General features: G+C 55.4%; 53 protein-coding genes, 5 tRNA genes and 1 other RNA gene. 32 read left to right on the top strand and 27 right to left on the bottom strand.

Annotated features, from left to right (window positions below; genetic code table 11):
* The first annotated feature begins 45 nt into the window (after positions 1 to 45).
* Positions 46 to 870, top strand: coding sequence for an XRE family transcriptional regulator (locus AC2FAP_RS19690; protein WP_121339161.1), 825 nt, complete (start codon positions 46 to 48; stop codon positions 868 to 870).
* Here the strand turns inward: AC2FAP_RS19690 and arsC are convergent.
* Positions 867 to 1,223: an arsenate reductase (glutaredoxin) gene (gene arsC / locus AC2FAP_RS19685; protein WP_014171122.1), complete on the bottom strand. Its 357-nt coding sequence runs from the start codon at positions 1,221 to 1,223 to the stop codon at positions 867 to 869. The two genes, AC2FAP_RS19690 and arsC, sit on opposite strands and share 4 nt — an antisense overlap.
* Positions 1,224 to 1,241: 18 nt before the next feature.
* Positions 1,242 to 2,705 carry a beta-barrel assembly-enhancing protease gene (gene bepA / locus AC2FAP_RS19680; protein ID WP_020883065.1) on the bottom strand — a complete coding sequence of 488 codons (1,464 nt, stop codon included), beginning with the start codon at positions 2,703 to 2,705 and terminating at the stop codon, positions 1,242 to 1,244.
* A gap of 221 nt (positions 2,706 to 2,926) precedes the next feature.
* Here bepA and AC2FAP_RS19675 point away from each other — a divergent pair, with 221 nt between their 5' ends.
* Positions 2,927 to 3,991: an AI-2E family transporter gene (locus AC2FAP_RS19675; protein ID WP_014171120.1), complete on the top strand. Its 1,065-nt coding sequence runs from the start codon at positions 2,927 to 2,929 to the stop codon at positions 3,989 to 3,991.
* 121 nt (positions 3,992 to 4,112) lie between these two features.
* On the opposite strand, the gene bcp is transcribed toward AC2FAP_RS19675, so the two are convergent.
* Together bcp and AC2FAP_RS19665 are read right to left on the bottom strand one after the other, a co-directional pair.
* Entirely contained in the window at positions 4,113 to 4,583 is a 471-nt protein-coding gene (gene bcp / locus AC2FAP_RS19670) for a thioredoxin-dependent thiol peroxidase (protein WP_014171119.1), read from the bottom strand.
* A complete protein-coding gene (locus AC2FAP_RS19665) occupies positions 4,583 to 5,152 on the bottom strand; it encodes a glycine cleavage system transcriptional repressor (protein ID WP_047356595.1) in 570 nt (189 codons plus the stop codon). The genes bcp and AC2FAP_RS19665 overlap by 1 nt, the downstream gene beginning before the upstream one ends.
* Positions 5,153 to 5,297: 145 nt before the next feature.
* On the opposite strand from AC2FAP_RS19665, the gene dapA reads away from it, so the two are divergent.
* From dapA to ypfH, 6 genes are all read left to right on the top strand, one after another.
* Entirely contained in the window at positions 5,298 to 6,176 is an 879-nt protein-coding gene (dapA, locus tag AC2FAP_RS19660; protein WP_014171117.1) for a 4-hydroxy-tetrahydrodipicolinate synthase, read from the top strand.
* A 16-nt stretch (positions 6,177 to 6,192) separates the two neighbouring features.
* Positions 6,193 to 7,227, top strand: a complete 1,035-nt coding sequence (gene bamC / locus AC2FAP_RS19655) for an outer membrane protein assembly factor BamC (RefSeq protein ID WP_020883067.1) — start codon at positions 6,193 to 6,195, stop codon at positions 7,225 to 7,227.
* Between the two features lie 109 nt (positions 7,228 to 7,336).
* Positions 7,337 to 8,050 (top strand): phosphoribosylaminoimidazolesuccinocarboxamide synthase, encoded by a 714-nt coding sequence (gene purC / locus AC2FAP_RS19650; RefSeq protein ID WP_008501631.1) that lies wholly within the window; start codon positions 7,337 to 7,339, stop codon positions 8,048 to 8,050.
* Positions 8,051 to 8,169: 119 nt separating this feature from the next.
* Positions 8,170 to 9,039 (top strand): KPN_02809 family neutral zinc metallopeptidase, encoded by an 870-nt coding sequence (gene ypfJ / locus AC2FAP_RS19645; RefSeq protein ID WP_020883068.1) that lies wholly within the window; start codon positions 8,170 to 8,172, stop codon positions 9,037 to 9,039.
* Positions 9,039 to 11,012: a tRNA(Met) cytidine acetyltransferase TmcA gene (locus AC2FAP_RS19640; RefSeq protein WP_449541447.1), complete on the top strand. Its 1,974-nt coding sequence runs from the start codon at positions 9,039 to 9,041 to the stop codon at positions 11,010 to 11,012. The genes ypfJ and AC2FAP_RS19640 overlap by 1 nt, the downstream gene beginning before the upstream one ends.
* 73 nt (positions 11,013 to 11,085) lie before the next feature.
* Entirely contained in the window at positions 11,086 to 11,781 is a 696-nt protein-coding gene (gene ypfH, locus AC2FAP_RS19635; RefSeq protein ID WP_032680517.1) for an esterase, read from the top strand.
* 36 nt (positions 11,782 to 11,817) lie between these two features.
* Here ypfH and AC2FAP_RS19630 read toward each other — a convergent pair whose 3' ends face one another.
* From AC2FAP_RS19630 to AC2FAP_RS19620, 3 genes are read right to left on the bottom strand one after another with little or no spacing between them, the layout of a single operon-like run.
* On the bottom strand, positions 11,818 to 12,015 hold the full coding sequence (locus tag AC2FAP_RS19630; RefSeq protein WP_014171111.1) for a YpfN family protein: 198 nt from the start codon (positions 12,013 to 12,015) through the stop codon (positions 11,818 to 11,820).
* Between the two features lie 24 nt (positions 12,016 to 12,039).
* Positions 12,040 to 13,167 (bottom strand): succinyl-diaminopimelate desuccinylase, encoded by a 1,128-nt coding sequence (gene dapE, locus AC2FAP_RS19625; RefSeq protein ID WP_014171110.1) that lies wholly within the window; start codon positions 13,165 to 13,167, stop codon positions 12,040 to 12,042.
* A 10-nt stretch (positions 13,168 to 13,177) separates the two neighbouring features.
* Positions 13,178 to 13,528 carry an ArsC family reductase gene (locus AC2FAP_RS19620; protein ID WP_449541446.1) on the bottom strand — a complete coding sequence of 117 codons (351 nt, stop codon included), beginning with the start codon at positions 13,526 to 13,528 and terminating at the stop codon, positions 13,178 to 13,180.
* 387 nt (positions 13,529 to 13,915) lie between these two features.
* Between AC2FAP_RS19620 and ypfM the strand changes: the two genes are divergently transcribed.
* Entirely contained in the window at positions 13,916 to 13,975 is a 60-nt protein-coding gene (gene ypfM, locus AC2FAP_RS19615; RefSeq protein WP_015572204.1) for a protein YpfM, read from the top strand.
* Between the two features lie 109 nt (positions 13,976 to 14,084).
* Here the strand turns inward: ypfM and acrD are convergent, their stop codons facing one another.
* Both acrD and narQ read right to left on the bottom strand, forming a co-directional pair.
* A complete protein-coding gene (gene acrD / locus AC2FAP_RS19610; protein WP_014171108.1) occupies positions 14,085 to 17,198 on the bottom strand; it encodes a multidrug efflux RND transporter permease AcrD in 3,114 nt (1,037 codons plus the stop codon).
* Between the two features lie 142 nt (positions 17,199 to 17,340).
* Entirely contained in the window at positions 17,341 to 19,035 is a 1,695-nt protein-coding gene (gene narQ / locus AC2FAP_RS19605) for a nitrate/nitrite two-component system sensor histidine kinase NarQ (protein ID WP_449541445.1), read from the bottom strand.
* A gap of 152 nt (positions 19,036 to 19,187) precedes the next feature.
* Between narQ and aegA the strand changes: the two genes are divergently transcribed.
* The 3 genes from aegA (at position 19,188) to AC2FAP_RS19590 (ending at position 22,974) form a co-directional block, all read left to right on the top strand.
* Positions 19,188 to 21,164, top strand: coding sequence for a formate-dependent uric acid utilization protein AegA (gene aegA / locus AC2FAP_RS19600; RefSeq protein ID WP_151711842.1), 1,977 nt, complete (start codon positions 19,188 to 19,190; stop codon positions 21,162 to 21,164).
* 67 nt (positions 21,165 to 21,231) lie between these two features.
* The gene (gene nudK, locus AC2FAP_RS19595) at positions 21,232 to 21,822 is read left to right on the top strand and encodes a GDP-mannose pyrophosphatase NudK (RefSeq protein WP_020883075.1); all 591 of its coding nucleotides are present in this window, start codon (positions 21,232 to 21,234) and stop codon (positions 21,820 to 21,822) included.
* A 108-nt stretch (positions 21,823 to 21,930) separates the two neighbouring features.
* A complete protein-coding gene (locus tag AC2FAP_RS19590; RefSeq protein WP_047955932.1) occupies positions 21,931 to 22,974 on the top strand; it encodes a DUF1176 domain-containing protein in 1,044 nt (347 codons plus the stop codon).
* Here the strand turns inward: AC2FAP_RS19590 and tkt are convergent.
* Both tkt and tal read right to left on the bottom strand, forming a co-directional pair.
* Complete coding sequence (tkt, locus tag AC2FAP_RS19585) at positions 22,971 to 24,959, bottom strand: transketolase (protein WP_020883077.1); 1,989 nt, start codon at positions 24,957 to 24,959, stop codon at positions 22,971 to 22,973. The two genes, AC2FAP_RS19590 and tkt, sit on opposite strands and share 4 nt — an antisense overlap.
* A gap of 19 nt (positions 24,960 to 24,978) precedes the next feature.
* Positions 24,979 to 25,929 carry a transaldolase gene (gene tal / locus AC2FAP_RS19580; RefSeq protein ID WP_449541444.1) on the bottom strand — a complete coding sequence of 317 codons (951 nt, stop codon included), beginning with the start codon at positions 25,927 to 25,929 and terminating at the stop codon, positions 24,979 to 24,981.
* A 290-nt stretch (positions 25,930 to 26,219) separates the two neighbouring features.
* Between tal and maeB the strand changes: the two genes are divergently transcribed.
* The gene (gene maeB / locus AC2FAP_RS19575) at positions 26,220 to 28,499 is read left to right on the top strand and encodes an NADP-dependent oxaloacetate-decarboxylating malate dehydrogenase (RefSeq protein WP_014171100.1); all 2,280 of its coding nucleotides are present in this window, start codon (positions 26,220 to 26,222) and stop codon (positions 28,497 to 28,499) included.
* Positions 28,500 to 28,517: 18 nt separating this feature from the next.
* Here maeB and hemF read toward each other — a convergent pair whose 3' ends face one another.
* On the bottom strand, positions 28,518 to 29,417 hold the full coding sequence (hemF, locus tag AC2FAP_RS19570; protein ID WP_025203494.1) for an oxygen-dependent coproporphyrinogen oxidase: 900 nt from the start codon (positions 29,415 to 29,417) through the stop codon (positions 28,518 to 28,520).
* Positions 29,417 to 30,292: an N-acetylmuramoyl-L-alanine amidase AmiA gene (gene amiA, locus AC2FAP_RS19565; RefSeq protein ID WP_014171098.1), complete on the bottom strand. Its 876-nt coding sequence runs from the start codon at positions 30,290 to 30,292 to the stop codon at positions 29,417 to 29,419. Before amiA ends, hemF begins: the two co-directional genes overlap by 1 nt.
* Positions 30,293 to 30,504: 212 nt before the next feature.
* Here amiA and AC2FAP_RS19560 point away from each other — a divergent pair, with 212 nt between their 5' ends.
* From AC2FAP_RS19560 to pdxK, 10 genes are all read left to right on the top strand, one after another.
* Positions 30,505 to 30,930: a GNAT family acetyltransferase gene (locus tag AC2FAP_RS19560; protein WP_020883079.1), complete on the top strand. Its 426-nt coding sequence runs from the start codon at positions 30,505 to 30,507 to the stop codon at positions 30,928 to 30,930.
* A complete protein-coding gene (locus tag AC2FAP_RS19555; protein ID WP_014171096.1) occupies positions 30,917 to 31,366 on the top strand; it encodes a DUF2919 domain-containing protein in 450 nt (149 codons plus the stop codon). Before AC2FAP_RS19560 ends, AC2FAP_RS19555 begins: the two co-directional genes overlap by 14 nt.
* A gap of 63 nt (positions 31,367 to 31,429) precedes the next feature.
* A complete protein-coding gene (locus AC2FAP_RS19550) occupies positions 31,430 to 32,005 on the top strand; it encodes an RpoE-regulated lipoprotein (RefSeq protein ID WP_044866813.1) in 576 nt (191 codons plus the stop codon).
* Between the two features lie 92 nt (positions 32,006 to 32,097).
* Positions 32,098 to 32,997: a Dyp-type peroxidase gene (locus AC2FAP_RS19545; protein ID WP_333191242.1), complete on the top strand. Its 900-nt coding sequence runs from the start codon at positions 32,098 to 32,100 to the stop codon at positions 32,995 to 32,997.
* A 175-nt stretch (positions 32,998 to 33,172) separates the two neighbouring features.
* On the top strand, positions 33,173 to 34,186 hold the full coding sequence (gene cysP / locus AC2FAP_RS19540) for a thiosulfate/sulfate ABC transporter substrate-binding protein CysP (protein WP_014171093.1): 1,014 nt from the start codon (positions 33,173 to 33,175) through the stop codon (positions 34,184 to 34,186).
* Positions 34,186 to 35,019, top strand: coding sequence for a sulfate/thiosulfate ABC transporter permease CysT (cysT, locus tag AC2FAP_RS19535; RefSeq protein WP_020883084.1), 834 nt, complete (start codon positions 34,186 to 34,188; stop codon positions 35,017 to 35,019). Before cysP ends, cysT begins: the two co-directional genes overlap by 1 nt.
* Complete coding sequence (gene cysW / locus AC2FAP_RS19530) at positions 35,019 to 35,894, top strand: sulfate/thiosulfate ABC transporter permease CysW (RefSeq protein WP_020883085.1); 876 nt, start codon at positions 35,019 to 35,021, stop codon at positions 35,892 to 35,894. The genes cysT and cysW overlap by 1 nt, the downstream gene beginning before the upstream one ends.
* Positions 35,884 to 36,978 (top strand): sulfate/thiosulfate ABC transporter ATP-binding protein CysA, encoded by a 1,095-nt coding sequence (gene cysA / locus AC2FAP_RS19525; RefSeq protein ID WP_014171090.1) that lies wholly within the window; start codon positions 35,884 to 35,886, stop codon positions 36,976 to 36,978. Before cysW ends, cysA begins: the two co-directional genes overlap by 11 nt.
* 112 nt (positions 36,979 to 37,090) lie before the next feature.
* Positions 37,091 to 38,002 (top strand): cysteine synthase CysM, encoded by a 912-nt coding sequence (cysM, locus tag AC2FAP_RS19520; protein WP_449541443.1) that lies wholly within the window; start codon positions 37,091 to 37,093, stop codon positions 38,000 to 38,002.
* Between the two features lie 5 nt (positions 38,003 to 38,007).
* Positions 38,008 to 38,844, top strand: a complete 837-nt coding sequence (gene pdxK / locus AC2FAP_RS19515; protein WP_449541442.1) for a pyridoxine/pyridoxal/pyridoxamine kinase — start codon at positions 38,008 to 38,010, stop codon at positions 38,842 to 38,844.
* 44 nt (positions 38,845 to 38,888) lie between these two features.
* Here the strand turns inward: pdxK and crr are convergent, their stop codons facing one another.
* The 5 genes from crr to cysZ all read right to left on the bottom strand — a co-directional run bounded on the left by crr (position 38,889) and on the right by cysZ (position 43,682).
* Positions 38,889 to 39,398 (bottom strand): PTS glucose transporter subunit IIA, encoded by a 510-nt coding sequence (crr, locus tag AC2FAP_RS19510; protein ID WP_003861316.1) that lies wholly within the window; start codon positions 39,396 to 39,398, stop codon positions 38,889 to 38,891.
* 40 nt (positions 39,399 to 39,438) lie between these two features.
* Positions 39,439 to 41,166 (bottom strand): phosphoenolpyruvate-protein phosphotransferase PtsI, encoded by a 1,728-nt coding sequence (ptsI, locus tag AC2FAP_RS19505; protein ID WP_014171087.1) that lies wholly within the window; start codon positions 41,164 to 41,166, stop codon positions 39,439 to 39,441.
* Between the two features lie 44 nt (positions 41,167 to 41,210).
* Positions 41,211 to 41,468: a phosphocarrier protein Hpr gene (ptsH, locus tag AC2FAP_RS19500; protein WP_000487600.1), complete on the bottom strand. Its 258-nt coding sequence runs from the start codon at positions 41,466 to 41,468 to the stop codon at positions 41,211 to 41,213.
* 317 nt (positions 41,469 to 41,785) lie between these two features.
* Positions 41,786 to 42,757, bottom strand: a complete 972-nt coding sequence (cysK, locus tag AC2FAP_RS19495) for a cysteine synthase A (RefSeq protein WP_049023280.1) — start codon at positions 42,755 to 42,757, stop codon at positions 41,786 to 41,788.
* A 163-nt stretch (positions 42,758 to 42,920) separates the two neighbouring features.
* Positions 42,921 to 43,682 (bottom strand): sulfate transporter CysZ, encoded by a 762-nt coding sequence (gene cysZ, locus AC2FAP_RS19490; protein ID WP_014171085.1) that lies wholly within the window; start codon positions 43,680 to 43,682, stop codon positions 42,921 to 42,923.
* 230 nt (positions 43,683 to 43,912) lie between these two features.
* On the opposite strand from cysZ, the gene zipA reads away from it, so the two are divergent.
* The 3 genes from zipA (at position 43,913) to AC2FAP_RS19475 (ending at position 47,186) form a co-directional block, all read left to right on the top strand.
* Positions 43,913 to 44,884 (top strand): cell division protein ZipA, encoded by a 972-nt coding sequence (gene zipA / locus AC2FAP_RS19485; RefSeq protein WP_449541441.1) that lies wholly within the window; start codon positions 43,913 to 43,915, stop codon positions 44,882 to 44,884.
* Positions 44,885 to 44,953: 69 nt separating this feature from the next.
* A complete protein-coding gene (gene ligA, locus AC2FAP_RS19480; protein ID WP_449541440.1) occupies positions 44,954 to 46,969 on the top strand; it encodes an NAD-dependent DNA ligase LigA in 2,016 nt (671 codons plus the stop codon).
* 1 nt (position 46,970) lies between these two features.
* A complete protein-coding gene (locus AC2FAP_RS19475) occupies positions 46,971 to 47,186 on the top strand; it encodes a DUF3820 family protein (protein ID WP_014171082.1) in 216 nt (71 codons plus the stop codon).
* Here the strand turns inward: AC2FAP_RS19475 and AC2FAP_RS19470 are convergent.
* Positions 47,183 to 48,178: a bile acid:sodium symporter family protein gene (locus AC2FAP_RS19470; protein WP_014171081.1), complete on the bottom strand. Its 996-nt coding sequence runs from the start codon at positions 48,176 to 48,178 to the stop codon at positions 47,183 to 47,185. The two genes, AC2FAP_RS19475 and AC2FAP_RS19470, sit on opposite strands and share 4 nt — an antisense overlap.
* Positions 48,179 to 48,266: 88 nt before the next feature.
* Between AC2FAP_RS19470 and AC2FAP_RS19465 the strand changes: the two genes are divergently transcribed.
* Positions 48,267 to 49,202 (top strand): LysR family transcriptional regulator, encoded by a 936-nt coding sequence (locus AC2FAP_RS19465; RefSeq protein ID WP_449541439.1) that lies wholly within the window; start codon positions 48,267 to 48,269, stop codon positions 49,200 to 49,202.
* Here the strand turns inward: AC2FAP_RS19465 and AC2FAP_RS19460 are convergent.
* Positions 49,199 to 49,540, bottom strand: a complete 342-nt coding sequence (locus AC2FAP_RS19460; protein ID WP_020883093.1) for a FlxA-like family protein — start codon at positions 49,538 to 49,540, stop codon at positions 49,199 to 49,201. The two genes, AC2FAP_RS19465 and AC2FAP_RS19460, sit on opposite strands and share 4 nt — an antisense overlap.
* Before the next feature lie 207 nt (positions 49,541 to 49,747).
* On the opposite strand from AC2FAP_RS19460, the gene xapA reads away from it, so the two are divergent.
* The 3 genes from xapA (at position 49,748) to AC2FAP_RS19445 (ending at position 52,836) form a co-directional block, all read left to right on the top strand.
* The gene (xapA, locus tag AC2FAP_RS19455) at positions 49,748 to 50,572 is read left to right on the top strand and encodes a xanthosine phosphorylase (protein ID WP_014171078.1); all 825 of its coding nucleotides are present in this window, start codon (positions 49,748 to 49,750) and stop codon (positions 50,570 to 50,572) included.
* 51 nt (positions 50,573 to 50,623) lie between these two features.
* Entirely contained in the window at positions 50,624 to 51,880 is a 1,257-nt protein-coding gene (locus AC2FAP_RS19450; protein ID WP_449541438.1) for a nucleoside permease, read from the top strand.
* A 68-nt stretch (positions 51,881 to 51,948) separates the two neighbouring features.
* Positions 51,949 to 52,836 (top strand): LysR family transcriptional regulator, encoded by an 888-nt coding sequence (locus AC2FAP_RS19445; protein WP_020883096.1) that lies wholly within the window; start codon positions 51,949 to 51,951, stop codon positions 52,834 to 52,836.
* A gap of 49 nt (positions 52,837 to 52,885) precedes the next feature.
* On the opposite strand, the gene AC2FAP_RS19440 is transcribed toward AC2FAP_RS19445, so the two are convergent.
* The 5 genes from AC2FAP_RS19440 to AC2FAP_RS19420 form a co-directional block, all read right to left on the bottom strand.
* Positions 52,886 to 53,013: non-coding RNA, RtT sRNA (locus tag AC2FAP_RS19440), on the bottom strand.
* A gap of 27 nt (positions 53,014 to 53,040) precedes the next feature.
* Positions 53,041 to 53,116 (bottom strand) — tRNA-Lys (locus AC2FAP_RS19435).
* A 4-nt stretch (positions 53,117 to 53,120) separates the two neighbouring features.
* Positions 53,121 to 53,196 (bottom strand) — tRNA-Val (locus AC2FAP_RS19430).
* A 29-nt stretch (positions 53,197 to 53,225) separates the two neighbouring features.
* Positions 53,226 to 53,301, bottom strand: a tRNA-Val gene (locus AC2FAP_RS19425).
* A gap of 41 nt (positions 53,302 to 53,342) precedes the next feature.
* Positions 53,343 to 53,418, bottom strand: a tRNA-Val gene (locus AC2FAP_RS19420).
* Positions 53,419 to 53,676: 258 nt separating this feature from the next.
* On the opposite strand from AC2FAP_RS19420, the gene gltX reads away from it, so the two are divergent.
* Positions 53,677 to 55,092, top strand: coding sequence for a glutamate--tRNA ligase (gene gltX, locus AC2FAP_RS19415; protein WP_485453007.1), 1,416 nt, complete (start codon positions 53,677 to 53,679; stop codon positions 55,090 to 55,092).
* Between the two features lie 44 nt (positions 55,093 to 55,136).
* Here the strand turns inward: gltX and AC2FAP_RS19410 are convergent, their stop codons facing one another.
* Complete coding sequence (locus AC2FAP_RS19410; RefSeq protein ID WP_014171073.1) at positions 55,137 to 55,529, bottom strand: YfeC-like transcriptional regulator; 393 nt, start codon at positions 55,527 to 55,529, stop codon at positions 55,137 to 55,139.
* 1 nt (position 55,530) lies between these two features.
* Positions 55,531 to 55,893 carry a YfeC-like transcriptional regulator gene (locus AC2FAP_RS19405; protein ID WP_032680532.1) on the bottom strand — a complete coding sequence of 121 codons (363 nt, stop codon included), beginning with the start codon at positions 55,891 to 55,893 and terminating at the stop codon, positions 55,531 to 55,533.
* Positions 55,894 to 56,110: 217 nt separating this feature from the next.
* On the opposite strand from AC2FAP_RS19405, the gene AC2FAP_RS19400 reads away from it, so the two are divergent.
* Positions 56,111 to 56,186: transfer RNA gene (locus tag AC2FAP_RS19400), tRNA-Ala, on the top strand.
* The last annotated feature ends 14 nt before the right edge of the window (positions 56,187 to 56,200 follow it).

Here is a 56,200-nt window from a genome sequence, read left to right as displayed (position 1 = left end):
CTAAGATATTATAAATCTCATGAGATTGGTTATGGAGTTACAGCGATGGAAATCAAATTGCACGCCAATGCCACCACCACGCCGCGGATCCGTCGCTATCTGCAACAATCCGACAAAAGCGACAGAGAACTGGCTATAGAGCTGGGTATTTCCGTGACGACCGTGCGGCGATGGCGCAATCGCGATCGGGTTTCTGACAACCATACGACCCCAAAAGTGATACACAAAGCGATGAGACAAGAGCAGGTTGACCTCGTTAATGCGCTGCGTGATATCACGGGCGCACCGCTGGATGAACTGCTGCTGCTGGTTAACGAGGTGCTGGGGATTTCCGTTTCGCGGGCGACACTGAACCGTTATCTCCGTCCCGCTTCTGCGAAACGCAAGGGCGTTGAACTTCAGGGGAAAAAAGCGCTAAAGGCAGGCGTTTTACCCACAAAACTGCTGGTGCATCACCAGCCTTTATCGCTGCATATGGATGATGGCGGGGAGCAGCATCTGCTGTGGGGGCGCGAACCGGTGAGCGGCTGGTGTTATGCCCGGCTCTATGCGGGAATTTCATCACAGCTGCTGAATAACTGGATGTGTGAGTTGCTGAACGCCTGTCCGGCTGATATCCAATCTGTTGAGACTTTCGGTTTTGAACCCGACTTACCCGCGGGTGAACCTGCCGTAAAAGTACAGCCGACCAGGCACAAGGCCGTGCAGGTTGCGGTACCGCTCGGCGACATCATTCCACGAGTGAATGCTGTTCCGTTAGGGCAGGTGTTGATCGAGATGTGCGAGTTTTACAATCGGGGCAAAGCGCAGAAAAAGCTGGGAGAGAGCACGCCGCAGGCCTTTCTGGAAGCGCTGCGGCGTAAGGATTAGAGAATCTCGAGCACCTCTTCCGGCGGGCGTCCAATACGCGCCTGGCCGTTTGCGACCACAATGGGGCGCTCAATCAGTTTCGGATTTTCAACCATCGCCTGAATCAGCTCAGCCTCGGTTAGACGACTGTCATTCAGATTGAGCGACGTATACAGGTCCTCTTTCTGGCGCATTAGCTCTCTGGCACTGCCCATTCCCAGCATGTGCAGCAGCTGACGAAGCGTCTGTGCATCTGGCGGTGTCTCCAGATACAGCACCACTTCCGGGTCAATGCCGTTCGACTTCAGCAGGCTAAGGGTGTCACGGCTCTTCGAGCAGCGTGGGTTGTGGTAGATTTTTACCGCGTCTGTCATGACCTGAATTCTCCTTTATTACATCTTCTCGTACGGCTTAAAGCGCTGCTGCAGACCGCGAAGCTGATCGATACGTGCATCGTAACGGGCCTGCTGCAGACTGCCGAGCTTAACCTGTGAACTGGCACTGCTCAGGAGGGAAATCGCCTGGTCAAGACGTCCCACCAGGGCAAAGCCTTCGGCGCGTGCCGCAAGCTCCTGATCGCGGTTGCCCAGCTGCGCTTCTGCCTGGGCAAGCAGATCCCAGCCGTTCTGATCGTCTTTATTGTTAAAGGTGTAGCGGTTCAGAATGTTCGCCGCTTCAGCAGGCTGACCACCCTGTAAGTAAGCATTCGCCAGGTTAAGCTGCAGCACCGGGTTTGTCCGCACCTCTTTTGCCCCTTTCAGGCGATTAATCGCATCGGTGGCTTTTTTCTGCCCCAGATCGATATCCGTGGCGAGATCGAGATACCACGGGTTATTCGGATCGGCGGCGAGAAGTGGCTGCAGCGTTTTACGCGCTTCGTCATATTTGCTGGCTTCCATCGCCTGTAACGCCTGGCCATACTGAGCCGCGTTTTTCTCACGCACGTTGCCTTTCGCCAGCGCATCCAGCAGGTCGCTGGTCAGCTGGTTACGCCCGGAATTGTACATTCCAAGCGTTCGCACTTTTGCCATGTAGAAATCCTGCGACGACTGAACCACGACCGGGCGCATCTGGTTGGCACGGTTACGCGCATCCGACAGACGGCTTTCTGGTAAGGGGTGCGTCAGCAAAATTTCCGGCGGACGGGAGGAGTAGCGCGCCTGGTCGAGCAGTTTTTCGAGGAAGCTCGGCATGGCCTGCGGGTCAAAGCCCGAACGTTGCAGCACCTGAATGCCAATACGATCCGCTTCCTGTTCGTTTTGCTGGGTGAAACTGATCATCCCCTGACGTGTCCCCGCCAGCGTACCGGTTAACGCCGCCATCCCGGCCTGTGGGCTGGCCATTGCCAGCAGGATGGAACCCAATGCGCCAACCCAGGTCAGCGGAGCGTTACGCTTCTGGTCTTCCATTGCACGGGCAAGGTGGCGTTGGGTGACGTGAGAGATTTCGTGCGCCATGACCGAGGCCAGCTGACTTTCGTTATCAGAGTAGCGGAATAACGCCGAATGCAGCACCACGTTGCCGCCAAAGAAGGCGAAGGCGTTGATTTCGTCATTATTGATTAAATAGAAGTGGAAGGGGGTTTTTACCGAGTTGGCGTGCGCGACCAGGCGCATGCCCAGCCCGTTAATGTACTGAACCAGCAACGGGTCGTTAATCAGCGGCGCGCTGCCACGCAGCTGACGAACGTAATAATCCCCCATCTGCATTTCCTGCCCAATGGAGAGCGTGCTTCCTGCTGTAGTGCCCATGTCCGGCAATGAATCGGACGAGTCAGCGAAAGCTGGCAACACCTGACCGACCGTCAGTGCGGCAATCAGTGTCGCAACCAGTGTTTTTCTCAACTGCCTGAACATAACCACTGTCCTGTATTTGGGATGTGCTAATTTGACCGATGAACCGGCATATCGTTCATCTCCACTGCCCTGCGAGTGTAGCCGTGTTGAGGCATGAAGAAAATCCCATTCATCAGGGTTTTGCGGATCGTGGCAGGGAGACAAAAAGCGAAAGTCTTTTTTGTGACAGTTAGATACAATTCACGTTCTCACTCCCGCCATCCGATTCAGGGAAGGGTTGTATGCTCGAAATGTTAATGCAGTGGTACCGCCGTCGGTTTAGCGACCCGGAAGCCATTGCTTTGTTGGTTATTCTCGTTGCCGGGTTCGGCATTCTGTTCTTCTTCAGCGGTCTTCTCGCCCCCCTGCTGGTCGCGATTGTGCTGGCGTACCTGCTGGAGTGGCCAACGGCGCGTCTGGAAAATATAGGCTGTTCCCGTCGCTGGGCGACCAGTATCGTCCTGGTGCTGTTTGTCGGCATCCTGCTGTTAATGTCGTTTGTCGTTATGCCTGTGGCCTGGCAACAGGGGATTTACCTTATCCGCGATATGCCCGGCATGCTGAATAAGCTTTCCGATTTTGCCGCCACGCTGCCGCGCCGATATCCCGCCCTGATGGATGCCGGGATCATTGATGCGATGGCCGAAAACATGCGCGCCCGCATCATGACAATGGGCGATTCCGTGGTGAAATATTCCCTGGCGTCGCTGGTAGGGTTGCTCACGCTGGCCGTCTACCTTGTCCTCGTTCCGTTAATGGTTTTCTTCCTCGTCAAAGATAAAGAGCAGATGCTGAACGCGGTGCGGCGCATTCTGCCGCGTAATCGCGGGCTGGCCGGGCAGGTGTGGGAAGAGATGAACCAGCAGATCACCAACTACATTCGCGGCAAAGTGCTGGAGATGATTGTGGTGGGTGTGGCTACCTGGATTGGTTTTTTAATTTTCGGGCTTAACTACTCGCTGCTGCTGGCGGTGCTGGTGGGGCTGTCGGTGCTCATTCCCTACATCGGTGCCTTTGTGGTGACCATTCCGGTTGTCGGCGTTGCGCTGTTCCAGTTTGGTCTGGGGACCGAGTTCTGGAGCTGCTTCGCGGTGTACCTGATCATTCAGGGACTGGATGGCAACCTGCTGGTGCCGGTGCTGTTCTCCGAAGCGGTGAACCTGCATCCGTTGGTGATTATCTTATCCGTGGTGATTTTCGGCGGGCTGTGGGGATTCTGGGGCGTGTTCTTTGCCATTCCGCTGGCAACGCTGATCAAAGCAGTGGTTCACGCGTGGCCGGATGTGCCCGCGGTTGAGGATAAGTAGATAGTTGTGCGGCCTGATACCCTCTCCCGTGGGGAGAGGGGCAAATATCAAAAACGGTAACCTGCGTTACCGTATTGCATTTACCGCGTAGGTTGGGTCAGGCGAAGCCGCGGCCCAACGATCAGGCGCTTTGTTTGAGCCAGTTCAGCACCACGTCGTGGTGGTTGCTGGTTTTGAAGTCATCAAACACATGTTCAACTTTACCGTCAGCGTCAATCAGGAAGCTGATACGGTGAATGCCGTCGTAGGTTTTGCCCATAAAGGTCTTCTCGCCCCAGACGCCAAACTGCTCGCATACCTGGTGGTCTTCGTCAGAAAGCAGCGTAAAGTTAAGCAGCTCCTTTTCAGCAAATCGTGACAGCTTTTCTGGCTTATCGGTGCTGATACCCAGCACTTCCACGCCGACTTTTTTCAACTCGTCCATGTTGTCGCGTAAGCCGCAGGCCTGTACGGTGCAGCCCGGGGTCATGGCTTTCGGGTAAAAATAGACCAGAACACGCTGTCCCTGGAAGTCGGTCAAATTTACTTGCTCACCATCCTGGTCAGGTAAGCTAAATTTCGGTGCGATGTCACCGGCTTTCAGTGGGTTCATTACTCAACTCCATCCTGTTCATGCTGCGAATAATTGACGACGCTTATACTGCCTTGCGCGTTTAATTCTGTACAGAGGGCTTTGAACGCTTGCTCGATATTTGACGCATCCTGCGAGGCAGGGCTGTGCGCGGTAATCTGAATAAAAAGGGTGGGAATGGCGCTGCCGTCACCCGGCTGCGTTCGGGAAACGAGTTCGGCAATATTCATCTCATGGCTGTCAAATAACGCGGTGAAGCGCTCAATCAGATGGGGGGAATCGGGGACTTCAACCTGCACCCAGACGGTCGCGGGCAGGGCCGGACGTGGGCGAGCAGTGGTGCGTTTCATCACGATCAGCAAATCCAGCTCCGCACCTTTGAGCGGCAGGGTCGATTCGATAAGGGTAATGGCATTCCATGTCCCGGACAGCAGCATAATAAACGTGAACTCTTCGCCCAGCATAGCCAGACGGCTGTCCTCGATATTACAGCCGCAGCTGCTCACATGGCGGGTGATGGTGTTCACGATACCCGGCCTGTCAGCACCCAGCGCAGTGATAACCAGGTAATGTTGTGATGAGGTTGTCAAACCTGTTCTTCCTTTGCATGGTTAAGTCTTCCTAAGGAAAGCATAAAAAAAACATGCATACAACCGCCTGAGGGCCTCAGGTCGCTTGCTTTTATTACAGTTCCAAACGTACCATTGAGGCTCTTGTTCGCACAGAGGATGGCTCATGTTCACGGGAAGTATTGTCGCGCTTGTTACACCGATGGATGAAAAAGGTAATGTCTGCCGGTCAAGCATGAAGAAGCTGATTGATTACCATGTCGCCAATGGAACCTCGGCGATCGTTTCGGTAGGGACTACCGGTGAATCTGCAACGCTAAGCCACGAAGAGCACGGCGATGTGGTGATGCTGACCCTGGAACTGGCTGACGGGCGTATCCCGGTCATCGCAGGGACAGGCGCTAACGCCACGGCAGAAGCTATCAGTTTGACCAAACGTTTTAACGACAGCGGCATCGTGGGCTGTCTGACGGTGACCCCTTATTACAACCGTCCTACTCAGGAAGGTCTGTTCCAGCATTTCAAAGCCATCGCAGAACATACTGACTTGCCACAAATTCTGTATAATGTGCCGTCCCGTACTGGCTGCGATATGCTGCCGGAAACCGTTGGTCGTCTCTCGAAAGTAAAAAATATTATCGGGATTAAAGAGGCGACAGGGAACTTAAGCCGCGTTCATCAGATCAAAGAGCTGGTTTCAGACGACTTTATCCTGTTGAGCGGCGATGATGCGACCGCACTGGACTTTATGCAGCTCGGTGGCCATGGCGTGATCTCCGTAACGGCGAACGTTGCGGCCCGCGATATGGCTGAAATGTGCAAACTGGCGGCTGCCGGTCACTTTGATGAAGCTCGCGTGATTAATCAGCGTCTGATGCCGTTGCATAATAAATTATTTGTCGAACCCAATCCGATCCCCGTGAAATGGGCGTGTAAGGAGTTGGGACTTGTAGCAACCGATACGCTGCGTCTGCCAATGACACCGATTACCGACCACGGTCGTGAAATTGTCACAGCAGCGCTGAAGCATGCCGGTTTGCTGTAGAGTTTAGGGAGATTTGATGGCTTATTCAGTACAGAAGTCGCGCCTGGCGAAGGTTGCGAGTGTTTCGCTTGTTATGCTGCTCGCTGCCTGTAGTTCAGACTCGCGCTACAAGCGCCAGGTGAGCGGTGATGAATCCTATCTGGATGCGACCCCGCTTGCTGAACTTCACGCACCGGCTGGTATGATCCTGCCGATTCAGAACGGCGATTACAATATTCCCGTGACCAACGGCAGCGGCCTGGTCGGTAAAGCGCTCGATATTCGTCCGCCAGCACAGCCTCTGGCGCTGGTGAGCGGGGCGCGTACCCAGTTCACCGGTGATACGGCGTCGCTGCTGGTTGAAAGCGCCCGCGGTACCACCCTGTGGCCGCAGGTTGTGAGCGTCATTCAGGCGAAGAACTACACCATCGATAAACGCGATGATGCCAGCCAGACCTTAACCACCGACTGGATCGAGTGGAACCGTCTGGACGAAGATCAGCAGTACCGTGGGCGTTATCAAGTCTCCGTTAAACCTCAGGGTTATCAGCAGGCGGTTACCGTTAAGCTGTTGAACCTGGAGCAGGCGGGTAAACCGGTTGCGGATGCCGCATCAATGCAGCGTTACAGCACTGAAATGCTGAACGTGATTGCCGCGGGTCTGGATAAGAACGCCAGCGACGCCGCTAACGCAGCGCAGAGCCGCAACGGCGCGACGTTTGACGTTCAGAGCGGTGCGGATGACACCGGTCTGCCAATGCTGGTTGTGCGTGCACCGTTTAACCAGACCTGGCAGCGCCTGCCAGCGACGCTGGAAAAAGTGGGCATGAAAGTGACCGACAGCACCCGTTCAACCGGTAGCATGACGGCAACCTATAAGCCGCTGTCTGACAGTGCATGGCAGGAACTGGGCGCCACCGATCCACAGCTGGCTTCCGGCGACTACAAGATTCAGGTAGGTGACCTGGATAACCGCAGCAGTCTGCAGTTTATCGATCCGAAAGGCCACACGCTGACCCAGTCGCAGAACGATGCGCTGGTGGCCGTCTTCCAGGCTGCATTCAGCAAATAAATACGCGGGCTGGTTAATCCAGCCCTTTTTATTTTCGTGCTACGCAAACGTGTGCGTGGCATAATATCCCCAGTTTTGAACACCAATCATCACACCAGGAGTAATGAAGATGCAGAAGCAAGCTGAGTTGTATCGTGGCAAAGCGAAGACCGTATACAGCACGGAAAACCCGGATCTGTTGGTGCTCGAGTTCCGCAATGATACGTCAGCAGGGGATGGCGCACGCATTGAGCAGTTCGATCGTAAAGGCATGGTGAACAACAAGTTCAACCACTTCATTATGACCAAACTGGCCGAAGCGGGTATCCCGACCCAAATGGAAGCGCTGTTGTCCGATACGGAATGTCTGGTGAAAAAACTGGATATGGTTCCGGTTGAGTGCGTCATTCGTAACCGCGCAGCAGGCTCCCTGGTGAAGCGTCTTGGTATTGAAGAAGGTATTGAGCTGAATCCACCGCTTTTTGACCTGTTCCTGAAAAACGATGCCATGCACGATCCGATGGTCAATGATTCTTATTGCGAAACCTTCGGCTGGGTGAATAAAGAGAATCTGGCGCGCATGAAAGAACTGACCTACAAAGCCAACGACGTGCTGAAAAAACTGTTTGATGACGCGGGTCTGATCCTCGTCGACTTCAAACTGGAGTTCGGCCTGTTCAAAGGCGAAGTGGTTCTGGGTGATGAGTTCTCTCCGGACGGCAGCCGTCTGTGGGATAAAGAAACGCTGGATAAAATGGACAAAGACCGTTTCCGTCAGAGTCTGGGTGGCCTGATTGAAGCGTACGAAGCGGTTGCTCACCGTTTAGGCGTTAAGCTCGACTAACTCCCTCATCGCCAAAGGATATGTATATCCTTTGGCGTCTTACCCTTGTTTCCTATGGTAATCTTGCCGTTAACCGCCTACGATCATAGCTATTATTAATGGAATAGTTCGAGGTGGTTATGCGCTGGCAAGGGCGTCGTGAAAGTGACAATGTAGAAGACAGGCGCAGCGATAGCGGCGGCGGTCCTTCAATGGGTGGGCCTGGCTTCCGGTTACCCAGCGGAAAGGGCGGTATTATTCTGCTGATTGTGGTGCTGGTCGCGGGGTACTACGGTGTCGATCTGACCGGTTTAATGACCGGCCAGCCTCTGCAGCAACAGCAGCATTCTGAGCGCTCAATCAGCCCTAACGAGGATGAAGCGGCCAAATTTACCTCCGTTATTCTCGCCACCACAGAAGAAACCTGGGGTCAGCTGTTCGAGAAAATGGGGCGTACCTATCAGCAACCCAAGCTGGTGATGTACCGTGGCGCAACCCGTACCGGATGCGGCACCGGACAGTCGGTGATGGGGCCGTTCTACTGTCCGGCAGACAGCACCGTCTATATCGATCTCTCTTTCTATGATGACATGAAACGCAAGCTTGGCGCTGACGGCGATTTTGCCCAGGGCTATGTCATTGCGCATGAAGTCGGGCACCATGTGCAAAAACTGCTGGGGATAGAACCCAAAGTACGCCAGCTTCAGCAAAACGCTTCTCAGGCTGAGGTAAACCGTCTTTCCGTACGCATGGAACTGCAGGCGGACTGCTTCGCGGGCGTCTGGGGGCACAACATGCAGCAGCAGGGCGTGCTGGAATCCGGTGACCTGGAAGAGGCGCTCAATGCCGCGCAGGCTATCGGTGACGATCGTCTTCAGCAGCAGAGCCAGGGCCGCGTCGTGCCGGACAGCTTTACTCACGGCACGTCACAGCAACGATACAGCTGGTTCAAACGCGGTTTCGACAGCGGTGACCCTGCGCAGTGTAATACCTTCGGCAAAGCCATGTAATGGTGGCGTTTGAACATCTGATTCGCGAGCTTGAGCACAAAGGTCATCGTCAGCTGGTGGTGCTCAGCGGCGATGAGCAATGGACATTCACGCAGGCATCAGCCCTGCGTGATGCCTTGCCCGGAGACTGGCTGTGGCTGGCGGATAACGCGTCCAGAGCCATCAGCGGGCTGCTGGGACGCGAGTTCCGGCACGCAATTTTTGATGCCCGCGCCGGGTTTGACGTCTCAGCCTTTGCGGCCCTGAGCGGGACGCTGCGTGCCGGTAGCCTTCTGGTGCTGCTGGTACCGCCCCCTGGCGTGTGGGCGGAACAACCTGACAGCGATTCTTTGCGCTGGAGTGACAGCGCCGAACCCATCGCCACGCCAAATTTTATTCACCACTTTTGCCGGACAATTGCCGACGATCCTGAGGCGATCGTCTGGCTTCAGCACCAGCCTTTATCGCTTCTCGCACGATCCGACGCCCCTGACTGGCAGCCCGCCAGCGGTGCGCCGCAGCGCGAGCAGGCTGAGATACTGGCAGCACTCCTGGCCATGAAACGCGGCGTTGTGGCCGTTACGGCCCCGCGCGGACGCGGGAAGTCTGCGCTGGCGGGCATGCTGTTGAGCCGCACGCAGGGCAGTGCCATTGTCACCGCGCCATCAAAGGGGGCGACGGAGGTTATCGCCCGTTTTGCCGGCGAACGTTTTCACTTTATGGCCCCGGACGCGCTGCTGGCCTCTGAAGAGCAGGCCGACTGGCTGATTGTCGACGAAGCCGCTGCCATCCCCGGACCGCTGCTTGAAAAGCTGGTCGACCGTTTCCCGCGCGTCCTGCTGACCACAACGGTGCAGGGTTACGAAGGAACAGGAAGAGGCTTTCTGCTTAAGTTCTGTAGCCGGTTCAGCGGGTTGCAGCGGTATACCTTATCAACCCCGGTACGCTGGGCTGCAGGATGTCCTCTTGAGCGGGTCGTCGCCAGCGCACTGCTGTTTGACGATACGCTTATCGATCGCAGCCCAACAGGCGCCATACAGTTGACCTCTCTGGCTCCGGAAGCCTGGGCGAGCAACCCGGCGCTGGCGGCGAGTGTGTATGAGCTGCTTTGTGCGGCACATTACCGCACCTCACCGCTTGATTTACGCCGCATGATGGACGCGCCCGGCCAGCACTTTTCCGTCGCCCAAACGGACTCGGTCATTGCCGGGGCGCTCTGGCTGGTGGAAGAGGGGGGATTAACGGCGCAGCTCAGCCGTGCCGTCTGGGCGGGGTTCCGCCGTCCTCGCGGGAATCTGGTGGCGCAGTCCCTTGCCGCGCATGGCGGCTCCCCGCTGGCGGCAACGCTCAAAGGCCGACGGGTGACCCGAATAGCGGTACATCCTCGTCGTCAACGGGAAGGCATCGGACAGGCACTGATCCGCAACGCAAGCGGCGAGGATTACCTGTCGGTGAGCTTTGGCTATACCGATGAACTGTGGCGTTTCTGGCAGCGATGCGGCTTTGTGCTGGTGCGCATGGGCAGCCATCGCGAAGCCAGCAGCGGCTGTTATACCGCAATGGCCTTGCTGCCCCTCAGCGACGCGGGGCGACAGCTGTGTGAGCAGGCGCATCAGCGACTGCGCCGCGATGCGCGCGTGTTATCGGCCCTGAACGGTGAAAAGATCCCGGTGGACGATGGCTGGGAGGCTACCCTTAATAGTGACGACTGGCTGGAGCTGGCGGGCTTTGCCTTTGCCCACCGCGCGTTTTCTACCTCCGTCGCGGCGTTAACACGGTTGCTGCTAAGCGTGGACATGCCGCTGCCCGCCCTGCGCGGGAAAGTGGAGGCGAGAAGTGATGACGCCCGGCTCAGCGCTGAACTGCTTCTTTCGGGGCGAAAAGCGTTACTGGCCAGGCTTCGCAGTGAAACGGCGCAAGCGCTTGAAAGCCTTGAACCTGCACGCTGTCAGCAGCTGAAAGACGACATTTTGCAATGGCAATTTTTTCAATGACTTCTTCAGTAAAGTGGCATGGTCATTCCTCCTGAGAGGCGTAGAATCCAGGCCATCAAATAAGGAGACCGCCATGAAACACGATCATTTTGTTGTTCAAAGCCCTGATAAACCGGCTAAACAGTTACTGCTTCTGTTTCATGGTGTTGGCGATAACGCCGTCAATATGGGCCAGATTGGCAGCTGGTTTGCCCCGGTATTTCCGCAGGCGCTGATTGTCAGTATTGGCGGAGTGGAGCCGTGTGGTCCGAACGGACGGCAGTGGTTCTCCGTTCAGGGCGTAACGGAAGAGAACCGTCAGGCACGTATTGACGCCGTCATGCCTGTCTTTATCGACACCGTGCGTTACTGGCAGCAGCAGAGCGGCGTTGGTGCCGATGCGACCGCGCTGATTGGCTTTTCGCAGGGGTCTATCATGTCCCTGGAGAGCGTAAAAGCGCAGCCAGGCCTGGTGTCGCGTGTGATTGCTTTTAACGGTCGCTTTGCGACGTTACCGCAACGCGCGACGACGCAGACCACGATCCATCTGATCCACGGTGGTGAAGACCGCGTGATTGAACTTTCGCATGCGGTTGCCGCGCAGGAAGCGCTTATCCGCGAAGGCGGGGATGTGACGCTGGATATTGTAGACGATCTGGGGCACGCGATTGATGACCGCAGCATGCAGTTTGCGCTCGATCATCTGCGTTATACCGTACCGAAGCACTACTTTGATGAAGCGCTCAGCGGCGGCAAGCCAAATGACGATGATATCGTCGAGTTTATGTGATGTAGGCCCCTCTCCCACAGGAGAGGGGACAGAGAATCACTTCTTCTGGTCTTTCTTCGGCCAGTCGTCATCATCGTCCCACTTATCGTTAAAATCACGATGCGGTGGAAGATCCGGTTTGTTGGCGAGAAACTTTTTGTGATCAACGCGCTTAAGATCTTTAATGACGTTAAGTAACACGCCGACCAGAAACACTAACACCAGAATCCACCAGTACTTTGAAAGCCAGTCCATTCGCTATTCCTCTCAGAGCGTTCGTCAGGCGACGAGTTGCTCCATAATTCGTTGATACATACGGGCCAGCAGCTGCAAATCAGCAGCATTCACACATTCATTTATTTTATGAATGGTTGCGTTCACCGGCCCCAGTTCGACAACCTGGGCCCCCATCCGGGCAATAAAGCGTCCATCTGAGGTGCCACCTGTCGTCAGCAGTTGTGGCTTAATTTCATTATAGTGCTCGATGGCGTTCACTACCGCATCCACCAGTTTGCCGCGCTGGGTCAGGAACGGCTGGCCAGAAAGCCACCAGTCCACGGTGTAACGCAGATTGTATTTTTCCAGCAGCGCGATAACGCGCGCTTTGATCATCTCATCGGTCAGTTCAGTGCTGAAGCGGAAGTTAAACTGGACAAAGAAATCACCCGGGATCACGTTGTTGCTGCCGGTACCGGCCTTCAGGTTTGCAATCTGCATGCTGGTCGGCGGGAAGAACTCATTGCCTTTATCCCACTCGATGGTCACCAGTTCGTTCAGCATCGGTGCCGCGCGATGGACCGGGTTATCGGCCAGGTGTGGATAGGCAACGTGCCCCTGAACGCCATGAAGGGTCAAATTGCAGGTCAGCGAACCACGGCGACCATTTTTGACGACGTCTCCCACCACTTCCGTACTGGACGGCTCGCCGACCAGGCAGTAGTCGAGACGCTCATTGCGGGCCATCAGCGCCTCAACGACCTTCACGGTGCCGTTGTGGGCGCTGGCTTCTTCGTCAGAGGTGATCAAAAACGCGAGGCGGTTTCTGTGGTTCGGATGTTGGGCAACGAAGCGCTCTGCCGCCACGACCATCGCCGCCAGCGAGCCTTTCATGTCTGCCGCACCGCGCCCGAACAACATGCCATCGCGGATGGTCGGTTCAAACGGCGGGTTGATCCAGCGATCCGCATCACCTGCGGGAACGACGTCGGTATGTCCGGCAAAGGCCAGCGTTTCGCCCTGACCGCGCCACGCCCAGAAGTTCTGGGTGTCGCCAACGTCCATGCGTTCAACGGTGAAACCGATGGCACGCAGGCGCTCAATCATTAATGCCTGACAACCTGCGTCGTCCGGGCTAAGGGAGGGACGGCGAATAAGCTGCTGAGTCAGCTCAATGACCGGGCATGACATAAACTACACCTCAACGAAAAAAGTCGGAATAAAGGGTTTCACTGAAACCCAGCAGCATAGGCTGCCCGGGCGCGCAGAGCAATGGGCGTTTGATGATTGCCGGCATTTCGAGCATCAGTTTGGCGGCACTGTCGGCGTCGTTGATGCCAGCCCGGACGGCTTCATCCAGTTTACGCCAGGTGGTACCACGGGTATTCAGCAGCGCCTCCCAACCCAGTTCCTTGATAGCGGTATGCAGAAATTCTGCATCAAGCCCGTCAACGCGATAGTCATGGAAACGGTAATCCACGTTGTTCGCTTCCAGCCACCGGCGTGCTTTTTTGATGGTGTCGCAATTTTTAATGCCGTACATCACAACCATGGTGAATCCTTTTGTTCTTATGATGATTAAATGTTCAGTAATTTCGAAGATATATCCTTAAGTGGAATATAACACATTCAGGAATTGTCTTGATTTACACTTCTTCTTAATTCAACTCACAACTGTACGCTGAATATTCTTTCATCATTTAAGCATAGATGTCCATAAGACCGAAAATGCTAATGAACTCAGGCGGTAATTTAAATCTCACCTGCCTGTATGGTTATTTCAAAATATTGCTGAGCGTCACACAAAATTTAAGGCCCTGCGTTCATATTTATCATAAATCCCTGCCAGTAGCGGGGTACAATCACAGCGATAGGTTAGACGGTCTTCACAATGATGATACGTTTTCGTAGAATGCGCATAATAATAAGAGAGGTAGTTATGATTGAACGTGAACTGGGGAACTGGAAAGATTTTATCGAAGGCATGCTTCGTAAATGACATTCAGTAAGAATTGCAAGAGCACTTAAATAAGTAAAATAACCATAGTGTGAATTAAACACACACCCTAAAAGGCGGCCCTGAGAGCCGCCTTTTTTATTACGTACTGTTATTCAGGACGTTCCTTCAGCGGGAAGCGGCGACGCACCAGCACAAAGAACAGGGGCACAAAATAAATGGCCAGGACGGTTGCCGAAATCATGCCCCCCATCACCCCTGTACCTACCGCATGCTGGCTGCTGGAGCCCGCACCGGTGCTGGTTGCCATCGGTAATACCCCAAAGACAAATGCCAGCGACGTCATCAGGATCGGACGCAAGCGCTGACGGCAGGCATGCAGTGTGGCCGCCATCAGCTCGTGGCCTTTGGCATTCATCTCATTGGCAAACTCAACAATCAGGATCGCGTTTTTCGCCGACAGGCCGATCACGGTGAGCAGCCCTACCTGGAAGTACACATCATTCTCCAGACCGCGCATCCATGTCGCCAGCAGCGCACCGATGACGCCAAGCGGCACCACCAGCATGACCGAGAACGGAACGGACCAGCTTTCATACAGCGCGGCAAGACAGAGGAAGACCACCAGCAGGGAAAGCGCGTAAAGCGCAGGCGCCTGTGCCCCGGAGAGCCGCTCCTGATAAGACATCGCCGTCCACTCCAGCCCAAAGCCGGCGGGCAGCTGTTGCACCAGTTTCTCCATGGTGTCCATGGCGGTACCGGTACTGACGCCCGGCGCGGCTTCACCGACGATTTCTACCGCCGAATAGCCGTTATAGCGTTCCAGACGCGGCGAACCACTCTCCCAGTGCGACGAGGCGAACGCCGAGAACGGCACCATCCCGCCTGCGTTATTACGAACAAACCAGCGGTTAATATCATTCGGCAACATACGGAACGGCGCGGCGGACTGGACATACACTTTTTTCACACGCCCACGATCCATAAAGTCATTCACATAGCTTGAGCCCCAGGCCGTCTGCAGGGTGTCGTTAATGTCGTCGATGGAAACGCCCAGAGCCTGCGCCTTACGCTGATCAATATCCACCTGCAGCTGCGGGCTGTCATCCAGGCCGTTATGACGAACGCGGGTCAGGTCAGCGTCTTTGCCCGCCAGCGCTAACAGCTTATCGCGCGCCGCCATCAGCGCCGTGTGGCCTGCACCGGCGTGATCCTGCAGCTCCATGTCAAACCCGGCAGAACTGCCCAGCCCGCTAATGGCCGGTGGGCTGCTGGCAAAGACGCGCGCTTCGTTGATCTTCGTAAAAGCGTGGGTTGCGCGTTCAATGATGGCCGACGCGGTCCCCGTTTTTGTGTCGCGCTCGTCCCAGTCCTTCAGGCGTACAAACATACGGGCAACGTTCTGCCCGTTACCGCCCGGGCCAGAGCCCACGGTGGAGAAGACCGACACCACATTATCTTTCTCCTGGGTGAAGAAGTACTGTTCGACTTTTTCGACCACTTTCAGCGTCTGCTGCTGCGTCGCGCCGCTCGGAAGTTGCACGGAGGTGGTGAACATTCCCCGGTCCTCCATTGGCAGGAACGAGGTAGGCAGATGCAGGAATAGCCAGACCATTCCACCCAGCAGCACTACGTAAATCAGCATCCAGCGCAGGCTGCGGTGCAACACTTTACCGACGGCGGATTCATAACGCGCGGCATTGCGGTTAAACATGCGGTTAAACCAGCCGAAGAACCCTTTCTGACCATGCTGCTCGCCTTTGTGCAAAGGCTTAAGAAGGGTAGAGCAGAGCGCAGGGGTCAGGATCAGCGCCACCAGTACAGAAAGCACCATTGCCGAGACGATGGTTATCGAGAACTGGCGGTAAATGGCGCCGGTTGTGCCGCCAAAGAAGGCCATCGGGATAAAGACCGCCGAAAGCACCATGGCGATGCCGACTAACGCGCCCTGTATTTGCCCCATCGATTTACGCGTGGCCTGGCGCGGGGAAAGGCCTTCCTCGCTCATGATGCGCTCGACGTTTTCAACCACCACGATGGCGTCATCCACCAGAAGGCCAATTGCCAGCACCATTGCAAACATCGTCAGCGTGTTGATGCTGTAGCCAAACGCGTAAAGCACCGCGAAGGTGCCCAGCAGGACCACGGGGACGGCTATGGTCGGGATCAGCGTCGCCCGGAAGTTTTGCAGGAACAGGTACATGACCAGGAAGACCAGCGCGATGGCTTCCAGCAGGGTCTTCACCACATCCTCAATCGACGCTTTAACGAAGGAGGTGGTTTCGTAGGCGACTTTGTATTCAAGGCCGTGAGGGAAATAGTTCGACAGCTCGTCCAGGCGGTCTAACACCAGTTTCGCCGTCGCCATTTCATTTGCGCCGGAGGCCAGTTTAATCCCCAGGCCGGAGGCGGGGTTACCGTTAAAGCGGCTCAGGTAGTCGTACTTTTCCGCACCCATTTCCACCGTGGCGACATCGCCCAGCCGCACTTCTGAACCGTCCTGATTCACGCGCAGGGTGATGTTGCGGAACTGCTCCGGAGTCTGAAGCAGCGATTGCGAGTTAATGGTGGCATTCAGGGCTTGTTTTTCGACGGAAGGCGTTCCTCCCAACTGCCCTACGGCAATCTGGGCGTTCTGCGACTTGATGGCGTCCGTCACGTCAGTCGCCGTCATCTGGAAGCTGTTCAGCTTGTCAGGATCGAGCCAGATGCGCATTGAATATTGTGACCCGTAGGCGTCGATATCCCCTACGCCGTTAATACGGCTGAGCGGGTCCTGAATGTTACTGGCAACGTAGTCCGCAATATCCTGCTTATCCATGGAACCATCGGTGGAGACAAACGCGATGGTCAAAATATTGGTATCCCCCGTTTTACGTACGGTAACGCCCTGATTTTGCACTGCCTGCGGCAGTTTTCGCATGGCTGACTGCAGCTGGTTTTGTACCTGCTGCACCGCTTCGTCCGGGTCAGTCCCGGCCGTAAAGCTCAGGGTCACCGTCGCCTGGCCCGTGGCGCTGCTTTGTGAGGACATGTACATCAGGTTATCCAGACCCGTCATGTTCTGCTCGATAACCTGCGTCACAGTATTTTCCAGCGTCTGTGCCGAGGCGCCGGGATAGTTTGCTGTGACACGCACGTTAGGGGGTGCCAGATCGGGGTATTGCTCAACGGGAAGTGAAGTAATGGCCAGGACACCTGTCAGACACAACAGAATGGCAAGTACCCAGGCAAAAATGGGGCGATCGATGAAAAAATTCGCCATGAAAAATTGACCTCGTTTTGCTGCACGTCATTATTGTTTATTGCCCGCACCACTTTAGCGGCAAGACGAAGACCAAACGTGGAGAAATAAAGGAGATAATGTAAATTATCATGCGCGTTTCTCTGCGCTGCCCCCTTTACGGTTATTTACCTGTTAACGCCAGCGACGAAGGGAATGTCACGCTAACCTGCGTTCCCCCATTTTGTGGCTGCGAAAAGTGCAGGGTACCGCCGAGCCGTTCCGCGCGTTCACGCATAATATTCAGCCCGTAATGTCCCGGCGGCTCGCTGGCTTCGCCAATCCCGATGCCATTGTCGCGAATGCTCACGCTGTGCGTGCCGTCCACGGCGGTGATACAGCTTACGGTGATCTCGCTGGCCTGCGCGTGCTTGATTGCGTTCAACACCGCTTCACGCACGATCTGCAGCAGATGCACCTGCTTTTGTGCGTCAAGGGCCAGCGAGGAGAGGCGACAATCAAGATGCAGCTTTGTCTGCGTCTGGCTCTGCAGACCGTCGAGTGACTCCTGAAGGGCCGCCGGCAGGTTAGCGTGGTTGAGCGTCAGGCGGAAGGTGGTGAGCAGCTCGCGAAGCTGATGCCAGGCATTGTTAAGCTCGCGGGAGAAGTCGGTGATGATGGTCTGCGCCGGGGCATTCTCTTGCGGTACGGCACGCTTAAGCAGCGCAAGCTGGATCCGCAGATACGACAACACCTGCGCGAGGGAATCATGCAGTTCGCGGGCAATCGTCGCGCGCTCTTCCATCAGCAGCAACTGCTGGTAATGCTTTTGCGCCTGGTTGAAGTAAAGCCCGCGCCCGAGCATTGTCGCCACGCTTCTCATCAGCGGAAGCGGGACGCTGTCCGTCTCGCTCTGCCAGCGCAGCTCGCCGTAGAGCGTGTCCTGCATCAGCACCGGCAGGTTTTGCAGCGGCATGTCGGCTGCCTCACTCCCTTCACACAGACGCCAGTCGTCGCTGGTCCGTAACTCCAGATAATTCATCCGGGTGTATTCATGGACGATTTGCAATATATGCCGGAAACAGTGACTGTCTATCTGTCCGGTGTTGAGCGCCTGCGAACATTTGAACAGCATTTCGAGCTGCTGATGCGCCTCGTTCAGGTGCCGGGTCTTTTCCGCAACCGAATCTTCAAGCGAGCGATAGAGGGTGTGTAACTCCGCCGACATATGGTTAAAGGCCCGGGACAGCTGACCGAGTTCATTCGGCAAAGCGGTATCCGGTGCCGGGGTATCAAATTGTCCCCGTTCAACGCGTTCGCTTGCGGCGACCAGATTGTTGAGCGGCAAGACCACCTGACGACGGATGCGTCGCAGGGTAAACACCGTCAGCAGCAGGATCCCCAGCGCGCCAGCCAGAGAGAGCAGGGTCACCGTCTGAATTTTATGTTCGGTATAGTGCTGAAGGGCGAGCACAAAGGCATCAATACGGCCAACAAAATCTTCGATATGGGTTTGATACCACGCCAGATCGCCGCGGGCGATGTGCGTATCCATCTCCTGCCAGGCCAGATGCAGCTGCTGGTAGCGCTGTTTGACATCGTCCGGCACGTACCAGCGGTTCAGCTTTTGGAGTGCAGGTGCGCTCAGGGTGTGTTGCCAGTGTTGGCGATGCTGTGTCAGGGAAGGGCTGTTGCGCTGCATCTCATAGCCCAGCCGGTAACTCTGCATACGCAGTGAACCCGCAATATTGATGGCTTCGGCGTCACGCTGGCTGCTGGCAAGCGTCAGCAGCGCGACGGTGCTGGTCAAAACGGATAACACAATCATCGAAAAGAAAGCCCAGGCCAGGCTTGCGGAAACAGGGCGTTTAACGGTCACAGAACGGCTTCCTGAATAAAATTGATCTGCCACAGGTTCACTGGAAATAGTTTGGCATTCCGGGCAATTGAACATTGCCTGACGACGCTGTGATGAGTAAATACCATATTCATACAAAGAATAAGGTTATTGAACCAAAAACAGGTGTCGTTATGAATCGTTTTATTATGGCTAACAGCCAGCAATGTATTGGGTGCCATGCCTGCGAAGTTGCCTGCGTAATGGCGCATAATGATGAGCAACATGTCCTGAGCGAGCGCCATTTCCATCCCCGTATTACGGTCCTTAACTCTGGCGCGCAGAACAGCCCCGTCACCTGTCACCACTGTGAAAATGCCCCGTGTGCGCTCAGTTGCCCGAACGGCGCCATCAGCAAACGCGATGACAGCGTACAGGTGAATCAACAAAAATGCATCGGTTGTAAAGCCTGCGTGGTTGCCTGTCCCTTCGGCACGATGGAGATTATCGTTACGCCACTCGACAGCGGCGGTGCAAAAGCCTCGGCGTATAAATGCGATCTCTGCCTGACCCGCCCGCAGGGCCCGGCCTGTATCGAAAATTGCCCGGCAGATGTGCTGACGCTGGCGACGCCTGACGTGCTGGATAACCTGGCAAAATCGCGCCGTCAGCGCACCGCCAGGCTGGAGGCGCAGCCCTGGCACAGTGAGGCAGTCAGCGAGGAGATGGCACCCACCAAACTGCAGCAGATGCACAACACACCGCCACGCGGCGAGCCCGACAAACTGTCTGCCGAAGAGCGGGTTGGCCATTTCAATGAAATATACCTGCCGTTTCGGACCGAACAGGCCAGACGCGAGGCATCGCGCTGCCTGAAATGCGGAGAGCACAGCATATGTGAATGGACCTGCCCGCTGCACAACCACATTCCGCAGTGGATTGAACGGATTAACGCCGGTGACATCCTCGGCGCGGTCGAACTTTCTCATCAGACCAACTGTTTACCTGAAATTACCGGCCGGGTCTGCCCGCAGGACAGGTTATGTGAAGGTGCCTGCACCGTGCGCGATGCGTCAGGGTCGGTGACCATTGGCAACCTCGAGCGCTACATCTCGGACCAGGCGCTGGCGTTGGGCTGGCGACCGGATATGTCTGGCGTTTCTTCGGTGGGAAAACGCGTCGCGATTATCGGCGCGGGGCCTGCCGGGCTGGCATGCGCGGATGTGCTGGTGCGCAGCGGGGTGAGCGTGACGGTCTATGACAGGCATCCCGAAATCGGCGGCTTGCTGACATTCGGCATTCCGGCCTTTAAGCTGGATAAATCCCTGCTCGCACGACGCAGAGAGATTTTTACTGCGATGGGGGTTCACTTCGAGCTGAACTGCGACGTGGGCAGCGATGTGTCGTTGTCTCAGTTGCAAACAGATTACGACGCCCTGTTTATTGGCGTGGGAACCTATCGTTCGATGAAAGCGGGCATCCCCCATGAAGATGCGCCGGGTGTCTACGATGCGTTGCCGTTCCTGGTGGGGAACACGCGCCACGTCATGGGGCTGGACGCGACGGCCAACGAACCGTTTATCGACACCCGTGGGCTCAACGTGGTGGTGCTGGGCGGGGGGGATACCGCAATGGACTGCGTGCGCACCGCGTTACGTCACGGCGCGGCAAAAGTCACCTGCGCCTATCGCCGGGATGAAGCCAATATGCCGGGCTCGAAAAAAGAGGTGAAGAATGCGAAAGAAGAGGGAGCCGCATTTGAATTTAACGTCCAGCCCGTTGAATTGACCCTTGCTGCTGACGGCAAGGTTAACGGCATCCGGATGCTGCGCACCCGGATGGGAGAGCCGGATGCGCAGGGGCGTCGTCGACCCGTCCCGGTGGAGGGCAGCGAGTTTGTCATGCCGGCCGATGCGGTGATTATGGCTTTTGGCTTTAACCCACATGCCATGCCCTGGCTGGAGAGTCAGGGCGTCAACACCGATGACTGGGGGCGAATCATTGCCTCGGTGGAAAGCCGCTATCGTTACCAGACGTCTAACCCGCAAATTTTCGCCGGCGGTGATGCGGTGCGCGGCGCTGATCTGGTGGTGACGGCGATGGCGGAAGGGCGTCATGCGGCGCGGGGGATCCTCGACTGGCTTGAGGTCAGTGTGCCGAAAATGCACTAAACCAGGCGGGCGACAAAGCGGGTTTCACGGCGTACTATAGGAAGACTCATTGTGTCGTGGAGCCCGTATGACCCTGAAAATTGACGTTATCAAAGACAAAATCCTTTCTGAAAACTACTTTGTCCTGCGTAACATCACTTACGATTTAACCCGTAATAACGGTGAAGTGATCCGCCATAAACGCGAGGTTTATGACCGCGGCAATGGCGCCACCATTTTGCTCTATAACCGTGAAAAGCAGAGTGTGGTGCTGATCCGTCAGTTCAGGGTAGCAACATGGGTCAATGGCAACCCTGACGGCAGGTTGATTGAAACCTGTGCGGGCCTGCTTGATGACGACGAGCCGGAAGTGTGCATCCGCAAAGAGGCCGTCGAAGAGACTGGCTTTGAAGTGGGAGAGGTCAAAAAGGTCTTCGAGCTGTTTATGTCGCCTGGCGGCGTGACGGAAATCGTCCACTTCTTCATCGCGGAATACAGCGATGCGCAGCGTACTCACCGCGGCGGTGGCGTGGAAGATGAAGATATTGAAGTGCTGGAGTTGCCGTTTTCCCGGGCGCTGGAGATGATGCATGCCGGGGAAATCAGGGATGGTAAAGCTGTGATATTACTACAGTATCTTCAAACGACCGGGCTGATGAACGCCTCTTTCGAACGGTGATAGATTGTATTTCGGATAAATCTATCCGATAAATCCGATTGAGCAACCCGGGCGGGAACACGAAGATACAGCCCAGTTAAGCGTTTTCGTTCCGGGATTGTGCCATTCATGCGCTATTGCGTCTCTCTTCTCTGCCTGTTTTGCGTGCTCACCTCCTCGCAGGTGTGGGCTGCGCCTGCCCAGCAATTATTTTCTGACTGGCAGGTGACCTGCAATAACCAGAATTTTTGCCTCGCACGCAATACCGGTGAACACCGGGGGCTGGTCATGACACTCAGCCGCAGTGCCGGCGCGAAAACCGACGCTACGCTGCGTATCGATCTCGGCGGCCTTGCTGACCCTGCCGTGAAAGAAGCGGATATTGCGCCGCGGTTGTTGCTGGATAAGGTTCCTCTCAAGCTGGATCGGCAGCAGTGGCAGTTAACCCCGTGGCATCTGAAAAGTGATGATGCCGCCACCATCACGGCGTTTCTGAAAAATATCCAGGAAGGAAAAGCCCTGACCTTGCGCGGCGGTGACCAGGTTATCTCTCTGAACGGCCTGAAAGCCGCGCTGTTGTTTATTGACGCGCAGCAGAAACGTGTCGGGAGTGAAACGGCCTGGATTAAAAAAGGTGACGATCCGCCGTTAAGCGTGCCGCCTGCACCCGCCTTAAAAAAGGTGGCGGTAGTCAATCCGACGCCGACGCCGCTCTCCCACGCCGAATTGAACGACCTGCTGGATTATGGCACCTGGCGGATGAACAACAGCCAGTGCTCGCTCGATCCTAACCGCCGGGAAGTGCGCGTCACCGCGTTAACCGATGAAAAAGCATTGCTGATTATTAGCTGTGAGGCAGGGGCGTATAACACGGTCGATCTGGCCTGGCTGGTATCGCGCAAAAAACCGTTTTCTTCCCGCAGCGTAAGGCTGCGTCTGCCTTTCACCCCTGCAGACGATAGCAGTGAAATCGAATTGATGAATGCCCGCTTTGATGAGAAAACGCGCGAGCTGACTACGCTCGCGCTGGGGCGCGGTATTGGCGATTGTGGGGTCCAGACGCGCTGGCGTTTTGACGGCCAGCGTTTCCGCCTGGTGCGTTATGCAGAAGAGCCCAGCTGCGATAACTGGAATGGGCCAGATGCCTGGCCCACGTTGTGGATCACGCGCTAAATTACGCTCAGCGCCTTCTCAACCACATTCTCAACGGTAAAGCCAAAATACGGGAACAGCTTGTCGGCAGGCGCCGACTCGCCGTACCCACGCATCCCGACGATAGCACCTTTCAGCCCGACATATTTGTACCAGTAGTCGGCGATACCCGCCTCGACGGCCACACGGGCTGCGACGTTAGAGGGCAGGACCGATTCACGGTAGGCCTCATCCTGAGCATCAAAAATGTCGGTGGACGGCAGGGATACCACGCGTACCGCATGACCTTCGGCGGTCAGTTTTTCCGCAGCCTTCACGGTAATTTCCACCTCAGAACCGGTAGCAATCAGGATGACATCCGGTTTGCCGCCGCTGTCTTTCAGGATGTACCCGCCGCGGGCGATATTTTTTACCTGCTCCGGCGTGCGTTCAATCTGGGCCAGGTTTTGCCGCGACAGAATTAATGCCGTTGGCCCCGTGTGGCGCTCAACCGCCAGCTTCCAGCCAACCGCCGCTTCGACCTGATCGCACGGACGCCAGGTGCTGAAGTTTGGCGTCAAACGCAGGCTCGCCAGCTGCTCAACGGCCTGGTGCGTGGGACCGTCTTCACCCAGACCAATCGAATCGTGGGTGTAGACCATGATCTGCCGCGCTTTCATTAATGCCGCCATACGCGCCGCGTTACGGGCATACTCAACGAACATCAGGAATGTAGCAGTGTAGGGCACAAACCCGCCGTGATGGGCGATGCCGTTGGCAATGGCGGTCATCCCGAACTCACGCACCCCGTAGTGGATATAGTTCCCGGCAATATCCTCTTTCAGCGATTTTGAGCCAGACCAGATGGTTAGGTTACTTGGAGCCAGATCCGCGGAGCCGCCCAGCAGTTCGGGCAGGAGGGGGCCGATGGCGTTGAGCGTGTTTTGCGAGGCCTTACGGGTGGCAATTTTCGCCGGGTTAGACTGCAGATTTTCAATCAGCGCCTGGGTTTTCGCTTCCCAGTCCTCCGGCAGGCCACCGCTCATGCGGCGCGAGAATTCAGCGGCCAGTTCCGGGTGGGCTTTTTGATAGGCGGCAAATTTTTCATTCCACGCGTGCTGGGCTTTTTCACCCTCTTCGCGGGCGTCCCACTCGCGGTAGATCTCTTTCGGGATCTCAAACGGCGGGTATTTCCAGCCCAGTTTCTGCCGGGTCAGCGCCACTTCTTCTTCACCCAGCGCCGCGCCGTGGGCTTCCTCTTTACCCGCTTTGTTCGGTGAGCCGAAACCGATGGTGGTGCGACAGATGATCAGGGACGGTTTGTCCTTCACGCTTTGCGCTTCCTGAATCGCTTTTTTCACCGCTTCTGGGTCGTGGCCGTCAATTTCATGCACTACGTGCCAGTGGTAGGCCTCAAACCGTTTTGCCGTGTCGTCGGTAAACCAGCCTTTGGTCTCCCCGTCGATGGAGATACCGTTGTGATCGTAAAATCCGATCAGCTTGCCCAGCCCCAGCGTGCCCGCCAGCGAACAGACTTCGTGAGAAATCCCCTCCATCAGACAGCCGTCACCCATAAACACATAAGTGTAGTGATCGACAATCTCGTGGTCTGGCTGGTTAAACTGCGCCGCCAGCGTGCGTTCGGCAATCGCCAGCCCGACCGCGTTGGCTAACCCCTGGCCGAGCGGCCCGGTGGTGGTCTCCACACCCGGCGTATAGCCTATCTCCGGGTGGCCCGGCGTTTTTGAGTGCAGCTGGCGGAAGTTTTTTAACTCGGATAGCGGCAGGTCGTAGCCGGAAAGGTGCAGCAGGCTGTAGAGCAGCATGGAGGCGTGGCCGTTAGAGAGAATAAAACGGTCGCGATCGTACCAGCTGGGATCGTTCGGGTTGTGCTTCAGGAAATCATTCCACAGCACTTCGGCAATGTCAGCCATGCCCATGGGGGCGCCAGGGTGGCCGGAATTGGCTTTCTGCACGGCATCCATGCTGAGGGCGCGAATGGCATTGGCTAGCTCTTTACGGGACATAATTCACTCCGTGGCAAGGTTAAAGTTTGGCGGCAAGAAGATCTTCAAGTTTGCGCTGGTCGACGGCGAACAGGCGGATGCCTTCCGCCAGTTTTTCGACGGCCATTGCGTCCTGATTGTGCTCCCAGCGGAATTCCGCTTCGGTCATGGCTTTAGGTTTGGGGAGGACGGTTGATGTGGGCACCAGTTTGCGGATAACCGTCTCCTCTTTGTCCTGCAGCTCTTTAAGCAGGTTAGGGGAGATGGTCAGGCGGTCACAGCCTGCCAGGGCGAGGATCTGCTCGGTACGGCGGAAGCTGGCGCCCATCACGATGGTTTCGTAGCGGTGCTGTTTGTAATAGTCGTAGATATTACGCACCGATTTCACGCCCGGGTCCTCATCCACCACGTACGGATCCATCGGCTGTTTAGCCTGATACCAGTCATAGATTCGCCCGACGAACGGAGACACCAGGAAGACGCCGGCTTCGGCACAGGCGCGCGCCTGCGCAAAGGAGAACAGCAGCGTCAGGTTGCAATGGATCCCCTCTTTTTCCAGAACTTCCGCCGCGCGGATCCCTTCCCAGGTTGAGGCCAGCTTAATCAGAATGCGCGATTTATCGATGCCCTGCTCCTGGTAGAGCTCAACCAGGCCGCGGGCTTTTGTGATGCTCTTCTCCTGGTCGAAGGAGAGGCGGGCGTCCACTTCGGTAGAGACGCGTCCCGGGATGCTTTTCAGAATTTCCGCACCGAAATTAACGGCCAGCTTGTCGCTCGCTTCGGCGACCTGCTGCTCCTGTGTTTTACCGCGCTGTTTACCGTAGTCGATAGCGTCATCAATCAGATGACTAAAATGAGCAAGACCGGCCGCTTTGAGCAGCAGCGAAGGGTTAGTGGTCGCATCTTCGGGCTGATAGTGGCGAATCGACTCGATATCACCGCTGTCGGCGACCACGGTAGTGAATTGTTTGATGCCGTCTAGTTGGTTCATAAATAATTACTCCTTGGAAATAAAAGAGTTACTCGAGTGCGTTAGTTCACACTTCTGCGAAAATCATGATGGACTTAACAAAAAAGCATAGCAGACGGGGGAGGCATTGCTTTCTGAGACGGGTAACATGGCTGTTATAAATTGATAACAATTTTTATTCTGCAATGGTGAGAGTTTGGCAGCCTTCAAAGTTTATGTGGCTGCCTGCGGCGATACTAGGCGGCACACCAGGGTGTGCTTCAGGATCGCAAACGTCACCCTTTTGACCGATACGTGAAAGGAAAAATAAGATGGATGATCAGTTAAAACAGAGTGCTCTCGATTTCCACGAGTTCCCTGTCCCAGGTAAAATTCAGGTCTCCCCGACAAAACCGCTGGCGACTCAGCGCGATCTGGCGCTGGCCTACTCGCCCGGCGTCGCGGCGCCGTGCCTCGAAATCGAAAAAGATCCGCTGGCAGCCTATAAATACACCGCGCGTGGCAACCTGGTCGCCGTGATCTCTAACGGGACGGCGGTGCTGGGATTAGGCAATATTGGTGCGCTGGCCGGTAAGCCCGTGATGGAAGGCAAGGGCGTTCTGTTCAAGAAATTTGCCGGTATTGACGTGTTCGATATCGAAGTGGATGAGCTCGATCCTGATAAATTCATCAATGTGGTTGCCGCGCTGGAACCGACCTTCGGTGGGATCAACCTCGAAGACATCAAAGCGCCGGAATGTTTCTATATCGAGCAGAAACTGCGCGAGCGTATGAACATTCCCGTGTTCCATGATGACCAGCACGGTACCGCGATTATCAGCACCGCGGCCATTCTGAACGGTCTGCGTGTGGTTGAGAAAAATCTCTCTGACGTGCGTATGGTGGTCTCCGGTGCAGGCGCGGCGGCAATCGCCTGTATGAACCTGCTGGTGGCGCTGGGCATGCAGAAGCACAACATTGTGGTCTGCGACTCCAAAGGCGTTATCTACAAGGACCGTGAGCCGAACATGGCGGAAACCAAAGCGGCCTACGCGGTAGAAGACGACGGTAAACGCACGCTGGAGGACGTGATTGACGGCGCGGATATCTTCCTTGGCTGTTCAGGCCCGAAAGTGCTGACCCAGGAGATGGTGAAGAAAATGGCGCGTGCGCCAATGATTCTGGCGCTGGCAAACCCGGAACCGGAAATTCTGCCGCCGCTGGCAAAAGCCGTGCGTGAAGATGCCATTATCTGTACCGGTCGTTCCGATTACCCGAACCAGGTGAACAACGTTCTCTGCTTCCCGTTCATCTTCCGCGGGGCGCTGGACGTGGGCGCGACGGCGATCAACGAAGAGATGAAGCTCGCGGCCGTTCATGCCATTGCGGAACTGGCGCATGCCGAGCAGAGCGAAGTGGTCGCCTCGGCGTATGGTGACCAGGATCTGAGCTTTGGCCCGGACTACATCATTCCAAAACCATTCGACCCGCGTCTGATTGTCAAAATCGCCCCGGCGGTTGCTAAGGCGGCAATGGACTCCGGCGTGGCGACGCGCCCCATCAAAGATTTCGATGCTTACGTCGATAAGCTCACCGAGTTTGTCTACAAAACCAACCTGTTTATGAAGCCCATTTTCTCCCAGGCGCGTGCCGACGCGAAACGCGTGGTGCTGGCGGAAGGGGAAGAGGCGCGCGTTCTGCATGCCACGCAGGAGCTGATCACCTTAGGTCTGGCGAAGCCAATCCTGATCGGTCGTCCGAGCGTTATCGAGATGCGTATTCAGAAGCTGGGGCTGCAGATCAAAGCGGGTGTGGATTTTGAGATCGTTAATAACGAATCCGATCCGCGCTTTAAAGAGTACTGGAACGAATACTACGCGATCATGAAACGTCGCGGGATCACCCAGGAGCAGGCCCAAAAGGCCGTGATCAGCAACACCACGGTGATCGGGGCGATCATGGTCCACCGCGGTGAAGCGGATGCGTTGATCTGCGGCACGATCGGTGATTACCACGAGCACTTCAGCGTGGTGCAGGAGATCTTCGGCTATCGCGAAGGGGTCCACACCGCCGGGGCGATGAACGCGCTGCTGCTGCCAAGCGGCAACACCTTTATTGCCGACACCTACGTTAACGACGATCCGAGCCCGGAAGAGCTGGCGGAGATCACCGTGATGGCGGCAGAAACCGTGCGTCGCTTTGGGATTGAACCGAAGGTAGCGCTGCTGTCGCACTCCAACTTCGGTTCGTCGAAATCAGCGGCGGCGTGCAAAATGCGCCAGACGCTGGAGCTGGTTCGCCAGCGTGCGCCGGAACTGATGATTGACGGCGAGATGCACGGTGATGCTGCGCTGGTGGAGAGCATTCGTAACGAACGCATGCCGGACAGCCCGCTGAAAGGTTCTGCAAACGTGCTGATTATGCCGAACGTGGAAGCGGCCCGCATCAGCTACAACCTGCTGCGTGTCTCCAGCTCTGAAGGGGTCACCGTAGGACCGGTACTGATGGGCGTGGCGAAGCCAGTGCACGTGTTGACGCCGATTGCTTCGGTGCGTCGTATCGTGAATATGGTGGCACTGGCGGTGGTTGAAGCGCAGACGCAGCCGCTGTAAGCGCTGCGCCTGCCGGTATTACACCCAGTCCCGAATCGTAATAAAGTCTTTCAGGGCAGCCTCCGGGCTGCCTTCTTTTGGTTCGTAGCTGTACTCCCAGCGAACCAGCGGCGGCATCGACATCAAAATGGACTCCGTGCGCCCGCCGGTCTGCAGGCCAAACAGCGTACCGCGATCCCATACCAGGTTGAACTCTACGTAGCGCCCGCGGCGGTAAAGCTGGAACTCGCGCTCGCGCACGCCGTAGTCGGTATCTTTACGCCGCGCCACGATCGGCAGATAGGCCCCGGTATACCCTTCACCTACCGCCCGCATAAAGCTGAATGCGGTATCAAAATCTGGCGTGTTGAGATCGTCAAAGAACAGCCCGCCAATGCCGCGCTGCTCATCACGGTGCTTCAGATAAAAATAGTCATCGCACCATTTTTTAAATTTCGGGTAGATGTCGTCCCCAAACGGCTGACAGAGATCGCGTGCGGTGGTGTGCCAGTGCACGGCATCTTCTTCAAACCCGTAGTAGGGCGTTAAGTCAAAACCGCCGCCAAACCACCAGACCGGATCGGCCCCGGGTTTTTCAGCAATGAAAAAGCGCACGTTGGCATGGCTGGTCGGCACATACGGGTTGTGCGGATGAACCACCAGCGATACGCCCATTGCTTCGAAGCTGCGGCCTGCCAGTTCTGGTCGATGAGCCGTGGCGGAAGCGGGCATCGCGTCTCCGTGGACGTGGGAAAAATTGACGCCAGCCTGCTCAAAGATGCCGCCGTTACGCAGCACGCGGCTGCGTCCGCCGCCACCGGCTTCGCGCTGCCAGCTATCTTCCTGAAATTCACCGCCATCTGCGGCGGCCAGTTTCTGGCAAATCTCATCCTGCAGCTGCAGCAGGAATGTTTTTACCAGCTGTGCATTGGGTTTCATCAACGTTTCCTGGAGTGCGCTTTCTGGTTATCGAACCAGTTGAAGTAACTGATTATGCCTGAGGCGATGGCGTTGGCGATCTTCTGGCGAAACGCGGTGGTGCCGAGCAGGCGTTCCTCCTCCGGGTTGGTGATGAACGACGTCTCCACCAGCACGGACGGAATTGACGGCGACTTAAGCACCACGAACGCCGCCTGTTCGGTGCTCCTGCTGTGCAGGCGATGCACCGGTTTAATCTTCTTCAGAATATGCGAGCCGAGCGTCAGGCTGTTTTTAATGGTGTCCGTCTGAACGAGGTCAAACAGCACCTGCTGTAACAGATGATCTTTGTCGGTGGCTTTTTTCCCCGCAACTTCATCCGCCCGGTTTTCACGATCGGAGAGATATTTCGCCATGGCGCTACTCGCCCCACGGTTGGAGAGGGCGAACACCGAAGCCCCCGCCGCCGACGGGTTGGTAAAACCGTCCGCGTGAATCGACATAAACAGATCGGCACCGTGCTGGTGGGCGATCTCTACGCGGTCGTACAGCGGAATAAACGTGTCGCCAGAACGCGTCAGGCGGGCGTCAATGCCATTGCTGCGTAAAATTGCGCGCACATTTTTTGCAATCGCTAACACGACATGCTTTTCTTTCGCACCGTTTTTACCAATAGCGCCGGTATCAATTCCGCCGTGACCGGGGTCCAGCATGACCAGACGCTTCGCGCCCGGCTTTTTCGATTTCGGTTTACTGTGTCCGTTACTGGTTTTGAGCGTGCTCTCTTCTTTAGCCTGAGCCTGCTGTGCGATGCCCGTTAACGTTAAGGCCGCCAGCCCCGCTTTGAGAACCTGACGACGCGATGTGAGTGCTTTTAATGGTTTGAATGTGCTCATGCGGCCTGAATTGTAAAAATTGGGGTCCTGGTGTTATATCGTATCGTGATTAGCGTTACGACAGTCCTTATTGAGAATTGTTTTACTTTTCATTTCAATACGTGACAAAGTGACATTATGCCAAATTTTGGCGAGTTTTTCCCCGGTTATTGGCTAAACGCGATGTTCACGCCATAATCACTGTTTTTAAAACCGAAAAGGCGGTTAATACCATGGAGATACGCGTTTTTCGCCAGGAAGATTTCGAAGAGGTGATCACCCTTTGGGAGCGCTGCGATCTGCTGCGTCCGTGGAACGATCCGGAAATGGATATTGAACGTAAGTTGAATCACGACGTCAGTCTGTTTCTGGTGGCAGAAGTCAACGGCGAGGTGGTGGGAACAGTGATGGGCGGGTACGACGGCCATCGCGGCTCGGCCTATTATCTGGGTGTGCACCCGGAATTTCGTGCGCGCGGCATCGCCAATGCGCTGCTCAATCGGCTGGAAAAGAAACTGATTGCCCGCGGCTGCCCGAAGATTCAGATCATGGTGCGGGAAGATAACGACGTGGTGCTGGGCATGTATGAACGCCTGGGTTATGAACACGCGGACGTACTGAGCTTAGGTAAGCGCCTGATAGAAGATGAAGAGTACTGAGATCCATCCGGCAGATTATGATGCGCAAGGGCGTGTCAGGCTGCCCTTTTTGTTCTGGTGCGTTCTGCTGCTGCAGGCCCGTACATGGGTGCTGTTTGTGATGGCCGCCGCGTCGCGCGGGCAGGGCGATACGCTTCTGACACTCTTCTATCCCGATCACGATGCCTTCTGGCTCGGCTTGCTGCCGGGCGTGCCGGCAGTGATGGCGTTTTTATGCAGCGGGCGACGGCATACGATCCCGCGCCTGTGGGGTGCGCTTCGCTGGCTGCTGATCCTCGCTCAGCTTGCGCTGCTCGTCTGGCAACCGGTGCTCTGGTGGGGCGGTGAACCGCTTACGGGGATCGGTATTGCGCTGGTCGTGGCGGATATCGTGGCGCTGCTGTGGCTGCTGACGAATCCCCGCCTTCGCGCCTGTTTTACGCATCAGGAAGATTAACTTGGCACTTTTTGCCGATACCGCACTCCAACAAGCGTTGATTTAACACGTAAGGACGTTTCAATGAAATCGCTGCGTTTACTTTTATGCGCTCTCCCGCTGGCGTTAACCGGCTGTTCAACGCTCTCATCAATTAACTGGTCTGCGGCCTATCCGTGGAACTGGTTTGGCTCTTCAACGGAAGTGACCGAGCAGGGCGTGGGGAAAATTACCGCCGCGACGGCACTGGATCAGGACACCCTTCAGGATGCTCTGGGTGGCGGTTATCGCCTGCGCAGCGGCATGAAAACAGAAAACGGCAATATCGTGCGTTATTTCGAAGCGCTGAAGGGTGACACGCTGGCGCTGGTGATTAACGGTGATAAAGGCACGGTAAACCGCATTGCTGTGATGGACGACGACATCCCAACCGAAAGCGGTGTGAAAGTGGGAACCCCGTTTAGCGAACTCTATAAACAGGCCTTCGGCAACTGCACCAGTGCCCCGTCTGACGACGGCGTGGCGGTGGAATGTAAAGCGCAGGGCAGCCAGCATATCAGCTATCTCTTCACCGGTACCTGGAGTGGTCCGGAAGGTTTAATGCCATCTGACGACACGCTGAAAAGCTGGAAAGTGAGCAAAATTATCTGGAAGCAGTAATTTGCGCCTGGACAAACCGTCTCGCTGAAATACGGGTATAATAGCCGCCATCAATGCCACGCTGACGTGGCATCTTTATTTCAGGAGGAGCGATGTCTCAGGTTCAGAGTGGCATTTTGCCAGAACATTGCCGCGCGGCGATTTGGATTGAAGCCAATGTTAAAGGGGATGTGGATGCCCTGCGTGCGGCCAGTAAAGCGTTCGTTGATAAGCTGGCCACCTTCCAGGCCAAATTCCCGGACGCCCACCTGGGCGCGGTCGTTGCCTTTGGTCATAACGTCTGGCGTCAACTGAGCGGTGGCGAAGGCGCCGAAGAGCTGAAGGATTTTATCCCTTACGGTAAAGGCCTGGCACCCGCAACGCAGTTCGACGTGCTGATCCACATTCTCTCGCTGCGTCATGATGTGAACTTCTCCGTTGCCCAGGCGGCGGTTGCGGCTTTTGGTGACAGCATTGACGTTCAGGAAGAGACCCACGGTTTCCGTTGGGTGGAAGAACGCGACCTGAGCGGCTTCGTTGACGGAACTGAAAACCCGGCGGGTGAAGAGACGCGTCGTGAAGTGGCGGTAATCAAAGACGGCGTCGACGCGGGCGGCAGCTATGTGTTCGTCCAGCGCTGGGAGCACAACCTCAAGCAGCTGAACCGCATGAGCGTGCATGACCAGGAGATGATGATTGGCCGTACGAAAGAGGCCAACGAAGAGATCGACGGCGATGCCCGTCCTGTCACCTCTCACCTGAGCCGCGTTGACCTCAAGGAAGACGGGAAAGGTCTGAAGATTGTTCGCCAGAGCCTGCCATACGGCACAGCAAGCGGTACCCACGGTCTTTACTTCTGTGCGTACTGCGCGCGCCTGCATAACATCGAACAGCAGCTGCTGAGCATGTTTGGCGATACCGACGGCAAGCGTGATGCCATGCTGCGCTTCACCAAACCGGTGACCGGCGGCTACTACTTCGCTCCGTCCGTCGAGCGTTTGCTGGCGCTGTAAGTGCTTTCCACCCTCTCCCGCACGGAGAGGACTGGGGTGCGGACCACGACGGGCTGCACCCTTATTCTCTTTTCTGCTTGTAAATCACCAAACGGTATATAAAACCGTTACTCCTTTCGTCCTCGTTATAAATATTATGACTATAAGATAGTCATCACATTTATAAGGGTGCGCAATGGCCGTTACTGTACTGAAAAAAGGATCGCTGGCACTGGCAGGTTTGCTGCTGGTGGCACAGGCGCAGGCTACTGAGCTGCTGAACAGTTCGTATGATGTTTCCCGCGAGCTGTTTGCCGCCCTTAACCCACCGTTTGAACAGCAGTGGGCGAAAGACAACAACGGCGACAAGCTGACCATTAAACAGTCACACGCAGGGTCGTCCAAGCAGGCGCTGGCCATTCTCCAGGGGCTGAAAGCGGATGTGGTGACCTATAACCAGGTCACTGACGTGCAGATCCTGCACGACAAAGGCAAACTGATCGCCGCTGACTGGCAGAGTCGTTTGCCGAACAACAGCTCGCCGTTCTATTCCACCATGGGTTTCCTGGTGCGTAAGGGCAACCCGAAAAATATCCACGACTGGAATGACCTGGTGCGTTCCGACGTGAAGCTGATTTTCCCGAATCCAAAAACCTCCGGTAACGCGCGCTATACCTATCTGGCAGCGTGGGGCGCGGCGGACAAAGCTGACGGTAACGATAAAGCGAAAACCGAGCAGTTCATGACCCAGTTCCTGAAAAACGTCGAGGTGTTTGATACCGGCGGTCGCGGCGCGACCACGACCTTTGCAGAGCGCGGCCTGGGCGATGTGCTGATCAGCTTTGAGTCGGAAGTGAATAATATCCGCAAACAGTACGAGGCGCAGGGTTTCGAGGTCGTTATCCCGAAAACCAATATCCTCGCCGAGTTCCCGGTAGCGTGGGTAGATAAAAACGTGCAGTCCAACGGCACAGAGAAAGCGGCAAAAGCTTACCTCAACTACCTGTACAGCCCACAGGCGCAGACGATCATTACCGATTACTACTACCGCGTGAATAACCCGGATGTGATGAACAAACTGAAGGATAAATTCCCGCAGACCGAGCTGTTCCGCGTGGAAGACCATTTCGGCTCCTGGCCTGATGTCATGAAAACGCATTTTGCCAGCGGCGGTGAGTTAGACAAATTGCTGGCGGCGGGGCGTAAGTAATGTTTGCAGTCTCTACCAGACGCGTGCTGCCGGGCTTTACCTTAAGCCTCGGGACCAGCCTGCTGTTCGTCTGCCTGATCTTATTGTTACCGCTCAGCGCGCTGGTGATGCAGCTTGCGCAAATGAGCTGGGCGCAGTACTGGGAAGTGATAACCAACCCGCAGGTCGTCGCAGCCTATAAGGTGACGCTGCTGTCGGCGTTTGTGGCGTCCATTTTTAACGGGGCCTTTGGCCTGCTGATGGCGTGGATCTTAACCCGCTACCGTTTCCCGGGCCGTACGCTGCTCGACGCGTTAATGGACCTGCCGTTTGCGCTGCCGACGGCGGTGGCGGGGTTAACCCTCGCCTCGCTCTTTTCCGTGAACGGGTTTTACGGTGAGTGGCTGGCAAAACTTGATATCAAAGTGACCTATACCTGGCTCGGTATCGCGGTCGCGATGGCCTTTACCAGCATTCCTTTTGTTGTACGCACCGTGCAGCCAGTGCTCGAAGAGTTAGGTCCTGAATACGAAGAAGCGGCGGAAACGCTGGGTGCCACGCGCTGGCAGAGCTTCCGCAAGGTCGTCCTGCCTGAGCTTTCTCCGGCGCTGCTGGCCGGTATCGCGCTGTCGTTTACCCGTAGCCTCGGTGAGTTCGGCGCGGTTATTTTCATTGCCGGGAACATTGCGTGGAAAACCGAAGTCACCTCGCTGATGATTTTTATCCGCTTGCAGGAGTTTGATTATCCGGCGGCGAGCGCGATTGCCTCGGTCATTCTTGCCGCATCGCTGCTGCTGCTCTACTCAATTAACACTCTGCAAAGTCGCTTTGGTCGACGCGTGGTAGGTCACTGATGGCGGAAGTTACTCAATTGAAGCGATACGACGCTCCCCGTATCAACTGGGGAAAATGGTTTCTGATTGGTACGGGCGTGCTGGTGTCCGCCTTCATTCTCGTCGTGCCGACGATTTATATTTTTGTTCAGGCGTTCAGCAAGGGGTTGATGCCCGCGCTGGAAAACCTGGCGAACCCGGATATGCTGCACGCCATCTGGCTGACCGTACTGATTGCGCTTATCACGGTGCCGGTCAACCTGGTGTTCGGTACGCTGCTGGCCTGGCTGGTCACGCGCTTTAACTTCCCGGGACGTCAGCTGCTGCTGACCCTGCTGGATATCCCGTTTGCCGTGTCGCCGGTAGTGGCCGGTCTGGTGTATCTGCTCTTCTACGGCTCTAACGGCCCGCTGGGCGGCTGGCTGGATGAACATAACCTGCAGGTCATGTTCGCCTGGCCGGGCATGGTGCTGGTCACGGTGTTTGTAACCTGTCCGTTTGTGGTGCGTGAACTGGTCCCGGTGATGTTAAGCCAGGGCAGCAACGAAGATGAAGCGGCAATTCTGCTGGGCGCATCCGGCTGGCAGATGTTCCGCCGCGTGACGCTGCCGAATATTCGCTGGGCGCTGCTCTACGGCGTCGTGCTGACCAATGCCCGCGCCATTGGCGAGTTCGGTGCAGTTTCGGTCGTCTCGGGCTCCATCCGCGGCGAAACGCTGTCGTTACCGTTACAGATTGAATTACTGGAACAGGACTACAACACCGTCGGTTCCTTTACTGCCGCAGCGTTACTGACGCTGATGGCGATTTTGACCCTGTTTTTGAAGAGTGTGGTGCAGTGGCGTTTAGAGAACCAGGAAAAACGTCAGCACCAGGAGGGAAATCATGAGCATTGAGATTGCCAATATTAAGAAGTCTTTTGGTCGCACCCAGGTGCTGAATGATATCTCGCTGGATATCCCTTCCGGACAAATGGTGGCACTGCTCGGGCCGTCTGGCTCGGGTAAAACCACGCTGCTGCGCATTATCGCCGGGCTTGAGCATCAGACCAGCGGACATATTCGTTTTCACGGTACCGACGTAAGCCGTTTGCACGCCCGCGACCGAAAAGTGGGCTTTGTGTTCCAGCATTACGCGCTGTTCCGCCATATGACCGTGTTCGATAACATCGCTTTCGGTCTGACCGTGCTGCCTCGCCGCGAGCGTCCGGATGCGGCCACCATCAAAGCGAAAGTGACCAAACTGCTGGAGATGGTACAGCTTGCGCATCTGGCTGACCGCTTCCCGGCGCAGCTTTCTGGCGGCCAGAAGCAGCGCGTCGCGCTGGCGCGGGCCCTGGCCGTTGAGCCGCAAATTCTGCTGCTGGATGAGCCGTTTGGCGCGCTGGATGCGCAGGTGCGTAAAGAGTTACGCCGCTGGCTGCGTCAGCTGCATGAAGAGCTGAAGTTCACCAGCGTCTTCGTCACCCACGATCAGGAAGAGGCGATGGAAGTCGCGGACCGCGTGGTGGTGATGAGTCAGGGGAACATCGAGCAGGTTGATGAGCCAGAGCAGCTCTGGCGTGAACCGGCGACCCGATTTGTCCTCGAGTTTATGGGCGAAGTTAACCGGCTGCAGGGCACCATCCGCGGTGGGCAATTCCACGTGGGCGCACACCGCTGGCCGCTGGGATACACCTCCGCACATCAGGGGCCGGTCGATCTGTTCCTGCGTCCCTGGGAAGTGGACGTGAGCCGCCGGACGAGTCTGGATTCACCGCTGCCGGTGCAGGTGCTGGAAGCTAGCCCTAAAGGGCACTACACCCAATTGGTGGTACAGCCGCTGGGCTGGTATACCGAGCCGCTGACGGTAGTGATGCGTGATGACGAGCCGCCGTACCGGGGCGAACGCCTGTTTGTTGGGCTGCAGCATGCCCGTATTTATCATGGCAATGAGCGCATAGAGACGCGCGAGGATATTGCTCTGGCGGAGTCAGCCTGATAGGTTAATGACACGTAGTTTGGCCGGAGGCGCTGCGCTTAGCCGGTCTGGAATATGATCTCCGTATGCCCGGAGCGCTGCGCGCCACCGGGCTTTTTATTGGACAGCGATCTTGAACACATTAGAACACACCATCGGCAACACCCCTCTGGTCAAACTTCAGCGCATGGGGCCGGACAACGGCAGCGAAATCTGGGTCAAACTCGAAGGCAATAACCCTGCCGGTTCGGTGAAGGACCGGGCTGCGCTCTCCATGATTGTGCAGGCCGAAAAACGCGGTGAAATTCAGCCCGGCGACGTGCTGATTGAAGCCACCAGCGGTAACACCGGTATTGCGCTGGCGATGATTGCCGCGCTGAAAGGCTATCGCATGACGTTGCTGATGCCCGATAACATGAGCCAGGAGCGCCGTGCGGCGATGCGTGCCTATGGTGCCGAACTGATTCTGGTCTCTAAAGAAGAGGGGATGGAAGGGGCGCGCGACCTGGCGCTAGCCATGGCCGAACGCGGTGAAGGCAAACTGCTCGATCAGTTTAATAACCCGGATAACCCATACGCTCACTACACCACTACCGGTCCGGAAATCTGGCAGCAGACCAACGGGCGCATCACTCACTTCGTCTCCAGCATGGGCACGACAGGGACCATTACCGGCGTATCCCGTTTTCTGCGCGAGCAGAAAAAGGCGGTAACGATTGTGGGTCTGCAGCCGGAAGAGGGGAGCAGCATACCGGGTATTCGCCGCTGGCCGGCGGAATACATGCCGGGCATTTATAACGCCCAGCTGGTGGATCAGGTGCTGGATATTCATCAACGCGAGGCGGAGAATACGATGCGTGAACTGGCCGTGCGTGAAGGTATCTTCTGCGGGGTCAGCTCGGGTGGCGCGGTAGCGGGAGCATTGCGTGTTGCGCAGGCACATCCCGGGGCTGTCGTGGTGGCGATTATCTGCGACCGCGGCGATCGCTATCTTTCTACCGGCGTCTTTGGTGAAGAGAGTTATACGCAGGGGGCGGGGATTTAAGCGTCATGGAGATGATTTTATTCCGGGATAACACCCGGGCGCAGCAAACCGATATTGTCGCGGTACAGTCGCAGGTGGTTTACGGCAGCGTGGGGAACAGCATTGCGGTGCCGAACATTCGTACCCACCGGCTGACCGTCACCGCCGTGCCGACCGTGCTGTTCAGCAACACGCCGCATTACGATACCTTTTACGGTGGCGTGATCCCCGATGAGTGGTTCAGCGGGTATCTTAAGGCGCTGGAAGAGCGCGAAATCCTGCGCGAGCTTAAAGCCGTTACCACGGGCTACATGGGCAGCGCCAGCCAGATAAAATGCCTGGCGCAGTGGCTCACCACGATCAAAGCGCAGCATCCTGACCTGCTGGTGTTGGTTGACCCCGTTATTGGCGATATTGACAGTGGGATATATGTGAAACCTGATATCCCTGAGGCGTATCGGGAGTACCTGCTGCCACTGGCGCAGGGGATCACGCCTAACGTCTTTGAGCTGGAAGTGCTAAGCGGTAAACCGTGTCGTACGCCTGAAAGTGCCATAGCGGCAGCGCAGGGGTTACTTTCCGACACGCTGAAATGGGTGGCCATCACCAGTGCGCCGGTGGCGGACGATCCGGAGAATATTCACGTGGTGCTGGTTACCCGAGACGGTGTGACCGTCAGTGCGCATCCGCGTGTTGAAACGGACCTGAAAGGCACGGGCGACCTCTTCTGTTCAGAGCTGGTGAGCGGGATCGTTGAGGGCAAAACCGTTGCCGATGCGATTCGCATGGCAGGAGACCGCGTCACAGATGTGATGATTTATACGCAGTCGAAAGGCTACGACGAGCTTATCCTGCCCGCATAAACAAAAATGGCGCCCGAAGGCGCCATTTTTCTGTGCGGCAAGAATTACTTCTTGATGCGGATAACCGGGGTTTCACCCACGGTGACGCTGCCAGACAGTTTGATCAGTTCTTTGATTTCGTCCATGTTGGAGATAACAACCGGCGTCAGGGTAGACTTGGCTTTTTCTTCCAGCAGTGGCAGATCGAATTCAATGACCGGGTCGCCAACTTTAACACGCTGGCCTTCTTCCGCGATACGTTTGAAGCCTTCGCCTTTCAGTTCAACGGTGTCGATACCGAAGTGAACGAACAGTTCGATACCGCTATCAGATTCGATAGAGAACGCATGGTTGGTTTCAAAAATTTTACCGATGGTGCCGTCAACTGGAGCAACCATTTTGTTGCCAGTTGGTTTGATAGCAATGCCATCACCAACGATTTTCTCAGCAAACACTACATCCGGCACGTCTTCGATGTTGACGATCTCGCCGGAGAGCGGAGCAACAATCTCAATAGTTCCGGAGTCTTTCTTATCATCAGAAACCAGAGATTTCAGTTTATCGAACAAACCCATGATCTTCTCCTAAGCAGTAATTTGGGCCGCATCTCGTGGATTAGCAGATTGTTTTTTCTTCAATGAACTTGTTAACCAGCGTCATTAACTCGTCCGTTGTCGGTTGAGCAAGAGCCTGCTCTGCTAACACCTTCGCATCTTCGAAGTTCGTGTTACGGATAATCTTCTTAATGCGCGGGATGGAAATGGCGCTCATAGAGAATTCGTCCAGACCCATACCCAGCAACAGAAGTGTAGCACGTTCGTCGCCTGCAAGCTCACCACACATGCCAGTCCATTTACCTTCTGCATGAGAAGCATCAATAACTTGCTTGATCAAGTTCAGTACGGACGGTGACATTGGCTGGTAGAGATGTGAAATCATATCATTACCACGGTCAACTGCCAGGGTGTACTGCGTTAAATCATTGGTACCGATACTAAAGAAATCAACTTCTTTGGCTAAATGACGTGCAATGGTCGCCGCCGCAGGTGTTTCCACCATCACGCCGATCTCAATTGACTCGTCAAATGCTTTACCTTCGTCGCGCAGTTCCTGTTTGTAGATTTCGATCTCTTTCTTCAGTGCACGCACTTCTTCAACAGAGATGATCATCGGGAACATGATGCGCAGTTTACCGAAAGCAGACGCACGCAGGATAGCGCGAACCTGATCGCGCAGGATCTCTTTACGATCCATCGCGATACGAATCGCACGCCAGCCCAGGAACGGGTTCTCTTCTTTCGGGAAGTTCATGTACGGCAGCTCTTTGTCGCCACCGATATCCATGGTACGGACGATAACCGCCTGAGAGCCACACGCTTCAGCCACAGCTTTGTACGCAGCAAACTGTTCTTCTTCAGTTGGCAGCGCGTCACGATCCATGAACAGGAATTCAGTACGATAGAGACCCACACCTTCCGCGCCGTTGCGCTCAGCGCCATCGACGTCACGTACGGTACCGATGTTTGCGCACACTTCAACCTGATGACCGTCCAGAGTGATGGCTGGCAGGTCTTTCAGCTTAGCGAGTTCCGCTTTTTCAGTCGCAACCTGCTCCTGAACCGCGCGCAGTTTTTCGATCTCTTCGTTAGTTGGGTTGACGTAAACCACGTTGTTTACGGCATCCAGAATCAGATAATCGTCGTTTTTAACCTGAGAGGTGACGCTACCGGTACCCACAATGGCAGGCAGTTCCAGAGAACGCGCCATGATAGAGGTGTGGGAGGTACGGCCGCCCGCGTCAGTGATGAAACCGAGGACCTTTTTCAGGTTCAACTGTGCGGTTTCAGACGGGGTCAGATCGGCGGCAACCAGGATGACTTCATCCTGAATAGCGCTCAGGTCGATAATGGCCAGACCCAGGATGTTGCGCAGCAGGCGCTTACCGATGTCACGTACGTCAGCCGCACGCTCTTTCAGGTATTCATCATCCAGTTCTTCCAGGGCAGTTGCCTGACCTTCGATAACTTCATGCGCAGCAGCGTCTGCCGTCATGCTTTTATCTTTAATCAGGGCTATGATTTCCTGCTCCAGCTCCTCATCTTCGAGCAGCATGATGTGCCCTTCGAAGATGGCTTCTTTTTCTTCACCGAAAGTTTCGCCAGCTTTAGTCTTGATTGCTTCCAGTTGCGCAGATGCCTTGGCACGACCGCTCAGAAAACGTTCAACTTCCTGATCAACCTTGTCGGCAGAAATTTTTTTCCGGTCGATGACGATCTCGTCTTCTTTCAGCAGCAGTGCTTTGCCGAAAGCGATACCCGGGGATGCTAAAATGCCTGAAATCATAACCCTACCTTACTTGTGACTGATATTTAAAAGAACCCGGAAACTTACTCGAGCTCAGCCATCAGTTTTACCAGATGCTCAACTGCTTTCTGCTCGTCTTCACCTTCAGCAGAGATGGTGACAACGGTACCCTGAGTCAGACCCAGAGTCTGCAGTTTGAACAGGCTTTTTGCGCTGGCGCTTTTGCCGTTGGAAGTCACAGTGATTTCAGAAGTGAAGCCTTTCGCTTCTTTAACAAACTGAGCAGCAGGGCGGGTGTGCAGACCGTTCGGAGCGGTAATGGTAACTTCTTGCTGGAACATTGTATTTCCCCAACTTATAGGTTTAGTGTTGTGGAACTAAAGTCTAGCCTGGCGACTTAACTTTAGCCTGTATTGTTAGCGCTGACGTTTCGATCGTCATTAAACATTATGCAGCGAAAGCAAGACTTGAACCAAATCATAAAATCGATTCAGCAAGGCTATTTCGTTCACTGATTAATTTCACGCATCAAAATAATTGCTGGTTTAAATACCAGACCCAACGGGGTGAATCAATGCCAGGAGGGGTAAAACTTTGAAGCAGGCCACAAAAAAGCACCCAAAAAGGTGCTTTTTTACGCGTTATTAACATGCTGGCATTACTGTTGCAGTTCTTTTTCAGTGAACAGATCGGCAAACAGTGCGGTGCTCAAGTAACGCTCACCCGATGAAGGCAGGATAACCACAATATTCTTATTGGTAAAGGCCTCATCTTCCTGAAGTTTGAGCGCTGCCGCAACAGCAGCACCGGAAGAGATGCCCGCCAGAATACCTTCCTCGTCCATCAGGCGACGTGCGGTAGAGATAGCTTCTTCGTTGGTGATGGTCACCACTTTATCAATAAGCTTCAGATCCAGGTTGCCCGGAATGAAGCCGGCACCGATCCCCTGAATTTTATGTGGGCCAGGTTTGATCTCTTCGCCCGACAGCGCCTGGGTGATCACCGGCGAGTCGGTTGGTTCCACGGCAACGGTAATCAGGTCTTTTTTACCTTTTGTGCCTTTTATATAGCGCGACACGCCAGTCAGGGTTCCGCCGGTGCCTACACCGGAGATAAATACATCAACCTGACCGTCAGTATCTTCCCAAATCTCCGGGCCGGTGGTTTTTTCGTGAATTTCCGGGTTCGCTGGGTTGCTGAACTGCTGCAGCAGCAGATATTTCGCCGGATCGCTGGCAACAATCTCTTCTGCTTTCTGAATCGCACCCTTCATGCCTTTGGCACCTTCGGTCAGCACCAGATTCGCGCCCAGCGCTTTCAGCAGTTTGCGACGTTCGATGCTCATGGTTTCAGGCATGGTCAGCGTCAGTTTATAACCGCGCGCCGCCGCAACATAGGCCAGTGCGATACCGGTGTTACCGCTGGTCGGTTCAACCAGCTCAACGCCTGGCTTCAGCACGCCACGTTTTTCAGCATCCCAAATCATATTTGCACCGATACGGCACTTTACGCTGAAGCTCGGGTTACGTGATTCGACCTTCGCCAGAATGCGTCCATTACCGATACGGTTCAGTCGAACCAGGGGCGTATGACCGATAGTCAGCGAGTTGTCTTCATAAATCTTACTCATGGCCTGTCCTTAACTGTATGAAATTGGGATACCGTCCCAGCATACCTGTTGAACAGGTAGGGGGAAGTAAGGAATTCGCATATCTATATACTGCAAGGAAATAATGGGGATCAGTATGGAATAAGGGGCGGCATAAGCCACCCCCTTTTTACACATTTTTGCATTACTTCCATAACGCGTGCTTAGCACGGTAGCAGTCAACCCACATCGCCGTTGCGCCGCAAACGGCGACCGGCATGATGAACAGGTTGAGCACCGGGATCATGGTGAACAGACTGGTCAGCGCCCCGAACTGCATATTCGCGACTTTTTGCGTGCGCAGGGCGCTGCGCATCGTTTTGAACGGCACCTTGTGGTTATCGAACGGATAATCGCAGTACTGGATTGCCAGCATCCAGGCGCTGAACAGGAACCACAGCACCGGGGCCACCGTCTGACCGACGCCAGGGACAAAATAAAGGATAAGCAGCACAATGGCGCGGGGAAGATACCAGGCAAACTTCTGCCATTCGCGCTTCATGATGCGTGGGATATCTTTCATGATCCCCAGCATGCCCGTATCAGGCGGCGTTGCGCCGGTAAGACGTGCTTCCAGCTGTTCTGCCAGCAGGCCGTTAAACGGCGCAGCTATCCAGTTTGCAATCGTCGAGAAGAAGTAGCCGAACACCAGCAGCACGGAGATAACCGCTACCGGCCAGAGCAGGTAGTTCAGCCACTGCAGCCAGTCCGGCACATGGCTCATCAGCGAAGGGATCCAGCTCTCCAGTCTGGTGAACAGCCACCAGAACGCGCCGCCCATCAGGATAATGTTAATCAGCAACGGCAGAATGACGTAGCGACGAATCCCCGGCAGTGAGACCAGTTTCCAGCCCTGAGAAAAATACCAGACGCCGCTGCGCGGGGGAGAAGATGATGTTGAAACCATAACCAGGCTGTACTCCTTTTTTCACAACCAGTGGAATTGCCCGCCTATATTATCCACTTACAGACCAATGACCAGTTCGGAAATGTTCGAAAAAACAGCAAAAAGCACGATTTAGTTCATCTTTATGCTGTGAATGCTCTGCACACACTTGCACTTGACGTAAACGGCAAATACTCTTAGTGAGTAAATGTTTGCCGTGGTGGCAAGGTGTTAGAACAACAGAGAATATAATGATGCAGGATTTGCGTCTGATATTAATCATTGTTGGCGCGATCGCCATAATCGCTTTACTGGTACATGGTTTCTGGACCAGCCGTAAAGAGCGTTCCTCTATGTTTCGCGATCGCCCACTGAAGCGCATGAAGTCCAGTCGTGATGACGATGACAGTGAAAATGACATCGACGGAAGCGACGACGACGGCGTGGGTGAAGTTCGTGTTCATCGGGTCAATACTGCGCCCGGCGCGGCTCATGGGGAGCATGAAGCCCCTCGTCAGCCTCCGCAGCACCAGTATCAACCGCCGTATGCTTCTGCACAGCCGCGCCAGCAGGCGCCGCAGCCTGGAGAAGGGCCGGTGCGTCAGCCGCCGCAACAGCCTGTCCATCAGCAGCCTGCTGCGCCACAGCCTGTTCAGCAACCCGCGCCACAACAGCCTGCACAGCCGGTACACCAACCGCAGCAGCCTGTTCACGTGCAGCCTGCACCTCAGCCTGCGCCGGCCCCGCTCGTTGAGCCAGAGCCCGTAGTTGAGCCAGAACCGGTTGTTGAAAAACCGCAGCGTAAAGAAGCGGTCATCATCATGAACGTGGCTGCGCATCATGGCACCCACCTGAATGGCGATGTCCTGCTTAACAGCATTCAACAGGCAGGCTTCAAGTTTGGCGACATGAATATTTTCCATCGTCACCTGAGTCCTGACGGTAGCGGTCCGGCGCTGTTTAGCCTGGCCAATATGGTTAACCCTGGCACCTTTGACCCGGAAATGACCGGTGATTTCGTGACGCCGGGTGTCACTATCTTCATGCAGGTGCCGTCCTACGGTGATGAACTGCAAAACTTTAAGCTGATGCTGCAGTCCGCACAGCACATTGCTGACGAAGTCGGTGGTGTGGTGCTCGACGATCAGCGTCGTATGATGACGCCGCAGAAACTGCGCGAGTATCAGGACCGCATCCGCGAAGTTAAGGAAGCCAACGCGTAATCATCGCGTTTACATCGACTCCTCCTCAACCCCCGCATGTCGGGGGTTTTTTCTCATTGATGGTGTGATATGGACTCAATCGAACAACAACTCACTGAACTGCGAACCACGCTTCGCCATCATGAATACCTCTATCATGTTATGGACGCGCCGGAAGTGCCGGATGCGGAGTATGACCGTCTGATGCGCGAGCTGCGCGAGCTAGAGGCGCAGCACCCGGAATTGATTACGCCCGACTCACCCACGCAGCGCGTGGGCGCGGAGCCGCTGGGTGCTTTCAGTCAGGTACGTCATGAAGTCCCAATGTTGTCTCTGGATAACGTCTTTGATGAAGAGAGCTTCCTCGCGTTTAACAAGCGCGTGCAGGATCGCCTCAAAAGCAGCGACTCCCTGACCTGGTGCTGCGAGTTGAAGCTGGATGGTCTGGCGGTCAGCCTTCTCTATGAAAACGGTGTGCTGGTGCGTGCCGCGACGCGGGGTGATGGTACGACGGGTGAAGACATTACCACCAACGTACGCACCATCCGTGCGATCCCGCTGAAGCTGCAAGGGGATAATATTCCAGCCCGACTGGAAGTGCGCGGTGAGGTATTCCTCCCGCAGGCGGGCTTCGAGAAAATCAACGAAGAGGCGCGCCGTACCGGCGGGAAAGTGTTTGCTAACCCGCGTAATGCGGCGGCAGGCTCCCTGCGCCAGCTTGATCCCCGTATCACTGCGAAGCGACCGCTTACTTTCTTCTGCTATGGCGTCGGGATTCTGGAAGGCGGTGAACTGCCGGATACCCATCTCGGACGTTTATTGCAGTTTAAAGCGTGGGGCCTGCCGGTGAGTAACCGTGTTCAGCTGTGCGACTCCCCGGAAGCCGTGCTGGCGTTCTACCACAAAGTGGAAGAAGACCGCCCGACGCTTGGTTTTGATATTGATGGTGTGGTTATCAAGGTTAACTCACTTGCGCTGCAGGAGCAGTTAGGCTTTGTGGCGCGCGCGCCACGCTGGGCAGTGGCGTTTAAATTCCCGGCGCAGGAGCAGATGACCTTTGTCCGTGACGTGGAGTTCCAGGTGGGCCGTACGGGCGCAATTACCCCGGTTGCCCGTCTGGAGCCGGTGCAGGTTGCCGGCGTGCTGGTGAGTAACGCCACGCTGCATAATGCCGATGAAATTGAACGTCTCGGCCTGCGCATTGGTGACAAAGTGGTGATTCGTCGCGCGGGCGATGTTATCCCGCAGGTGGTGAACGTGGTTGAGTCAGAGCGTCCTGACGATACGCGCGCTATCGTGTTCCCGACGCATTGCCCGGTATGCGGATCTGACGTTGAGCGCGTTGAAGGTGAAGCGGTGGCTCGCTGTACGGGTGGCTTAATCTGCGGGGCACAACGTAAAGAGTCACTGAAGCACTTCGTTTCCCGTCGGGCGATGGACGTCGACGGAATGGGCGACAAAATTATCGATCAGCTGGTAGAGAAAGAATATGTTCATACGCCTGCAGATCTCTTCAAACTGACCGCGGGTAAACTCACGGGTCTTGATCGCATGGGACCGAAGTCGGCCCAGAATGTGGTTAATGCCCTGGAGGCTGCCAAAGAGACGACTTTTGCCCGATTCCTTTATGCGCTCGGTATTCGCGAAGTGGGTGAAGCCACGGCGGCGGGGCTGGCAGCGTATTTCGGTACGCTGGAAGCCCTGGAGAAGGCGAGTATTGACGAGCTGCAGAGAGTCCCGGACGTGGGGATTGTCGTCGCGACGCATGTCTTTAACTTCTTTGCCGAAGAGAGCAATCGCGAAGTGATCGGCAAGCTGCTGGAAGAGGGCATCAGATGGCCGGCTCCGGTCGTGGTCAACGCTGACGAGATCGACAGCCCGTTTGCCGGCAAAACGGTCGTGCTGACCGGCAGCCTGAGCCAGCTTTCACGTGATGATGCTAAAGCGCAACTGGTTGCGCTGGGCGCAAAAGTGGCAGGCAGCGTGTCGAAGAAAACCGACCTGGTTATTGCCGGGGAAGCCGCCGGTTCGAAGCTTGCTAAAGCTCAGGAGCTGGGCATTGAGGTTATCGACGAAGCGGAAATGATGCGCCTGTTAGGAGAGTAACGTGGAGAAAGAGCAGCTCGTTGAGATCGCCAACACGGAGATGCCATTCGGTAAATATAAAGGCCGCAGGCTGATTGATTTACCGGAAGATTATTTGCTGTGGTTTGCCCGCAAAGATGGGTTCCCGGCCGGACGACTGGGTGAGCTGATGGCTATCACGTTACTGATTAAAACCGAGGGGCTGACGCAGTTGGTTCAGCCCCTGAAACGTCCTTAAGCTTTCGCGGCGCGGGTCTCTTCCTGCGCCTGTTTTTCCGTCTGGCGTTTGTAACGACGTGCCAGCACCGCGCAGACCATCAGCTGGATCTGATGGAAAATCATCAGTGGCAGTACCATCATCCCTATCATTGAGGTCGGGAAGAGAATGTTTGCCATAGGAATGCCGTTCGCCAGGCTCTTCTTCGAGCCACAGAAGACAATGGTAATTTCATCGGCTTTGTTGAAGCCGCACTTGCGGGCCACAAAGACGTTTACGCCAATCACAATCGCCAGCAGAACAAGGCTGACCACCACGATAAACAGCAGCGAGCCTGCGCCCACCTTATGCCAGATGCCATTCACAACCGCTTCACTGAAGGCCGAATAGACCACCAGCAGAATCGACGACTGGTCGGTTTTTGAGATCCATTTTTTGTGCTTTGCAACAAACGCGCCCGTCCACGGACGAGAGAGATGGCCCAGCACAAACGGCAACAGCAGCTGCAGACAGATTTTACCTACCTGTTCCAGGTTACCTTCCGCGCCGTGCATGTTCATCAGCAGACCCACCAGCAGCGGCGAAACGAAAATCCCTAACAGGCTGGATGCCGACGCTGAACAGACTGCGGCTGCGACGTTACCGCCCGCCAGAGAGGTAAACGCGATAGCGGACTGCACGGTGGCCGGCAGAATGCACAGATACAGGAAGCCGGTATAAAGGGCCGGGTCGACATTCACCGGCGCCCACCATGCGAACAGTACGCCGAGTACAGGGAAGAGGATGAACGTGCTGCACATCACCCACAGGTGCAGTCGCCAGTGGCTCCCCCCCGCAATAATGGCTTCGCGCGAGAGCTTTGCGCCGTGCATAAAGAACAACAGCGCGATGGCCGCGGTCGTCAGTCCTTCAAAAAAAGGAACGAACCCGCCCCGCGCGGGGAAGAAGGAGGCCAGTAATACCGTGACAACCAGAGTAAGCGTAAACGGATCAAGAATACGAAATAGTTTCATAATGACTCCTGAAAACAGATATCGCTATTGTGCTTTTTCCGTTTGAGAAATAAAATTGATTTATTGCATCCATTCATGAATTAAACAGATGAATTATTCTTTACGCCAGCTTCGCATTTTCGTCACCGTAGCCCATGCCCGCAGCTTCAGTCGGGCAGGGGAGATCATCGGCCTGAGCCAGTCCGCGGTAAGCCACAGCGTGAAAGAGCTGGAGAGCCAGACGGGTGTCCGGCTGCTTGATCGCACCACGCGTGAAGTCGTGCTCACGGAAGCCGGACAGCAGCTGGCTCAGCGCCTTGAACGGCTGCTGGACGAACTCAACAGTACGCTCAGAGATGTAGGTCGACTGGGACAGCAGCTGTCGGGTACCGTGCGGGTTGCGGCCAGCCAGACGATATCCGCGCACCTTATCCCGCAATGTATTGCAGAGGGTAATCATCGCTATCCGGATATCGATTTTGTTTTGCATGACAGGCCGCAGCAGTGGGTGCTGGAGAGCATCCGTCAGGGTGATGTGGATTTTGGTATTGTTATCGATCCCGGTCAGGTGAGTGACCTGGAATGTGAAATTGTGCTGTCTGAGCCATTTCTGTTGCTTTGCCGGGACGACGATCCGCTAGCCGCGCAGCCGTCTGTTCACTGGCAGGCGCTGCGGGGAGCGAACCTGGTATTACAGGATTATGCCTCGGGCAGCCGTCCGCTGATTGATTCTGCGCTGGTGACGCAGGGCGTTAAGGCGACCATTGTGCAGGAGATTGGACATCCGGCAACGCTGTTTCCTATGGTGGAGGCCGGCATAGGGATCAGTGTATTACCCGCCCTGGCGCTCCCTTTGCCCCAGGGAAGCCGTCTGGTCGTGAAGCGACTGACGCCTGCTATTGAGCGAAAACTGATGCTGGTACGGCGAAAAAACCGTTCGCTCTCCGGGGCTGCGCAGGCTATCTGGGAAGTGGTGCGTATCCAGGCGCAACGATTAACCGAGGCCCGTATACGCGATCCACTGTTTAACTCAACAGAGCGTTAGACGTAGATGTCTATTTGATGATTGTCTGATGCGTTCTTCGGACCTTCCACGTTGACCAGACTTTGCTCTTGTTTCTTCTGGGCTTCTTCCGCCTGCTGGCGCTGCAGCTGTGCGAGCTGTGCCTGCAGCACTTTGATTTGCACCTGGATAAGCTCTTGCTGTTTCTTCTTCTCTTCCGCACTGCCGGAACCGTTCGCAACCTCTTTTAACTGTTGAGTCAGCTTGGTTATCTTGTCAGTGATACGGCTGATCTGGGCAGCGATATCGTTGCCGCCGGAAGAACGACTCCCGCCACCGCTGGTTTGAATGGGCTGGGTTGTAGCCTGAATGGTCGTCATACTTTTTCCTCTCGCTGTAAAACAGAGGTATCGGCGCCAACGCAATTAGCTTGAGCAAAACTGCCATATCTGGCAGGGAAAGGTATTGATACCAAATCAGTATTGATGGTGCAGAGAAAGTGTATTGGAGGTAACCCGCAGGCTCCAGATATAAGACTAAGGTCATGCGATCGGTGATATCGCGATCTTAATTCTCAAGGAGCTTTTATGACCCTCTCGAATAATCCCTGGTTCTCTGCCGACATCATTCGTGCCGCTAAACCTGATTTCACTCCGCGGGTTGCGTTTATTCTCGGCTCAGGTCTTGGTGCGCTCGCCGAGCAGATTGTTGATGCTGTGGTACTGAGCTATGAAAAACTGCCGGGCTTCCCGGTGAGCACCGTTCACGGTCACGCCGGTGAGCTGGTGTTGGGGCATCTTGCCGGTGTTCCGGTCGCCTGTATGAAAGGGCGCGGTCACTTCTATGAGGGCCGCGGCATCGCCGTCATGACCGATGCAATCCGCACCTTCAAACTGCTGGGCTGTGAACTGCTGTTCAGTACCAATGCCGCCGGTTCATTACGTCCGGAGGTTGAACCGGGAAGCCTGGTTGCCCTCAGCGACCACATCAACACCCTGCCGGGTACCCCGATGGTCGGGCTGAACGATGACCGTTTTGGCGACCGTTTTTTCTCGCTGGCCAATGCTTATGATGCAGATTGCCGTGCCCTGCTGCAGACCGTGGCGAGCGAGAAGGGCTTTCCATTGCATGAAGGGGTGTTTGTCTCTTATCCAGGCCCTAACTTCGAAACCGCGGCTGAGATCCGCATGATGCAGATCATCGGCGGAGATGTGGTGGGAATGTCAGTGGTGCCGGAAGTGATCTCGGCGCGCCACTGTGGCCTGAAGGTGGTCGCCGTTTCGGCCATAACCAACCTTGCTGAAGGTCTGAGCGATGTAAAACTGTCGCATGAACAAACGCTTGCCGCCGCCGAACTCTCTCGCCAGAACTTCATCGATCTTATCTGCGGTTTTCTGCGCCAGCTTGCCTGAGCGAAACAACATCGTGGCCCGTGAGGGCCACTCTGCTATAAGGAATCGGGTATGAACATCACGACGCGCTTAAAGATGATGTCCTTTATGCAATATTTTATCTGGGGAAGCTGGCTCGTTACTCTCGGCGCTTACATGATTAACACCCTGGGTTTTTCCGGCTCTGACGTGGGTATGGTCTACAGCTCGAAGGGGCTTGCCGCGATCGTGATGCCCTCGCTGGTGGGCATTATTGCCGATAAGTGGCTGCGGGCAGATCGTGCATACGTGATTTGCCATCTCGTCTGTGCCGTTGCGCTTTGCTATGCCGCGCAGGTCAATGAACCGGGGCTGATGTTCTGGGTCATGCTGGTTAATGCCATGGCCTTTATGCCGACCATTGCGCTATCGAATACCCTTTCCTACTCCTGTCTTGAGCAGGCAGGGCTGGACACGGTGACCCATTTTCCAACGGTGCGGGTCTATGGCACGGTAGGCTTCATTGTGGCGATGTGGGCCATAAGCCTGATGGGGGCAGAGTTAACCAACATTCAACTCTACATTGCTGCTGCCGCGTCGCTGGTTCTGGCGCTCTATTCACTGACGTTACCGGCCATTCCGGTGGCGAAGAATAAAACCTCATCGTCGCTGACAAGCAAGCTTGGCCTGAATGCGTTCGTCCTGTTTAAACAGCCTCGAATGGCGGTGTTCTTTTTGTTTGCGATGCTGCTGGGCACCGTGCTGCAAATCACCAATACTTTCGGTAGCCCCTTTCTGCATGATTTTGCGCGTAATCCGGCGTATGCGGAAAGCTTTATCGTTAAATACCCTTCTATTTTGCTCTCCGTCTCGCAGATGTCAGAGGTGCTGTTCATCCTGACCATTCCTTTCTTCCTCCGACGTTTTGGCATAAAAACCGTGATGTTGATGAGCATGGTGGCCTGGATGCTGCGGTTTGGACTCTTTGCGTATGGCGATCCTTCCGCGACAGGCGTCGGGCTGTTGATGCTGTCAATGCTGGTCTACGGTTGCGCGTTCGACTTCTTCAACATCTCCGGTTCGGTGTTTGTCGAACAGGAGGTAAGCGCTGATATCCGCGCCAGCGCGCAAGGGCTGTTTATGACGACCGTTAACGGTATCGGTGCTTATTTCGGATCGGTATTGAGCGGCGCGGCGGTAGATTATTTCTCCGTGGATGGGGTGAAAGACTGGCAGACCATCTGGCTGGTATTTGCGGCGTATGCGTTGGTGCTCGCCGTGGTGTTTTATTTCAGCTTTAACTATCTCCACACCAGTAAAAACAGCGAGTTGCGCACAGTTGCGCATTAAAGTTTTCCCGGCTGGCGGTGAAAGGCTTTAAGGTGGGAGCATAAGTGTTATCGCCAGGATATATGTTGATGGAACGCGTCTACCGAACCGACCTCAAGCTACTGCGCTATTTTCTGGCCGTCGCTGAGGAACTTCATTTTGGACGGGCTGCGGCCCGTCTCAATATGTCGCAGCCGCCGTTGAGCCTGCATATAAAAGAGCTGGAAAGTCAGCTCGGTACCTTACTGTTTATTCGCCACTCACGAAGCGTCGCCTTGACCCATGCGGGTAAAGTATTGATGGAAGAGTCCCGTCGACTGCTTGCCAGCGCAAACCAGGCACTGGCGCGGGTCGAACAAATTGGACGGGGTGAGGCGGGGCGGATTGCGCTGGGCATTGTTGGTACCGCCATGTGGAGCGAAGTGCGCACGGTCATGCGCACATTTTTGAAAGAGCATCCGAACGTTGATGTCGTCTTTCGCGAAAAGTCGCCGGTAATGCAAATGGCGCTGCTGGAGCGTCGGGAGCTGGATGTCGGGATCTGGCGAATGGCAACCGAGCCCACTGCAGGATTTACCAGTATCCGCTTACGGGATGCGGCATTTCTGGTTGCGCTGCCGGAGGATCACCGGCTGGTGGGGGAAAGCGCAATTGCGCTCACCGAACTGCAGAATGAGTACTTTGTTACTATGCCGTCTGCGCATTCTGACTGGTCGTTCTTACAGCGCGTGTGCCAGCAGGCCGGTTTTTCACCGATGATAGTGCGTGAAGCCGATGAACCGCAGACGGTGCTGGCAATGATCAGCATGGGAATGGGGATTACGTTAGCTGCTGACAGCTATGCGCAAATGCAGTGGCCCGGTGTGGTATTTCGTCCATTACAGGTACGTATACCGGCAGATTTGTATGTGGTGTATGACGAGAAGCAGGCGACACCGGCGATTAAGTCGTTGATCGCAACGTTGACGGAAGAGTGATGTTATACCGCAGATAGCAAAAAAGCGCCTTTAGGGCGCTTTTTTGCATTGGTGGATCGTGCAGGATGACTCGCTTCGCTCGCCCTTCGGGCCGTCGCCGTAAACGGCTCCGTTGCCTCACTGCGTTCGGCTCGGACCTGCTGCAGGTTCGAATCATCCATACCGCAGATAGTAAAAAAGCGCCTTTAGGGCGCTTTTTTACATTGGTGGGTCGTGCAGGATTCGAACCTGCGACCAATTGATTAAAAGTCAACTGCTCTACCAACTGAGCTAACGACCCGAAATGGTGGGCGATGACGGGCTCGAACCGCCGACCCCCTCCGTGTAAAGGAGATGCTCTACCAACTGAGCTAATCGCCCATTTCGGAACTGCTGCGATAAGGTGAGAATGGTGGGCGATGACGGGCTCGAACCGCCGACCCCCTCCGTGTAAAGGAGATGCTCTACCAACTGAGCTAATCGCCCAATCTCAATACTTATCTACACTGCGAGTCTACTTAAGTAGATGGTGGGTGATGACGGGCTCGAACCGCCGACCCCCTCCGTGTAAAGGAGATGCTCTACCAACTGAGCTAATCACCCCCGCTGTGTGGAGTCGCATTATAGGGAGAGTTGAAAATGAGTCAACGCATTTTCTAAAGTTTTTATTCGTTCGTCGTAAAATTAAACAAAACGATCGCGAAACGGGCGATGACGCATGATTTCTAAACAAAAATCGCAAACTCCCTCACGATAAAGGGATCAACATTGAGGAATCCCCCCACAGTGATAGAATATTGCCCATTGTTTTTTTCCCAGGATTTGCCGATTGCCGGCATCTTTATAACGTAAGGCCATTTCATGAAAATCAAAACTCGCTTCGCGCCGAGCCCGACAGGCTATCTGCACGTCGGTGGTGCACGTACCGCTCTCTATTCCTGGCTTTTTGCACGCCACAACAAAGGTGAGTTCGTACTGCGTATTGAAGACACCGATCTCGAGCGCTCCACGCCGGAAGCAATTGAAGCCATTATGGATGGTATGAACTGGCTCAATCTGGAGTGGGACGAAGGCCCGTATTTCCAGACCAAACGTTTTGACCGCTACAACGCCGTGATTGATGAGATGCTGGTCGCGGGTACAGCGTATAAATGCTATTGCTCCAAAGAACGCCTTGATGCGCTGCGTGAAGATCAGATGGCGAAGGGTGGAAAACCGCGTTATGACGGCCGCTGCCGCCATGACCATAGCGAGCATGCTGCTGATGAACCGTGCGTGGTGCGTTTTGCTAACCCGCAGGACGGCTCGGTAATTTTTGACGACCAGATCCGTGGCCCGATCGAATTCAGCAACCAGGAGCTGGACGATCTGATCATCCGCCGCACCGACGGTTCCCCAACCTATAACTTCTGCGTTGTGGTTGACGACTGGGATATGGAAATCACGCATGTTATCCGTGGCGAAGACCATATCAACAACACCCCACGTCAAATCAACATCCTGAAAGCGCTGAACGCCCCTGTTCCGGTCTATGCGCACGTGTCCATGATCAATGGCGACGACGGCAAAAAACTGTCTAAACGCCACGGTGCAGTCAGCGTCATGCAGTATCGCGACGACGGCTATCTGCCGGAAGCGCTTCTGAACTATCTGGTGCGTCTGGGCTGGTCGAGCGGCGATCAGGAGATCTTTAGCCGTGAAGAGATGATCAATCTGTTCTCTCTGGGCGCGGTGAGCAAATCTGCGAGCGCGTTTAACACTGATAAGCTGCTCTGGCTGAACCACCACTACATCAATACCATGCAGCCGGAATATGTGGCGACATACCTGCAGTGGCACATCGAGCAGGCAAATATTGATACTCGTACTGGCCCTGAACTGGCGGAACTGGTGAAACTGCTCGGCGAGCGTTGCAAAACGCTGAAAGAGATCGCTGAAAGCTGCCGCTACTTCTATGAAGAGTTTGACGAGTTCGACGCGGACGCGGCGAAGAAGCACCTGCGTCCGGTTGCGCGTCAGCCACTCGAAGTGGTGCGTGACAAACTGGCGGCGATGACTGACTGGACTGCCGAGAATGTGCATCATGCCATTCAGGCGACGGCAGATGAGCTGGAAGTTGGTATGGGCAAAGTGGGTATGCCACTGCGTGTGGCAGTCACCGGTGCGGGTCAGTCTCCGGCACTCGATGTTACCGTTCATGCCATTGGTAAATCACGCAGCGTAGCGCGCATTAACAAGGCGCTGGATTTTATTACTGAGCGCGAAAATCAGCAGTAATAACGCCTGAACCATGAAAAACGGCAGGGAGACCTGCCGTTTTTTTATGCATTAAATTCAGCAATGCCGAGACGTGCAAGAAAGCCGCGTATCCCTTCACGCTTCAGTAAGGCATCCAGACGCTCCTGCTCAAGGTGCGTCATATTCTCCAGCGTCTCGATGATCCCAGGACGCAGAGTCGAGGAGGGGTCACTGTACAACGATGTCACCTCCGCCAGATGGTACACCGCCTGACGGTTACGGACAGCCGGGAGGCTCATGATGTGCTCCTTCACGCGGGCATCAATGTGAATCAGCCGTGCACGTCCGCCTTTCACCCCATTGACGCCCTCGGTTTTCCATCCCTGCTGGCGTATCCAGCGGTTCACCGTTTGCCGTGCAACACCCAAATTTTCTGCCAGCTCTTCGGTGGTCATTTTGCTACGGAATCTTTTCATATCAGTTCTGGTCGCGTATCCCTAAACGTTGCAACAATCCGGTAATCCCTTCCCGCAGTAACAGTGATGTCATCTGCCTTTGCTCTTCCGGCGTCATTTCATTTGCCAGCGTCAGGAGCAGGGAGTGAAGCGAGCCATCATGGCTGGCACTTTCTGGGATCTCAGCCGTTTCACTTGCCCGGCGCGCGCTGCGGATAAACTCACGCACTTTTTCATTAACGTGCACCAGACGCGCTTTGCCGCCCTGGACTCCTGGTTTTGGCGATGTAATCCAACCCTCTTTGCGTACCCATTTATTGATGGTCTGGCGGCTATAGCCAGTGAGCAGGGCTAACTCTTCTGGCGTCATTCGTTCCTTGATCATGCAATTTCCTGAATATTCGTGGGGTTAATTAACGGCTCATTTTATAGCACCGTTTTAGAGGAAAATGTGACAGGCTTAACTCATGACTGCGAGCAGACTCGCAAAGTGATTCATTTGCATGATTTTTCGGCGATTGAACCGCCGTCATTGATTTTGCCGTTGACACTCCGCAGCGGAATTCATATTATGCCGCCCGTCAACATGACAGCTTTACGATGGGGCTATAGCTCAGCTGGGAGAGCGCTTGCATGGCATGCAAGAGGTCAGCGGTTCGATCCCGCTTAGCTCCACCACACTCTGAACCCAA

Source organism: Enterobacter cloacae complex sp. 394I7, assembly GCF_057320345.1.
This window is presented reverse-complemented; position numbering and strand designations above follow the sequence as displayed.

Coding starts and splice junctions, on each gene's coding strand:
- AC2FAP_RS19690 (WP_121339161.1), top strand. CDS start 46: ATGGAAATCAAATTGCACGCCAATGCCACCACCACGCCGCGGATCCGT.
- arsC (WP_014171122.1), bottom strand. CDS start 1,223: ATGACAGACGCGGTAAAAATCTACCACAACCCACGCTGCTCGAAGAGC.
- bepA (WP_020883065.1), bottom strand. CDS start 2,705: ATGTTCAGGCAGTTGAGAAAAACACTGGTTGCGACACTGATTGCCGCA.
- AC2FAP_RS19675 (WP_014171120.1), top strand. CDS start 2,927: ATGCTCGAAATGTTAATGCAGTGGTACCGCCGTCGGTTTAGCGACCCG.
- bcp (WP_014171119.1), bottom strand. CDS start 4,583: ATGAACCCACTGAAAGCCGGTGACATCGCACCGAAATTTAGCTTACCT.
- dapA (WP_014171117.1), top strand. CDS start 5,298: ATGTTCACGGGAAGTATTGTCGCGCTTGTTACACCGATGGATGAAAAA.
- bamC (WP_020883067.1), top strand. CDS start 6,193: ATGGCTTATTCAGTACAGAAGTCGCGCCTGGCGAAGGTTGCGAGTGTT.
- purC (WP_008501631.1), top strand. CDS start 7,337: ATGCAGAAGCAAGCTGAGTTGTATCGTGGCAAAGCGAAGACCGTATAC.
- ypfJ (WP_020883068.1), top strand. CDS start 8,170: ATGCGCTGGCAAGGGCGTCGTGAAAGTGACAATGTAGAAGACAGGCGC.
- AC2FAP_RS19640 (WP_449541447.1), top strand. CDS start 9,039: ATGGTGGCGTTTGAACATCTGATTCGCGAGCTTGAGCACAAAGGTCAT.
- ypfH (WP_032680517.1), top strand. CDS start 11,086: ATGAAACACGATCATTTTGTTGTTCAAAGCCCTGATAAACCGGCTAAA.
- AC2FAP_RS19630 (WP_014171111.1), bottom strand. CDS start 12,015: ATGGACTGGCTTTCAAAGTACTGGTGGATTCTGGTGTTAGTGTTTCTG.
- dapE (WP_014171110.1), bottom strand. CDS start 13,167: ATGTCATGCCCGGTCATTGAGCTGACTCAGCAGCTTATTCGCCGTCCC.
- AC2FAP_RS19620 (WP_449541446.1), bottom strand. CDS start 13,528: ATGGTTGTGATGTACGGCATTAAAAATTGCGACACCATCAAAAAAGCA.
- acrD (WP_014171108.1), bottom strand. CDS start 17,198: ATGGCGAATTTTTTCATCGATCGCCCCATTTTTGCCTGGGTACTTGCC.
- aegA (WP_151711842.1), top strand. CDS start 19,188: ATGAATCGTTTTATTATGGCTAACAGCCAGCAATGTATTGGGTGCCAT.
- nudK (WP_020883075.1), top strand. CDS start 21,232: ATGACCCTGAAAATTGACGTTATCAAAGACAAAATCCTTTCTGAAAAC.
- AC2FAP_RS19590 (WP_047955932.1), top strand. CDS start 21,931: ATGCGCTATTGCGTCTCTCTTCTCTGCCTGTTTTGCGTGCTCACCTCC.
- tkt (WP_020883077.1), bottom strand. CDS start 24,959: ATGTCCCGTAAAGAGCTAGCCAATGCCATTCGCGCCCTCAGCATGGAT.
- tal (WP_449541444.1), bottom strand. CDS start 25,929: ATGAACCAACTAGACGGCATCAAACAATTCACTACCGTGGTCGCCGAC.
- maeB (WP_014171100.1), top strand. CDS start 26,220: ATGGATGATCAGTTAAAACAGAGTGCTCTCGATTTCCACGAGTTCCCT.
- hemF (WP_025203494.1), bottom strand. CDS start 29,417: ATGAAACCCAATGCACAGCTGGTAAAAACATTCCTGCTGCAGCTGCAG.
- amiA (WP_014171098.1), bottom strand. CDS start 30,292: ATGAGCACATTCAAACCATTAAAAGCACTCACATCGCGTCGTCAGGTT.
- AC2FAP_RS19560 (WP_020883079.1), top strand. CDS start 30,505: ATGGAGATACGCGTTTTTCGCCAGGAAGATTTCGAAGAGGTGATCACC.
- AC2FAP_RS19555 (WP_014171096.1), top strand. CDS start 30,917: ATGAAGAGTACTGAGATCCATCCGGCAGATTATGATGCGCAAGGGCGT.
- AC2FAP_RS19550 (WP_044866813.1), top strand. CDS start 31,430: ATGAAATCGCTGCGTTTACTTTTATGCGCTCTCCCGCTGGCGTTAACC.
- AC2FAP_RS19545 (WP_333191242.1), top strand. CDS start 32,098: ATGTCTCAGGTTCAGAGTGGCATTTTGCCAGAACATTGCCGCGCGGCG.
- cysP (WP_014171093.1), top strand. CDS start 33,173: ATGGCCGTTACTGTACTGAAAAAAGGATCGCTGGCACTGGCAGGTTTG.
- cysT (WP_020883084.1), top strand. CDS start 34,186: ATGTTTGCAGTCTCTACCAGACGCGTGCTGCCGGGCTTTACCTTAAGC.
- cysW (WP_020883085.1), top strand. CDS start 35,019: ATGGCGGAAGTTACTCAATTGAAGCGATACGACGCTCCCCGTATCAAC.
- cysA (WP_014171090.1), top strand. CDS start 35,884: ATGAGCATTGAGATTGCCAATATTAAGAAGTCTTTTGGTCGCACCCAG.
- pdxK (WP_449541442.1), top strand. CDS start 38,008: ATGGAGATGATTTTATTCCGGGATAACACCCGGGCGCAGCAAACCGAT.
- crr (WP_003861316.1), bottom strand. CDS start 39,398: ATGGGTTTGTTCGATAAACTGAAATCTCTGGTTTCTGATGATAAGAAA.
- ptsI (WP_014171087.1), bottom strand. CDS start 41,166: ATGATTTCAGGCATTTTAGCATCCCCGGGTATCGCTTTCGGCAAAGCA.
- ptsH (WP_000487600.1), bottom strand. CDS start 41,468: ATGTTCCAGCAAGAAGTTACCATTACCGCTCCGAACGGTCTGCACACC.
- cysK (WP_049023280.1), bottom strand. CDS start 42,757: ATGAGTAAGATTTATGAAGACAACTCGCTGACTATCGGTCATACGCCC.
- cysZ (WP_014171085.1), bottom strand. CDS start 43,682: ATGGTTTCAACATCATCTTCTCCCCCGCGCAGCGGCGTCTGGTATTTT.
- zipA (WP_449541441.1), top strand. CDS start 43,913: ATGATGCAGGATTTGCGTCTGATATTAATCATTGTTGGCGCGATCGCC.
- ligA (WP_449541440.1), top strand. CDS start 44,954: ATGGACTCAATCGAACAACAACTCACTGAACTGCGAACCACGCTTCGC.
- AC2FAP_RS19470 (WP_014171081.1), bottom strand. CDS start 48,178: ATGAAACTATTTCGTATTCTTGATCCGTTTACGCTTACTCTGGTTGTC.
- AC2FAP_RS19465 (WP_449541439.1), top strand. CDS start 48,267: ATGAATTATTCTTTACGCCAGCTTCGCATTTTCGTCACCGTAGCCCAT.
- AC2FAP_RS19460 (WP_020883093.1), bottom strand. CDS start 49,540: ATGACGACCATTCAGGCTACAACCCAGCCCATTCAAACCAGCGGTGGC.
- xapA (WP_014171078.1), top strand. CDS start 49,748: ATGACCCTCTCGAATAATCCCTGGTTCTCTGCCGACATCATTCGTGCC.
- AC2FAP_RS19450 (WP_449541438.1), top strand. CDS start 50,624: ATGAACATCACGACGCGCTTAAAGATGATGTCCTTTATGCAATATTTT.
- AC2FAP_RS19445 (WP_020883096.1), top strand. CDS start 51,949: ATGGAACGCGTCTACCGAACCGACCTCAAGCTACTGCGCTATTTTCTG.
- gltX (WP_485453007.1), top strand. CDS start 53,677: ATGAAAATCAAAACTCGCTTCGCGCCGAGCCCGACAGGCTATCTGCAC.
- AC2FAP_RS19410 (WP_014171073.1), bottom strand. CDS start 55,529: ATGAAAAGATTCCGTAGCAAAATGACCACCGAAGAGCTGGCAGAAAAT.
- AC2FAP_RS19405 (WP_032680532.1), bottom strand. CDS start 55,893: ATGATCAAGGAACGAATGACGCCAGAAGAGTTAGCCCTGCTCACTGGC.